Genomic DNA, 57,671 nt, shown 5'->3' with positions numbered 1-57,671 from the left:
CTTTATCAGGTAACTTCCCAGTTATGATGGCAGGTCGCGTAGTTCAGGCAGTCGGGGCCGGTATTTTAATGCCTCTTGGTATGAATATCTTTATGACGATCTTCCCGCCTGAAAAGCGTGGGGCGGCAATGGGATTAATGGGGATTGCAATGATACTGGCACCAGCTATTGGCCCAACAATAACTGGGTATGTAGTACAAGATTATTCATGGCATTTCTTATTTTATGGAATGGCTGTGTTTGGTGTCATTTCGATTATTTTGGCTAATTCATGGTTTCATATTTCACGTAAACGTTCATTCCCGACTTTGGATATTTGGGGAGTACTAAGTTCGTCTCTTGGATTTGGTAGTTTATTATATGGATTTAGTGAAGCAGGTAATAAAGGTTGGGGTAGTACGGAAGTTGTTCTTTCTTTATTAATTGCTTGTATAAGCTTAAGTTTATTTGTATGGAGAGAATTAACAGCAAAACAACCTTTAATAAATTTAAAAGTATTTAAATCTTTTTCGTTTTCTTATACATTATTAATTAACTTAATCGTTACAACAGCATTATATGGGGGGATGATTTTACTACCTCTATATTTACAAAACATCCGTGGATTTACACCTATTAAAGCAGGATTATTATTACTTCCTGGTTCATTAATCATGGGTGCTCTTGGTCCACTTACAGGTAAGTTATTTGATAAATATGGTATCCGTCCGTTAGCCATTTTTGGTTTACTCATTATGACATTTACAACTTATGAGTTCACTAAATTATCAATTGATACACCGTATTTAAAAATTATGCTTTTCTATACATTACGTTCATTTGGTATGTCTTTTATTATGATGCCAATTATGACTGCTGGTTTAAATAAATTACCAGTTAAAATGATTTCGCATGGTACTGCAACCCAAAATACATTGCGACAAGTTGCTGGTTCGGTAGGTACAGCAATTCTTGTTACAATCATGACGACTCAAACGACAAATCACATGGCTGACTTCTCGAATGAAGTCACTTCAACGAATCCATTCATCATGGATTGGGTTCATCAAACTGGCGCACAGCTAGCTGCCGTAGCTGGATTAACACCAACACAAGGTGGATCTTTAGCGGTTACAACGCTATATAGCCAGGCGTCTAAATTAGCATCTATTAATGGAATCAATGATGCATTTATCTTTGCAACTGCATTGTCTGGTATTGCATTGGTACTTTCATTCTTTATGGGAAGTACAAAGAGCAGAAAGTTTGCACAACCTAAATCTAAAAATCAAAATAAGCAGTCTTCAGAAACGATTGCATCTTAAGAAAAAAGACCAGTTCATGTTTTGAACTGGTTTTTTTGTTCGACAATTATCACTATTTTTCAATTTGTGGGAATTGTGAATAACTTTCTGTGGATTTGTGGATAACTCTTATACTGATATATAATTTTAGTTACTGGTAATAACAATTAAAATATTAGAAATTTATTAGAACGACGTACATATAAGACAAATTTAGGTTAATGGAATTTATTTTCCAGCTATATTATTCAATTTTATGATTATTGGCAATAAATATCGACACGTTTTTGTCACATTTGTTATAATGGATACGATTACAAAACTGAATAGTAAAAATTAATGAAAAATACATTATATTTATAATAAGTATATAATGTAGAGCTCTTTAGTTAGAGGAGGGACAAGTTTCGTGAATGCTTATTTAAATAATTATGTGATCGTAGTTGTGTTTCTAGTTATAGGAATTGCACTTCCAGTTGTCGCACTCTCGGTAATAGGAAAAATTTTAAGACCGAATGTACCAACTGAAGCAAAAGCAACGACCTATGAAAGTGGTATTGAACCATTTCATGATGCGAAGGTTCGTTTCCACGCTGGTTATTACATTTTTGCACTATTATTCGTTATTTTTGATGTTGAAACTGTTTTCTTATATCCGTGGGCGGTTGCATATGATCAATTAGGGCTTTTTGCTTTTGTAGAGATGATTATTTTTATTTTTATGCTACTACTTGGACTTATTTATGCTTGGAAGAAGAAGGTGTTGAAATGGTTATGAAGTTAGATGGAATTTCTGTTGCCGAAATGGAAGAACTCCAAAAGAATATTTTCTTCACGACTTTGGAAGAAGTGAAGGCATGGGCAAGAAGTAACTCGTTATGGCCACTAACATTCGGGTTAGCTTGTTGTGCAATTGAAATGATGGGTGTAGGTTCATCACATTATGACTTAGACCGTTTTGGATCATTTTTCCGTACTTCTCCTCGTCAATCTGACTGTATGATTGTTTCAGGAACTGTTACGAAAAAGATGGCGCCAATTGTTAAACGCTTATACGATCAAATGCCTGAACCAAAATGGGTAATTGCGATGGGCTCATGCGCAACTGCTGGTGGACCATATGTTAACTCGTATGCAGTCGTTAAAGGAGTGGACCAGATTGTTCCTGTGGACGTGTATATCCCTGGATGTCCTCCGAATCCAGCTGCACTAATATATGGTATAAACAAATTGAAAGAGAAGATTCGTTACGAAGCTAAAACTGGAAAGCAGGTGACGAATAAGTGAGTGAAGATAAGTCAAAAGAACAGTTAAAGAAGGAAGCAGCCGAGCGGGCAAAAGAAGCAGCTCGACTTAAAATGGAACAGTTGAAGGCTGAAAAGGAAGCTGCAAATAGCTCTGAAGTTAAACAAGGAGAAGTTCCTGTTGTTGAGGAACCAACTGTTGAAAATGAAATTAAACAAGAAGAACCAGCTTCAGAAGATGAAAAAGCGAAAGCACTTGCACTAGCGAAAGCAAAAGCAGTAGCGGCAGCAAAAGCAAAAGCAGCGGCAATCGCGAAACAAAAAGCTGCAGAAGCGGGCGAACAGGCACAAGTAGAAGAGAACGAGTCTGCTTCTGAAGATGATAAGGCAGAGGCATTAGCAGCGGCGAAGGCAAAAGCGGTAGCAGCAGCAAAAGCAAAGGCAGCGGCATTAGCAAAACAAAAAGCAGCAGAAGGTGGAGAAGACCCAGCAGATGGTGCAGATGATGAAAAAGCGAAAGCAATTGCAGCAGCAAAGGCAAAAGCAGTAGCAGCAGCAAAAGCAAAGGCAGCGGCATTGGCAAAACAAAAAGCAGCGGGTGGAGAAGATACTGCAGCTGCTGGCTCCGACGATGAAGCGGCGAAAGCGAAAGCGAAGGCAATTGCAATTGCGAAGGCAAAAGCGGCAGCAGCGGCAAAAGCGAAAGGCAAAACAGATGGTGGTAAAGAAGCTCCAGTTGAAGAAGTAAAAGTTTCTCACAATCAACCATTATTAGATGAAGTAAAAGCATTAATTGAAAAAGAGTTTGGAGCGGAAGTTATTGAGGAAGCAATTATTAATATGCTGTCTAAACATGATCCAACTTTTACAATTAAAAGGGATGCTTATTTTAAAGTAGCACAGTTCTTAAAGAATAATGAACAGTTACAATTTACTTATTTATCTGGATTACATGGAACTGATTTTGTGGATTACATGGAAGTTTACTCTTACATATATTCTTATAAACGTAAACATGGAATCGCTTTAAAAGTAAGAGCAGACCGTGAACAACCGATTGTTGATAGTATTACTCCAATTTGGGAAGGTGCAAACTGGCCAGAGCGTGAGACTTACGACTTACTTGGTATTCAGTTTAATGGACATCCAAAATTGGAACGTATCTTACTGCCAGATAATTGGGTCGGCTATCCGCTAAGAAAAGATTACGTTCAATTTGACGAGGGGGTGTAGGATAAGCCATGATTCGTACGGAAGAAATGCTATTAAATGTCGGACCTCAGCATCCAAGTACACACGGTGTATTTCGTCTTGTGTTAAAGATTGATGGAGAGATCATTAAAGAGGCGACACCTGTCATCGGTTATCTACACCGTGGTACAGAGAAAATCGCTGAAAATCTTCAATATACACAGATTATTCCATATACAGACCGTATGGATTATCTATCAGCAATGACAAATAACTATGTTATCTGCCATGCTGTTGAAACAATGATGGATATTAAAGTTCCAGATCGCGCGGAGTATTTACGCGTTATTTCAATGGAATTAGGACGTGTTGCTAGTCACTTAGTTTGGTGGGGTACAAACCTTCTAGATATTGGAGCAGTGAGTCCATTCCTTTATGCTTTCCGTGAGCGTGAAATGATTATCAATCTATTAAACGAACTTTGTGGAGCGAGATTGACTTTTAACTACATGCGTGTAGGTGGGGTTAAGTGGGATGCTCCTGAAGGATGGATTGAAAAAGTAAAAGAGTTTATTCCATATATGAGAGAGCAATTAAAAGGATATCATGATTTAGTTTCTGGTAATGAAATCTTTATTAATCGGGTAAAAGGTATTGGTGCATATTCACAAGAAGATGCAATTAATTTCTCATTAAGTGGTGCAAATCTTCGTTGTACTGGTGTTAAATATGATCTACGAAAAGATGCTCCATATTCGATTTACGATCGCTTTGATTTCGATGTACCAGTAGGAACTGTTGGCGATGCATGGGATCGTTATATGTGCAGAATGCTAGAAATTGAAGAGTCATTAAAGATTTTAGAACAGGCTGTTGAACAATTCCCTGCTGAAGGCGATATTTTAGCAAAAGTTCCTAAAATCATCAAAGCTCCTAAAGGTGAAGGATACGTTAGAATCGAGTCACCGCGTGGAGAAATCGGTTGCTATATTGCAAGTGATGGAAAAAAAGAACCGTATCGTTTGAAGTTTAGACGACCATCTTTTTATAACCTACAAATTCTTCCAAAGTTATTACAAGGTGAAAACATCGCAAACTTAATTACTATTTTAGGTGGTATTGATATTGTACTTGGGGAGGTAGACGGATAATGATAGAAAATCTTCTACAAAGTACACCGTCTTGGATAAATTTTCTCATCTATTTAGGCTTAGGCGTTATTTTCCTATTTGTAGTTTTAGGCTTCGTTACGTTTGGAATCCTATCAGAACGTAAAGTAATGGGTTTCATGCAAGGGCGTATTGGACCAAACCAAGTTGGTGGACGGTATGGTTTACTTCAAACTGTTGCTGACGTATTAAAGCTACTTTTAAAAGAAGATACAATTCCAAAAGCAGCAGATAAGCCACTATTTATACTTGCACCAATCATTGCTTTTGCACCGGCGTTTATGGTACTAGCAACTCTACCATTCACAGAGAACTTACAGTTTGCAGATATAGGTGTTGGATTACTTTACTATATTGCTGTTTCAGGATTAACAACTGTTGGTGTCGTTACAGCGGGTTGGGCTTCAAATAACAAGTACTCACTTATTGGTGGTATGCGTGCAGCAGCACAGATGATTTCATATGAAATTCCGTTAGTAATGAGTGTATTAGGTGTTATTTTATTAACTGGAAGCTTAAATTTAAATGATATTGTTAATGCACAAGAAAATGTATGGTTCATTGTAACTCAGCCAATTGCTTTTATCGTTTTCCTAATTGCAGCTGTAGCTGAATTAAATCGTACACCATTTGACTTACCAGAAGCTGAGTCAGAACTAGTAGCAGGTTATCATACAGAGTTTTCAGGATTCCGTTGGGCATTCTTTATGCTTTCAGAGTATGTTTACTTTTTTGCAATGTGTTCTTTAATTACGATTGTATTTTTAGGCGGTTGGAATCCAATTGCGGGTCTAGATATTATTCCTGGAGCAGTTTGGTTCTCTTTAAAGTTTAGTGTAATTTTATATTTATTAATTTGGTTCCGTGTAACGTTTCCACGTTTACGTGCTGACCAATTAATGGAGTTCGGTTGGAAAGTACTGTTACCAGTTTCATTAGCTAATATTTTAATAACAGCATTAGTAAAAAGCTTGTTCTTCTAAACAATATAGACCAATCTAAAGGGGTGTGAGTCATGATTGGGTTAGTAAAAGGTTTAAAATATACTCTTCAAAATTTAACGCGCGAAAAAGTGACGTATGATTATCCAAATCAGCCGATTCCGTTACCAGATCGTTTTCGTGGAATTCAAAAGTTTTATCCAGAAAAATGTATTGTTTGTAATCAATGTTCAGCTATCTGTCCAACAGACTGTATTACATTGACTGGGAAAAAACATCCTGATCCTACGAAAAAAGGAAAAATTATCGACACATACGATATTAATTTCGAAATTTGTATTTTATGTGATTTATGTACAGAAGTTTGTCCAACAGAAGCGATTATTATGACAAATAACTTTGAACTTGCTGAATATTCACGTGATGAATTGTTTAAAGACCTTCAATGGCTTGATGAAAATGATCAAAACATTCGAAAGGAGAATAAAGCATGAGTGGTTTTGTAGTTGCTTTCTTTCTTCTTTCCTTATCGGCCATTTTAGGTGGCGTAATGATGTTAAACTCAACGAAAGTTATGCATATGATGCTTTCACTTGTTTTAACATTCATTAGCATTGCAGGGATTTATGTCCTTTTATCAGCGGAATTCGTGGCTGTTGTTCAAATTCTTATTTATTCAGGTGCAGTAACCATACTTATGATTTTTGGAATCATGTTAACGAAACATGATATTGAAAGTGAAAAGCCAAAAAGAAATTGGAGAAATATTGCTGCATTAATCGGTATTGTTGCATTTGGAGTCGTTATGTTTTTAGGTGTAAACGGACTTTCAATCGACGCATCAGATGTTGATTTAGCAACAAATAATACAAAAAATATTGGATTACAATTATTTTCAAATCATATCGTGCCATTTGAAGTAATGTCTGTATTATTACTAATTGCTTTAGTAGGTGCGATCATTTTAGCAAAATCAGATGTTTCAAAAGAGGAGGGTACGAAGGAATGAGTTCAGTTCCAATTAATGCTTATCTTCTTTTAGCGCTAATATTATTTTGTATCGGATTATATGGTGCATTAACAAAACGAAACACAGTAATCGTGTTAATTTGTATTGAGTTAATGTTAAATGCTGCAAATATTAATTTAGTGGCATTTAGTAAGCTTGGAGTAGCACCGTCTTTAACTGGACAAATTTTTTCATTATTTACAATTTCGGTTGCAGCTGCTGAAGCTGCAGTGGGCGTGGCAATTTTAATTGCATGGTATCGTCATCGTCAGACAGTTAATATTGATGAAGCTGATTCATTGAAAAGATAATTAGGAGGTGGAATTTGATGATGCAGTATGCTTGGCTTGTTCCGGTACTTCCGCTAATTTCCTTTCTAATCCTAATATTAGCTGGTACAAGAGGAAAGAAAGGTAGTGGGATTTTAGGAGCAACTTTAACAGGAATCTCATTCATCATCTCCTTGTTCGTCTTATTTGACCGTCTACAAGGGGATACAGTGCAGAAATTATATACTTGGTTAACAATTGGAAATATCGATATTCACGTTGGATATGTAGTAAATGCACTAAATGCGTTAATGCTAGTAATCGTTACGTTTGTTAGTACATTAGTACATATTTATTCAACAGCATATATGGAAGAGGATGACCGTATCACAGTGTTCTTCGCATACTTAGGCTTATTCACATTTGCGATGTTAGCACTTGTTATTTCACCTAGTATTCTACAACTTTATGTATTCTGGGAGTTAGTAGGTTTAGGTTCATTTTTACTTGTTGGTTTCTACTTTTACAAAGAAGAAGCAAAAGCAGCGGCTAAAAAAGCGTTCATTATGACAAGAATAGGGGACGTTGGTTTATTTATTGGGATGGTACTTTTATTTTGGAAGACAAAGAGCTTTGATTTCGATCAAATTTTCAATGTAATCCAAGGTGGACAGGTAAGTAGTGGCATGTTAACACTTATTGCTATTTTAATTTTCGTAGGAGCAATGGGTAAATCAGGTCAATTCCCACTTCATACATGGCTTCCTGATGCGATGGAAGGTCCAACACCTGTTTCTGCATTAATTCATGCAGCAACAATGGTAGCTGCCGGCGTTTACTTAGTAGCAACGACTTATCCAATCTTTATTGCTAGTGGAACTGCCTTAACTGTTGTTGCGATTGTCGGAGGATTTACTGCGATCTTTGCAGCAAGTATTGGACTTGTGCAAAGAGATATTAAGCGTGTACTTGCATACTCTACAGTCAGTCAATTAGGTTATATGATGCTTGCGTTAGGTGTAGGGGGATATACAGCAAGTATTTTCCACTTAACTACTCATGCATTCTTTAAAGCATTGTTATTCTTAGCTGCAGGTAGTGTTATTCATGCTGTACACACTCAAGACATCTTTAAAATGGGCGGATTACGTCAGAAAATGAAATGGACATCTGCACTATTCTTAATCGGTACATTAGCCATTACGGGTGTACCATTACTATCTGGTTTCTTTAGTAAGGATGAGATTTTAGCAGCAACTTGGGAAAATGGAAATTACGTTTTATTCGTTGTTGCTTTAATTGCGGCATTCTTTACTTCATTTTATATGTTCCGATTATTTTTCTTAGTCTTTACTGGCGAAGAAAAAACAAAAGGTGCCCATGAGTCACCAATGTCAATGGTTCTTCCAATGTCATTATTAGGTATCCTTGCTATATTTGCAGGTTATATTAATACACCATTCTTTGGTCGTCACTTAAACGAGTTTTTATTAGATGGTGCTCCATTTAAAATTGTTGAGCATAGTCATGAGCCGGTTTGGGTTATGGTCGTAGCAACGCTTGTTTCTTTAGCGGGAATTACGCTTGCATATAATATGTATGGAAGAAAAACTAACGAAACTAAACAAGAAGAAAACGGATTATTTTATGAAATTCTTCTTAATAAATACTATATTGACGAATTATATAACGGATCGATCGTAAAAGGTATGTTTGCAATCGGACATGTAATGTTTGCAATTGAACGTTTTATAATTGAAGGGCTTGCTGTTCTAGTAAAAGGAATTGTAAGTAGTATCGGTGGAATTGGTTCAAGGCTTCAAAGTGGTCAAGTCCAAACTTATGGATTTATTACATTACTTGGTCTTGCTCTAATCTTATTAGCAATCGTTATGACAGGGGGGTACAACTTATGATGTCTCATTTCTTATTATGGGTTGTTTTCTCACCTCTATTGGGATTATTACTAGTTTCTTTTGCACCAAAGAATTCTTATAAGCTTTGGGCATTATTGACTTCGGTTTTATCATTTGCAGTTACTATACTTGCTTATATAGCAGGCCAAAATCATTCTAGTTTAAAAGATTGGAATATTTCATATGATTGGTTTTCATTTGGAAAATTTTTCGCTGGATCAACTAGATTGTTTCAAGTTAAATTTGAGCTTGGAGTAGATGGTCTATCATTAGTGATGATATTACTTACTGGTATTATCTCATTAATCGCTGTAATAGCAGGTTACTCAATTAATAAAGGTTCAAAGGGCTTCTATCAACTACTATTTATTTTACAAGTAGGTATGTTTGGTGTATTTGCAGCTCAGAACTTAGTATTATTCTTCTTATTCTTTGAATTAACGCTAGTTCCAATGTTCTTCTTAATTGGTAAATGGGGCCGATTTGATAGTGAACGTGCTGGATACCAATTCTTAATTTATAACGGATTAGGGTCTGCATTCTTATTATTTGTTATTGCTGTTCTATTTGCTCGTACAGGCACAACAAATTATGAAGTTTTAGCAAACATCATTCCAACGGGACAACAAACAATTAGTCCAATTTCAGAGCATTTAAAAATGGTTCTATTAATTTGTTTATTAATTGCATTTGCAATTAAACTACCATTATTCCCGTTCCATCGATGGATGGTGAATGTTCATACACAAGCAAATCCTGCTGTAGTTATCATTCACGCTGGTATCCTATTAAAAATTGGAACTTACGGTTTAATTCGTTTTGCTTTAGGGGTTTTCCCAGAGCAATTTGAAAAAATGTCGGTAGCTCTTGCGATTATTGGTGTAATTAATTTACTTTACGGAGCTTATATTGCTTTAATTCAAAAGGAATTACGTTCTGTGTTAGCATATTCAAGTTTCTCACACATGGGGATTGTTATTATTGGATTAGCTGCTATGAATAGCGCTGGAATTCAAGGAGCAATTTTACAATCAGTATCTCACGGGTTAATTGCTGCACTTCTATTTTTAATAGTTGGAATGCTAGAAAACCGAGGTGATACTACTAGTTTTGACCGTATTTCTGGTCTATCAAAATCTGCACCAAGACTAGCGGGCTTATTACTTTTTGGTGGTATGGCTTCTCTAGGTTTACCAGGTCTGTCAGGATTTGTTGGAGAGTGGCTATCATTTGTAGGTCTTTTCCAATCACATAAAGCTATTGCAACTGTTGGTACGCTAGGGATTATCTTAACAGCAGCTTATATTTTAAGAGCAATTCTACAATTAAGCTTCGGTAAAAGTAGTGAATTTATTTCATCATTCACTGATTTATCAAAACGTGAAGCAATCGCTGCAGTTATTTTAGTATTTGCGATTGCCCTGCTTGGTGTATACCCAGCTTTCATAAATGATATGATTGTGTCATCAGTGGACTTTATCATTCAAGGGATTAGAGGTGTATAGAAGATGACAGGAAAAGCATTATCTGAATTTCAATGGGGAACTATGGGTCCTGAGATCATTCTAGTAGCTGCTGCGCTTCTTCTATTAACTCTTGAACTCTTACTACCTAAAAATGCAAGTCGTAAAATAGTCGGTTGGGTTGGCTTACTAAGCGTTGTTGGATCACTTGTATGGTTAATCACACTTTATTCACATAAACCAATAAGTCTATTAGCGGGATCGTTCAAACTTGATTCGTTTGGGCTTCTCTTTAAAACTATTTTATTAATCGGAGCAATCTTAGTTTTATTACTTGCACTAGGTGATAAAACAATTGCAGAGCGCTCAGAATACTACACATTGTTTATTACAGCGTTAATTGGAGCAATGTATATGGCATCAAGTAGTGATTTAATTACACTATTTGTTGGATTAGAGCTACTTTCGATTTCATCTTACATTCTAGTTGGAATTCAAAAGAGAAGAGAGGGCTCTTCTGAGGCCGCACTTAAGTATGTAATTAAAGGTGGTATTTCAACTGCAATTACATTATTCGGATTAAGCTATACTTATGGCTTAACAGGTACAACGAACATTACTGAAATGAATATGGCACTTTCTCAAGGAATTCCAAGTAGTAATGAATTTCTAATGATTCTAGCGTTTGTACTAGTATTCGTTGGATTATCATTTAAACTTGCATCTGTTCCATTCCATATGTGGGCTCCAGATGTGTATGAAGGTGCTCCAACACCTGTAACGGCATTCTTAGCAACCGTTTCAAAAACAGGTGGATTTATTATCGTACTACGTATCTTCTTAGCGATCTTCACTGGTGCATTATTGATGAAAGAACAAAAATCTGTATTTGAAGTAATGCAACCAGTTATTGCTACATTGGCAGCGTTATCGATGATTATAGGTAATACAATTGCTCTAAAACAAGACAGTCTAAAGCGTATACTTGCATACTCTGGTATTGCACATGGAGGCTATGTTTTAGTTGCATTTGTAAGTATTTCACCATTTATGTTTGAGAGTATTTGGTTCTATTTATTAGCCTATACATTTATGACAATCGGAATTTTAACAATTGTTTATAATGTACAACAACAAAGGGGATCTGACTCATTATCATCATTTGCAGGTCTAATTAAAACGAACCCATTTTTAGCGATTACAATGACAATATTTGTTTTATCGCTAGCAGGTATCCCATTAACTGCAGGATTTATAGGAAAGTTAAATATTTTCATGGGGGCTTTCGTCCAAGTTAAAGGATATTATGTATTAGGTGGTATCTTACTATTAACAACAGTAGTATCTTACTTTTACTATTTTGGCATCCTTCAAAATATTTTCTTTAGAAGTGGTGAAGAGCGTAAAATAGTACTTCCTAAGACTCATCTATTCGTTATATTGGTTTGTGCTGTCTTAACAATTGTTTTAGGTATTAAACCATCTTTAGCATTAGACGTATTTCATAAGCTAGACATTGTGAAAGACTTCTTTATGGCGTAAAATAAATTTAAATTAAAAGTGTAGGGTGATTCCTACACTTTTTAATTTGTAGAGAAAATAAAAAAATTGGTTTTCAGACTGTTTGAATTGCATGTCACTAAAAATATAAAAGCTGAAGTTGAACTGCACAATCTGAAAGCTTTTTCTATAAAAATCGAGCGAATAGAGGACGTGGAAAATGGAAGCTTTAGTAGGAACAGAAGCGTTACTAGCAATAATTGTCCATTTATTTTTCATTATTTTAACTTGGTGGGCATTAACAGCAATTAAGTGGGAGAGTATTATGAAAAAAGGTCATGTCGCCCAAATTCGACTTTTTATGGTGCTATTGACGATTACGATTTCTTCTGCTGTAAGTAGTTTTTTCTTGGACTATCTTCAATATACAAAAAACATTACATATTTATTGAAATAATTTGTCAAAAAGTATGTTACGATGTACCGTATAAACCCCTCTCTACCTGTGAAAAATGGAAGTAAGAGAGGGGATTATTTATGAAAAAGACTATGTACTTATTATTAATTACTATTACTTTTGTTTCTGCACTTTTTTTTAATTGGGGTAAAATCGGTATGGCTGATACAGGTGTAGGCCAATTGAACCGTTTTGCAGACGTATTAAATAAAAAAGACATTTCGGTTACAAGTTGGAATTTATATGCAAGAGAAGCTAAAATGAATACTTCGGTGTCCAAAATAATCAGTAAATATAAAGAGGATTTTAAAAAATTTAAGTGGACTAAAGCTGACAATGGTAATAAAATAATTGGTACATTTAACCATCACTTGGTCACGGAAAGAATCGTTGTTACATCTACTAGCAATAACAGCAGCTATGTAATTTATGAACTCAGTGGGACTAAATGGGACCAACAGGTTGAAAAAGAAACAAATAAACTTATAAAGAACTCATTGGAAAATATTTTTAGTAAAGAACCCACTTTTTTTACTTGTATAAAGGGGACAATGGGTGGTAAACTTGAAGGTGTTTTGCAGGGTATAAAAAATGATTTTTTGGAGACTTTTAAAGCAACAAAAATTGAAGAAATAAAAGAAGGGGCATTCGTCTCTGTTTCAGCATATACTGAACAGTGGAATGACGCTCTGGTTGCAAATGGCAAAAAAATTAATTTACAAATTGCAATACGTGAAGACAATGTTGATAAATCAACGACAATTATTATTGGCACACCGATTATAACAGTAGAATATTGATAGATCTATTTTAGGACACGGAGGGGAAAAGTTTGGATAAAATCATTGTCCGTGGCGGGAAACAGCTTCAAGGCACAGTTCGTGTAGAGGGTGCAAAAAATGCTGTCTTACCAGTTCTTGCTGCAGCGCTACTAGCTAGTGAAGGAAAAAATATAATTCATGACGTACCAACTCTATCTGACGTTTACACGATTAACGAAGTTCTTCGTAATTTAAATACAGAGGTTGGGTTCAAAAATAATACAGTAACAGTTGACGCTTCAAAGGATTTACATGTTGAAGCACCATTTGAATATGTTCGTAAAATGCGAGCATCAATTCTTGTAATGGGGCCACTTTTAGCAAGAAATGGTCATGCACGAGTAGCGTTACCAGGTGGATGTGCGATTGGATCTAGACCAATTGAACAACACTTAAAAGGATTTGAAGCAATGGGAGCTCAAATTACGGTTGGTAATGGTTTTGTAGAAGCAAAATCAAACGGTCGTTTAAAAGGGGCAAAAATCTATTTAGATTTCCCAAGCGTAGGTGCAACAGAAAATATTATGTCTGCAGCAGCTCTTGCAGAAGGAACAACAGTTCTTGAAAATGCTGCTAAGGAACCTGAAATTGTTGACTTAGCAAACTTCATCAATGCAATGGGTGGTAAAGTTCGTGGTGCTGGAACAGGCACTATCCGAATTGAAGGTGTACCAACATTATTTGGTACAACTCATCACATTATTCCAGACCGTATTGAAGCTGGAACATTTATGGTAGCAGCAGCAATTACGAATGGAAATGTATTAATTGAAAATGCAGTTCCAGAGCACTTAAGCTCAGTTGTAGCGAAAATGCGTGAAATGGGAGTAACTATTATCGAAGAGGAAGAAGGTCTTCGTGTAATTGGTACTGACAATTTAAAACCTGTAGACATCAAAACAATGCCTCACCCAGGCTTCCCAACAGATATGCAATCACAAATGATGGCACTTCTATTAAAAGCTAATGGAACAGGCATGATTACTGAAACAGTATTCGAAAATCGTTTTATGCACGTGGAAGAATTCCGTCGCATGAATGCAAATATTAAAATTGAAGGTCGATCAACTATTATTCATGGACCAAATGATCTTCAAGGAGCTGAAGTAGCTGCTACTGATTTACGTGCTGCTGCATCACTTATCCTTGCTGGTCTTGTTGTTGATGGATATACTCGTGTTACTGAATTAAAACATTTAGATCGTGGTTATGTAAATTTCCATGAAAAGCTTGCTGCACTTGGAGCGGACATTGAACGTGTAAACGAACCAAGCACAGCTGTAGAGGAAGAAACACTAAAAGACTTACAAGCGTAAACTAAAAACTAATTCAAATGCCTGGCACTTTGTGTTACACCACATAGGGTCGGGCATTTTTGCATTTTCATGCAACTTTCTACTATCAGTTATAGGCAGAAACCTTATAAAATATTCTAAAAATAATAAAAAAATAATACAATTTGTTAAAAGAATCTAATTTGAAATCAATCTATATTGTTCTAAATGCTTGTCCATATACATAAATTAACTTTAGAAAGGGCAATTAGTTGAAAATTGTCATTTAAAGTTGTTTTGAAATGGATAGGAGGAAAATATGAAGTCATTTAAAACATTAATCACTGCAGGATTAACTACTTGCTCAGTCGTTATTATTATCCCTACATTGCTTGTTCTACCATTTCATAGCCATACAGATGGTAGATTGGTTGATCAGCTCCAGAAAAAAGCAAACCAAGTCGCAGCAGCGAACAAAAATGACAATCTAAGTATTGAAGTTTTTAGAACAAAAACACAAAAAGTTGAAAAACTACCAATCGAGGAATACGTATTAGGGGTAGTAGCATCAGAAATGCCAGCAAAATTTGAACCAGAAGCATTAAAAGCACAAAGTTTAAGTGCAAGAACATTTATCATCAAACGATTAAAAGAAGGGAAACCACTTGAAGAAGGTGGAATCGTTGATGATACTGTTAATTTTCAAGTCTTTCAGGACCGCGACGACCTCAAGAAAAGATATGGCGCACAATACGATAAAAACATTGCCAAAATAGAAAAGGCTGTAAAAGCTACTGAAGGACAAATATTAACATACAATGGACAACCTATAACTGCTTCATTCTTCTCCACAAGCAATGGTTACACAGAAAACTCCGAAGAATATTGGAAAACCAGTGTACCATATTTGAAAAGTGTACCGAGTCCTTGGGATTCCGTAGCTCCAGATTATATATCAACAAAAGCTTTTACAATAAGTGATTTTGAAAAAAAACTTAATGTAAAAATTAATAAGTCAGATATCGGGAAAGTTACATCAAGAACACAAGGTAAACGAGTAGAACGAGTGGCGTTTGGGAAAAAGACTCTTTCAGGAAAAGAAATTAGAGAAAAACTAAACCTACGCTCAACAGATTTTTCATGGGAGCGTAAAGGTAATGAAATCATCATTACAACAAAGGGTTTTGGCCATGGAGTAGGAATGAGTCAATACGGAGCAAACGAACTCGCTAAGCAAGGAAAAACATACGATGAGATCGTTAAGTATTATTATAAGGGAATTAACATTAATAAGCTTAGTAAGAAGGATTATGATGCATTGGAGAAGCTTTGAGAAAGGTACGGAAAAAAACAGACCTCACGAAGGTCTGTTTTTTTTTTTTGTATAGGCGAGTTAATTACAGTACTCTGGTTCAATTTCAATTAAGCGAGTCAGATAGATATGATTACTCTTCAATTCCACTTCTCTTTGGTCCTTACTGCTTCTCTGCATACTTATAATAAAAATAGCCAACGAATGGACGTACTTTTATGTTTGTTACATTTGATTTTTGCAAGTACACATAGCCAGCTTGGTAAACTGGAGCGATCGCAGCATCATCTAGTAAAAGGTCTTCTGCATTATGAAGGAGTTGAGTACGTTCTGATTCGTTTTGTAAGCTGATTGTATTGGCTTTTTGGACAAATTCGTCATATTGTGCGTTTTTATAATTTAATACATTTAAAGCTGATTTAGATGTGAATAGCTCTAAATAAGTCGTTGGATCCGGATAATCTGCACCCCATGTATCTAAAGAAAGATCATAGTTTCCTTGCTGACGCAATTCGAATTTTTGTTGTGCAGGTTGTACGACAATATTAACTGTTAAACCTTTTAAGTTCGTTTCTAATTGTGATTTTAGATATTCACCGATTTTACGTGACGTATTGCTATCACTAACTAGTAATGAAATTGTAGCTTTTGATTTACCACTTTCAGATAAAGTCTCTTTAAAGAGTGATTTAGCCTCCTCTAAACTTACTGTAGAAGGATGAGATGTTGAGCTAACAAAGTCCACACCTTTAGAGTTTTTTACTAAACCTTTAGGGATGATTCGGTCAGTAGGAATAGAACCATCATTTAATAACGTTTTACTAATATCCTCTTTATTAAAGCCATTTGCGATTGCCTTACGTACTTTTAGATTTGCTAAAAATGGATTTTTTTGATTAAAGCTAATGTAAGAGACAATTGGCATAGCTAATTTGTTTAATTCTTTATTCCCTTTATAACGATCGATCACATTTGAATCAATAATTGCTTGGTCTAGTTCACCAGTTTCATAGAGATTAACTGCAGTTGTTGTTTCTTTCATGATTTTGACGTCAATTTTATTTACATGGACATTCTTTTTATCATAGTATTGTGGATTTTTTGTCATTGTGAATCCAGCTTCATGATCCCATTTACTTACAACGTAAGGACCATTATATAAAGTAGTATTTGCTTCTAAACCATATTTGCTACCTTGCTCCTTAACGAATTTTTCATTTAGTGGGAAGAACATTGGTAAACTAGTCAGCTGAATGAAATATGGAATAGGGCGCTCAAGTTTAATTTGTAATGTTTTATCGTCTAATGCAGTTACCCCAAGTTTATCCACAGGTAACTTTCCTTGGTTAATTTCTTTTGCGTTTTCAATATCATATAAGTCGTATGCAAACTGAGCTTTAGTATTTGGATCAATTGCTCGTTTCATTGCAAAAACAAAATCCTTTGCAGTTACTGGATCTCCATTTGAATATTTAGCATCTCTTAAAGTAAATGTATAGACTTTACCATCCGTACTAACTTTATGTGATAAAGCAGCAGCTGGAACGTATTCTCCTTTTTCGTTTGGCATATATAGACCTTCCATTACACTATTAAGTGCGTTTAATGATGGTCCATCTAAAGCTAGTGAACTATCAAGACTTACAATATCTGAAGTATCCATTAAGTGTAGCGTATGATCATTTGACTTCGAAGCTGCCTGATTTGATTGTTGTCCACAACCTGCTAGTGCCAATGTGAGTAATAAAGTAATTGATACGAATCTTTTCTTAGTAAATATCATTTTATTTTCTCTCCTTATTTTTGGGTACAAAAAAAGAGTCCCCGCCTTATAGAAAGGACGAGGACTCCCGTGGTGCCACCTTAATTAGCCTAAAAACGTTTAGACTCACTTTACAGTATCAAAACAAATGAATTGAACTACCTTGTGACAAAAAGCAGTATCGAAACATGAGTTTGAATACCTGTCTCTTTTATCGGTGAGACGTCCGCCAAAGCCTACTGCATAAATAAATGGTTCGGTTTGGGTGCTCAGAAGCCCATTCAAAAATATGTCCGTACTGACTTGCACCAACCGTCAGCTCTCTGAAACTTTCATATAATCTACTCTTCTTCATCATCGCAAAAAATATATAATGACTGAAATAATTTTAAGTTTAAGTTTTTAATACATCGTACAAGCTTGTAGTGTGATTATATTTTGTAAAAAAGAAAAATGCAAGAAAAATATTTTATTAACTTCATAATTAGACTTATTAACTTATCCACAAATATTGTGTATAAATGTTGTGGAATTGTGGATAAATCGCTTTCATTTGTTAATATTTTTCTATTATTTTGTGGATTAGTGTGAATTAGTTTGAAATTGTGTGGAAAAATAAGAATTTTGTCGAACTAAAATTTTCTAAATTGCGTATATAATTCCAGAAAACTGTTGACAATGATTGCAGAGGTGATAAGGATGAGAGAGGAACAAAACAAAAAAACTTCTCAAAAAGTTATTAAAATGTTAAGAAAGCGTTGGGTAGTACCAGCAATTTATTTAGTGAGTGCAGCAGTAATTCTAACAGGTGCGTTATGGTATCAATACAGTAATGCTCCAACTCCAACAAAAACTGGAACTACAGTTGATACGAGAGAGCCTGAAGCAATTCCAGCTTCACAGCCAGAAGAAAAATTAACTTACCCAGTTTCAAAGGATGCAACAGTTCAAGTTAAAAGTCATTATTATGATGATTCTGCTTCAAAAAATGAGCAACAAGCATCTTTAATTCAAATGGATAATAATACTTTCACGATCAACACTGGTATGGATTTAGTTAATAAAAGTGGTAAAGAATTTGATGTGACTGCAGCTCTTAGTGGAACTGTAACAAAAGCTCAAAAAGATGCTGAGCTAGGATATGTAGTTGTAGTAGAAAGTGGTAACGGATTAGTTTCATATTATCAAAGCTTAAAATCTGTAAGTGTTGAACCAGGTACAAAAGTTTCACAAGGACAAGTTCTTGGCGCAGCTGGAACAGCTTTAATTGGCAAAGAAAATGGCATTCATGTTCACTATGAATTACGTAAAGATGGTGTAGCAATTAATCCAGAGAAATACCAAGGACAAGCGGTTTCATCAATTATTAGTTCTGAAAATACAAAAAGCGAAACAAAAGAATCTAATACAATGAATACTTCTGGAAATGTATCAGATGACAATGAAGAAGGTTCATCTAATAGCGATTCAGATGGAAATAAAATTCAACAATAATAATTAAGCATTTCACAAAGTGCCCAACACGTGGGAATCATACCCCATATGTGTTGGGCACTTGTTTTTTTCTGATAATTGTGCATAGTTAGACACTTTTGCTAATACAATGTTATAAACCCATCAAAGAGGTGTTTGAGGTGAGGAATCGTGGATTTTCTACCTAGTCAAAATAAATGTACCTCAGCAGGTCAGTCAGAGCAGGAAAAAGAGCAGCTTAGTCAGTCAAAACGAGTCTCATTTCACGCTTCTCACATCCATTTAGAGGAGGAGAGTAGTGTGCACGATTACATCAAAGAGAGAACGATCAAGATTGGGAAATATATCGTGGAGACGAAGAAAACAGTACGCGTAATAGCTAAAGAGTTTGGAGTGTCAAAAAGTACAGTACACAAAGATTTAACAGAACGCCTTCCGGAAATCAATCCAGATTTGGCAAATGAAGTAAAAGAAATATTGGATTATCACAAATCAATTCGTCATTTACGCGGTGGAGAGGCTACAAAGCAAAAGTATCAAAAAGAAGACGTTGAAAAAGTAACTAAATAGGTTTCTGAGCCTTGAAAACAAAATTAGAAATATTTAACCTCCTGTTCACAAATATTAATTACTAAAAGTAGTTCTTTATGGTAAAATTATATTTTGGTATGGAACGTATTCGGGGAACTGCTCATGAGTATAGTGAATAAGGAGGAGCCAAAAGGAATGTTTTCTAAGGATATCGGAATAGATCTTGGTACAGCCAATGTCTTAATACATGTTAAAGGTAAGGGAATCGTTTTAAACGAACCTTCTGTAGTTGCAATAGAGCGTAGTAGCGGTAAAGTTTTAGCAGTAGGGGAAGAAGCAAGCCGCATGGTAGGTCGTACACCTGGTAATATCGTAGCAATTCGTCCACTTAAAGACGGTGTAATTGCTGACTTTGATATTACTGAGGCAATGCTACGTCATTTTATAAATAAATTAGATGTAAAAGGATTCATGTCAAAGCCGCGTATTTTGATTTGTTGTCCAACAAACATCACATCTGTTGAACAAAAAGCAATTCGTGAAGCTGCTGAAAAAAGTGGCGGTAAACAAGTTTATCTTGAAGAAGAGCCAAAGGTTGCTGCAATCGGTGCTGGAATGGATATATTCCAACCAAGTGGTAACATGGTAATTGATATTGGCGGTGGGACAACCGATGTCGCAGTTTTATCGATGGGAGATATCGTCACCGCCTCTTCAATTAAAATGGCAGGGGACAAGTTTGATATGGAGATTCTAAACTATATCAAGCGTGAATACAAGCTACTAATCGGGGAGCGTACTGCAGAGCAAATTAAAATTGAAGTAGGTACTGTTTTCCCAGGTGCAAGGAATGAATCAATCGATATCCGTGGACGTGATATGGTAACTGGATTACCTCGTACAATTACTGTACAATCAGATGAAATCCAAAGAGCATTAAGTGAACCAGTTTACTTAATCGTACAAGCTGCAAAAACTGTATTAGAGCGTACTCCACCTGAATTATCAGCTGATATTATTGATCGTGGAGTTATTCTAACTGGTGGCGGAGCATTACTACATGGAATAGATATTTTACTTGCTGAAGAATTAAAAGTACCTGTTTTCATCGCTGAAGATCCAATGCAATGTGTTGCAGTAGGTACTGGAATTATGTTAGAAAATATTGATAAAATTCCAAGTCGTTATTTAAAATAAAAATCTCAGGCTTTTAAGCTTGATTACACACTGAAATCTCAAGTTTAAAAGCTTGGGATTTTTTTGTTCGAATTTTATTAGGATCAATTAACTTTTGTAAGGAAAGTGTTTAGGTTTTGTAAAGTTAAGTTGAACAAGAAGGTAGTCAAAGTCGGAATAGAGAAAAGGAAAGTATCAAAACTCTTGTTTAAAAAGCTCCATTTAAAGTCTAAATTAAGTATTTGTAAAACGGAGATTACCTAGTTAACCAGTACATATGATTTAATACGAAAACTCTTCCAATTTAAAAATATGTGAAAACCTCCTTTAGGATTGAAAAGGGAACAGATTAATTGTATAGGATGGGGATGAACCATGACGCATATAGTTGTTGCTGGTACGGGATATGTTGGTCTTACTACAGGAGTTTCATTTGCTACAGTTGGCTACAATGTAACGTGTGTTGATATTGATGTTGAAAAAATTGAATTACTACAAAAAGGAATTTGCCCTATTTTTGAACCGGGATTGAAAGAATCACTATTAGAAAATATTCTCCTTAATAAAATTGAGTTTACAACAAATTACAAAGCAGCTTATGGCAAGGCAGATATCATATTTATTGCGGTCGGCACACCAGAACTTCCAGATGGAACTGCAAATCTGCAATATTTAAAAGTTGTTGCAAAAGATATAGCTATTAATGCTAAAAAAAATCTCATAGTTGTCATTAAAAGCACTGTTCCAGTTGGAACGAATGAGGCAGTTAAGAAGATCATGTTGGAAAATGCTCCCCGACATTTAACAATTGATATAGTGTCAAACCCTGAGTTTTTAAGGGAAGGTTCTGCACTATATGATCTATTTAACAGTGATCGAATTGTCATTGGTTCCGAGAGTCAAAGTGCAACGGATTTGATAAAGGAATTATATAAATCATTTAATACTGCTATTTACACAACAGATGTAAGAAGTGCAGAAATGATTAAGTATGCATCTAATGCTTTTTTAGCTACCAAAATAAGTTTTATTAATGAAATTGCCATGATTTGTGAAAAATTGGATGCTGATGTTGATCATGTTGCTCATGGAATTGGGCTAGACCATCGAATCGGTTCAAAGTTTTTAAAAGCTGGAATTGGATATGGAGGATCTTGTTTCCCAAAGGATACGACTGCTTTAGTAAAAGAAGCTGAGCTAGTAGGTGTAGACTTAAAATTATTAAAATCCGTCATTACAATTAATAACCAACAGAAAATAAAATTATTAGAATTAACAAAATCACTTTTTGGAAATTTAAAAAATAAAGAAATTGCAATTCTAGGAGCAAGCTTTAAACCAAATACAAATGATATACGACATGCACCATCTATCGATATAATTAATCACTTCTTAAAAGAAGGCACTAAGATTACAGTATATGATCCATATGCCTTACCTGAATTAAGAAAGGTATTCGGGGACTCCATAAATTATTCAATTAATGTGAAGGATGCTATTCATGAAAAAGAGGCCACATTAATTTTGACTGAATGGAGAGAAATTGTAGAAACTGATCTCCAATTGTATGAGGAGCTAATGAAGATTCCGTTAATAATTGATGGACGTAATTGTTTTGAATTAAATAAAATTCAAAAAAGGAACATCCACTATTATTCAATCGGCCGAAAGCCTGTGAACCCAATTCCACAGCTTATTAGTAAATAGTTGGACTCTAAGCTGTAAGGATAAAACAAGCCACCAAAGAAGATCGTTCACCCTGGTTGGGAAAATAAAAAATTCTTATAATACTAGTTAAAGGGTGTCTCTATGAGACATCCTTTTTTGTGTACTAATATAAATCAGTTAGAAAACAATACATTAAATGAAATAATTTGGAAAAAGTATAAGAATGATAAGCCATGATAATGGGGTGGTAATAAAAAGTGTTTAACTACAAAGAAACCAATAGTGCAGCTACAAATAAAAAAATTCCATTTCAAAGTAATATATCGCGTTCTTTAAGTAAGGACATTTTAGAAAATATAAAAAGAATAAAAGATGATTTTGGAGATAGCTCCGACCTTGTGATTCGTCATGAAACACTTGGGGAAGGAATGCAGTATTCTTTTGCGACGATTCATATTGACGGAATTTCAAATGAGAAATTAGTGAACGATGGAATCATTAATAAAATCGTTCGAATTAATGCAGAAAAAGATACAACGCTGTCATTAACAGATTTAGAGAATGGGCTAAAAAGCGTAATCGCCGTTTCAAGTTTAAAATCACAATCAAGCTACACAAATCTCCTATCAGCATTACTAATCGGTGATACCGTTGTTCTTCTAGATCATGATAGTAATTTCTTAGTTGCATGTACAAAAATGGTGCAATCTAGAAGTATTTCAGAACCGTCAACGCAAACTGTAATCAGAGGACCAAAGGATAGCTTCACAGAAAGCTTACGTACAAATACTTCTCTAATTCGTAATAGAATTCAACACCCAGCACTCCGAATTGAATCAATGAAAATAGGGGAAGTAACGAGAACTGATGTAGAAATAATGTATATAAAAGGAGTTGTAGATGAAGAGTTATTAAAAGAAGTAAAACATCGTTTAGAGGCTATTAATGCAGATGAAATCTTAGAATCCAGCTATATTGAAAACTACATTCAAAACGACCAAAAGACCATTTTTCCTACAATGATTAATTCCGAGAGACCTGATGCTGTAGTAGGTAACTTACTTGAAGGACGTGTAGCTATTTTCACAGCTGGTACACCATTTGTCTTAATTATGCCAGCTACATTTACGCAGTTTTTTCAATCTCCAGAGGATTATTATCAAAGCTCCTATATTGGCACATTTTTAAGATTGCTTCGTTATATGTCATTTTGGACCGCTTTATTTGCACCTGGAATTTTCATTGCGATTACTGCGTTTCATCAGGCTGTAGTTCCAACGGTTTTATTAGTAAGCTTAGCTGCTCAACGTGAAGGTGTGCCTTTGCCAGCGATTGTTGAAGCTCTTGGTATGGAACTAATTTTTGAAGTATTACGTGAAGCTGGAATTCGAATGCCAAGAGCGGTTGGGCAGGCGCTTTCAATTGTTGGAGCCTTAATCTTAGGGCAAGCAGCTGTACAAGCAGGATTTGTATCTGCATCAATGGTAATCATCGTATCAATTACTGCGATTGCTAGCTTTACGATACCTTATTATAATATGTCAATTGCCGCTAGGATTCTTAGGTTTATATTATTATTGGCGGCAGCTTATATTGGGTTATTTGGAATGTTGATTGGTGGTTTAATTATATTATTACATATGTGTAGCTTGCGATCTTTTGGGGAACCATATTTTGCACCATTTGCACCATTCCGTATAAAAAGTCAAAAAGATACTATTTTAGTTGTACCTAGTCAAGGAAACATAAAAACCGTTAAAGAACAAAGTACTGGAGAATAAGTATGAAACGAAAAAGTATGATCTTAATTCTTATTACAAGTTTACTTTTGGTGAGTTGTTCTAATTATAAAGAATTAAACAGTGTGTCAATTGTGGTTGCTATGGGTATCGATTATTTACCTAAAGAAAATAAATACAATATGGTTCTTCAAATCATTAATCCGAGTGCAATTGCCAGTGTGACTGGTTCTATAGGTACACCAATTGTTTCAGTACAACAAAAAGGTAGAACGATTTCGGAAGCGGCACGAAATGTTACAAAAAGTGTTTCTCGATCAAATATATATTCTCATGTAGCACTTGTTGTTATTGGTGAAAACTTAGCAAAAGAAAAATCACTAAACTTTATATTTGATGTATTTGAAAGGGACTCCAAAATACGTGTTAATATTCCGGTCATTATTGCAAGGCACGAAAGTGTTTATAGAGTAATGAATAACTTACCAGCTCTTGATAAATTACCTGCTAAATCGATCGTAGGAAAAATTAAAAATACTTCTTCTCTATTAGGAGAAAATCAAGAAATGCAAATGCGTCAAGTAATTTCAGCCCTTTCAAGTAGTGGTAGAGAACCAGTCGTTAATGGTACAACTTTAGAGGATGTAACTAAGAAATCCGAAACACTTGATAATTTTTCTGATGTGAAATCATCCTATAACAAGATTAATGGCCTTGGGGTTTTTAAAAAGGGAAAGTTAGTAGGATGGTTAGATGGTCCACCAGCAAAATCGGTACAAATAGTTGATAATTTAATAAAGGAAACAAATATACAGATAAAATGCAGCAAAAAAGAATTTGATTCGATGGAAATCACACGTTTGAAAACGGACACAAAGATAAAAATGAAGGATAAAGTACCAATGATTAACATAAGTGTAAAAGCCATTGCAGTTATTGATGAAGTACTTTGTAATGACAATTTCGATCAAGCAAAAACACTAGAAAAATATGAAAAATTAAGTGAGAAAGCGGTAAAGGAAACAATAGAAACAGGGATTAAAGAAGCACAAGGATATGGGGCAGATATTTTTGGATTTGGAGAAAAACTACATTTATCAGAACCAAAGGTATTTAAAAAATATGAGAAAAACTGGAATGACCAATTTCAAAAGGCTAAAGTGAAAGTTAACGTTGATGTCCAAATAAATAATGTAGGTATGAGAAAAAAAGCTTATCCATTTTAGAAAAGAAGGGAATGCTAATGAATCGAAAATTATCAATAGGTGCTTACCAATTCTTTAGTATTATATATTTATTTGAAATGGGGAGCGCTACATTAGTAGGTCTTGCATCTGGAGCAATGCAAGATGCTTGGATTAGTGTTTTAATAGCTTTGGCTACTGGATGCTTACTATTTTATGTTTACATTAAATTATTTGAACTGTATCCTGAATTACCATTTACTAGATATGTTCAATCTATTTTAGGGAAGTTTGCAGGCAAAATACTAGCAATGGTTTATATTCTCTATTTTATTTATATTGGGGCACGAGTTCTTAGAGATTTTGAAGAATTACTAGTGATTACACTTTACAATGCGTCCTCACTTATTTCAATCGGTATTTTATTTATGTTTTTATGTATGTATGCCATCTTTAAAGGCTTTGAAGTATTCGGTAGAGTATGTGAGTTTCTGTTTTTTGTAATCATCGCCATAACGGTTACAATTATTGGTTTTGAAGTAATTGCTGGTTTAATAAAAACTGATAATTTAAGACCCGTACTAGAGACCGGGTGGAAAAAAGTTATAACAGAGGCTTACCCTTTAAGCGTTACATTTCCTTTTGGTGAAATGGTTGTATTTACAATGCTTTTGCCTTATTTAAAGAAACCAGAATATGCATGGAAAGTTGGCATTCCTGGATTAATCTTTGCAGGTCTGGTTTTAACATTAGTAACAATGATTAATATATGTGTTTTAGGAGCAAACACTGTGGCGAGGGCTACTTATCCTATATTAACTTCTATTAGTTATATCAATATTGCTGATTTTATTCAAAGGCTCGATTCAGTCGTTGTCATTATTATCACTATAGGGGGATTTATTAAGATAACGGTTTTTTTCTTTTGTGCGATAGTAGGAGCGGCAGATTTATTTAAAGTGAAAAAATCTGATACACTTACTTATCCAATAGCAGTAATCATATTAATTTGTTCCGTATGGATGGCACCTGATTATTTAGAACATTATAAAGAAGGGTTCGATATTGTTCCTTACTATTTACACATACCTTTACAAATCATTATTCCTACTGTTCTGTTGGTCATAGCAATCATCCAAAAAAAATCAAAAACAAAAGAGAATGCAGAATAGAAACTCTAACTGCATTCTCTTTTGTTTTAATTAGAAGTATTTTGACCTGCATTTTGTTCCTGACTTCGTTTCTTTTTTAGTTTTTTCAAATACTGCAGGACGATTTTTGCAACGCCGAATGGTACAGTAAAAAAGAAAATTAATACATAATCTTCACCTACTAGCTCTGTTTTGCTAAGTTTTATATTCGTTAGTAAGTGAGGAAATTTATCACCATTATATAAGTCGATTCCTTCCAATAAACACATCTCTAATATAAATAAACATAGAAATACCCAAAACACTTTCAAAACCCACACCCCATTTATAATCACTAATTACAATTATTTTGGTATATGATGGCAGTGATTATACGAGAAATTAGGGAAACTTCAACAAAAGTGTATGAGTTTTTATCTGAAAATTTAGTATATAATGAAGGGAGTGTAAAAAGGAGTGAACTAATTGATACAAATATTTAAAAATAAGAACTTTTCCTGGTTATTTTTAGCGAATTTTACTTCTCAGCTTGGTTCTGTAGTAGGGATGACAGCATTTATGTTGTACTTATTACGAAAATTTTCAAGTCAGCCATACTATGCTACTATAACTGAGCTAATGTATACCCTACCAATGATCTTTGTTTTCTTTTTAGTAGGTGTAGTAGCAGACCGTTTAAATCGAAAGAAAATAGCTGTTAATTGTGACCTTGTAAGTGCGATTTTATCAATTATTCTGCTAATAACGATTATGCAGGATTGGATATACCTATCATTCGGGATTCTCTTTTTAAGAAGTGGCGTTTCGAAGTTTTTCCAACCGGCTCAGTCTTCTTTATTACAGGGGATACTAACAGAAGATCAATATGCAATATCAGCCGGTTTAAACCAGCTAGTTAGTAGCTTATTTATGCTTTTTGGCGGAGCAATTGGGACATTCATATTTTGGACATTGGGAGTAGAAGCAGCCATTATCATTGATACACTTTCTTTCATTGCATCGGGACTATTTATTTTATTAGCAAAAGTTTCAAAGGACATTACGAATCCAAATGGAGAGCACAAACTAAAAGATTTGAAATTTACATTAGTCTTAAAGGATTTTAAAGAGGGAATTTACTACATAATGAATCATTCATTACTTAGATCACTTCTATCTGGTTTCTTTTTATTTGGTGTAATTAATGGTGGATTCTCTGTCATGCCATCATTTATTTTAAAGTATAAATTGGTACCAACTAACTACGAGGAAATGTTAATATATATCGGAGTAGCCTTTGGTTCGGGTGTTTTAATTGGAAGTATAATTGGCTCAATCCTTGCTAAGAAAATGCCACTACCGTATATGATCATAATTGGGTTAATTGTTTCCGGTATTTGTGTGGTCGTCGGAGGGTTTTCTAACTCTGCAATTGCCTATATCATTTGGCAATTCATAATCGGTTTAGCATTACCTGTTATCAATATTGGTATTGGTGGATGGTTCCCTAAAATTGTTGAAAAAAGGATGATGGGAAGGGTTCAAGGTTGGATATCCCCCATTATTTTATTCTCTCAAAGCATCACATTAGGATTAATTGCAGCATTTTATCCATCAATTTTAAAAATTGAATGGCTCCATGCCATCGTCGGAGCTAGTTTATCGATTGTTGGTATTTACTATTTATTCGTACTTCCAAAGTTTCTTAGAGCTGAGGCTATTAAAACGGTAGAGATTGAGAATTCGGTAAATCAATAAATGAATAATAATTAGACAGATTTAAAAGGTGACGAAATCTTTTAAATCTGTCTTTATTATTTGTAATTGCTATATTAAAAGAATCGTGAGTAATTTCATTAAAGTGCAGATTTATTATTTGGATTATTTTTGTATAAAAACGATTTGCGACTTTTTTGTCCCCAGTAACCAATAGATACTAAGATAACCCATGGAATTCCGATTTTCCATGCTGAATTCCAATCTGGTGAAAATGCCATAGTAATCAAAATACCACTAAGTAAAAGAATACCGATCCATTGCAGAACTGGAAAGAGCGGTGCTTTAACAGGTAGTGCCCCTTGAAAATGAAGGTGAACAGTTTTTCTAAAACGGAGATGACTAATTAGAATCATAAGCCATACTAGAATTCCTCCAAAGATTGAGATACCAAATAATTTGTTAAATGTGTCTGGATAATACATGGATAAGACACTTGCAATCAATACGCCACCACTTGAAATGAATATTGCTGTCACTGGGGTACCGTTTTTAGATAATTTACCTAACGTTTTTGGTGCATATTCACCGCGAGATAATGAGAATAACATACGGGATGTTAAGTAAAGATTAGTATTCATGCTAGATAATGCAGCTGTTAAGATAACAAAGTTCATAATACCAGCCGCATATTTCACTCCAGAACTTTCGAAGATTTTTACAAATGGTGATCCCGAAACTTCATGAGCACCGGCTTGCATCCAAGGAACAACAGCAACTATAATTCCCAACGATAAAATATAGAATAAAAATAAACGTAGAACCATGCTCCTCATTGCTTTTGGTATTGCTTTTTTTGGATCTTTTGACTCTCCGGCCGTAACTGCAACAATTTCTACACCATAAAAACTAAAGATTGCCATAAGTACGGCCATCCAGACTCCTTTAAAACCATTAGGGAGGAATCCATGCTGATCAGTATAATGATGAAATCCTACAGAGTGTGAGTGACCAATTCCAAAAAGGAGTGAAATACCAAATATTATGAACAGTACGATCGCGACAACTTTAATCATTGCAAACCAGTACTCAATATTGCCAAAGTTAGCAACTGATCTACTGTTTATAAGAACTATAGCTACACCAAATCCAAGTGTCCATAACCAAACAGGAATATCAGGAAACCAATACTGCATATATAGACCAACAGCAACGGCTTCTCCGCCGATTGCAATTACTTGAGCTGCCCAATATGTATAACGAATTAGGAAACCTGCCCATGGATTTAAATACATCTCAGCATAAGTTCCAAATGAACCCGCCGTTGGATGTACAACAGCCATTTCAGATAAACTGAACATCATTATGACTGCTATAAATGCAGCAATAATATAGCTTATTATAACCCCAGGACCGGCATATCCTATTGCAATACCACTTCCCATAAATAATCCAGTACCTATTGCTCCACCAATTCCGATCATAGTCAGTTGACTACTAGTAAGCGAACGATTAAGCCCGCCTTCTCGATCAATTAGAGTTTTATTTTCATTCATATTATTTCGCCACCTTTCTTAAATTGTTTACTATAGATTAAGGTCTAGCAGTTTCGTTAGCCTTTTCTAATCGCAAAAGCAATTTCTTCAATTGCACGTACAACTTCTTCATCTGTATTGTAGAAATGAGGAGCTATGCGTAGGACATCATTTCGAGCTGAGACAATAATCTTCTTTGTTTTTAAGTATTGTTCGATGGAGGATGCTTGTTCTATTCGTATTGCAGTGTTACTGCCTTTTATTGATAAATCTGTCGGACTTACCACCTTCACTCCAAGTGAATGAGCAGTTTCAATTGCAACTGATGATAAGTAGGTTAGATAGTCCTGAATGGCTGGTACGCCAATTTGGTTTAATAAAGAAATACCCGCTTCAGCTGCATAGGCATTTATCATCATTGGAGTTCCAGTATCAAAACGCCTTGTTCCTTCAGCATAATCAAGAAGACGGTGATTAAACGCAAATGGATTTACCCGACTAAACCAACCAGTAGTTGGAGGATTTAGTGTATCTGCTAACTCTTTTCTAACATATAAAAAGCTAATCCCAGGCATACCAAGTAAAAACTTTTGTGCACCTGTTGCGAGTGCATCGATTCCCATTTCCTTAACATCGATTGGAACACTTCCAGCAGATTGATAGGCATCGACAAACAGTAGTGATCCATTCGCTTTTGTAATGTTTGAAATAGCTTTGATATCTTGAATAAACCCATTATAATAAGACACATGTGGAACAGATGTTATAAGTGTGTTTGAATCCACTGCTTTTTCATATTGTTCAATTTGAATTTGATGAAGGTTTTCATCTAAAAACATGACGTTTGCGCCACGCTGTACTTGTGATAGCCATACGTGACCAATGCATGGAAAATCAATATCGGTTGTAACCACTTTATTGCGATCTCCAGCAAAATCTAATGATGATGCAAAAGAAGAAGCAGCATCAGATACGCTTGAAAGGACCGCAATTTCATCAACAGAAGCATTTATTAAAGTAGCGAAAGCAACTTTAGCTTCATGGACCTTGTCCATCCATCCCTCCCAATCCATGCCTTTTTCGGTCCAGCTCGTTAAATAAGAGTGAATACTTTCCTTCACCGGTGATGAAATGGCACTTTGGGAACAACTTGATAAATGAATTGTTTCCGATAAGGTCGGAAAAAGAGAGCGTTTTTCTATAAATGGGTTTATCATTTTAAATCATCCTTTCAATAATTTGATAGCGTTTTCATTTTTGGTACTTAATTAATATGAGGTGACATATGAATCATCAATCCTTATGGTTTGAACAAGGGGAATGGACAGCAACTCCTTTTATTGAAATAGCTAAAGAACTATCTTTTTCACGTGAAATCGTATTATTTCAACAAGATGAGAGACATCCTTTTGTGTATCTCGTCCTAGAAGGGCGAATTCGCATTTATTTGTTATCGCCTAATGGGGCTGAGCGCCATTTATATATCGTTGGACCTGGAAATATTATTGGTGAATCAAATGTATGGGCAGATGAAGTATATGGTTACAACGCATCTACTTCATCAACAGCACGTGTTCTTCGAATACCAAAGCCAGCATTTCATGATATTGTTATGAGAGAGCCAGTGCTTATTCAAAAAGTGCTAAGATCATTAAGCAACAAACAATCAGCTCTACTTCTCCAAACGAAGTTAATGAGTTTTTCAGATATAGGAGAGCGCGTTCTAACAATGCTGCGACAATTAGCATCCTCATATGGCAAAAAAACGACTAAAGGTATAACAATTTCGATTCCATTTACTCATCAGGAACTAGCTTATGTAGTTGGTTCATCACGTGTAAGCGTATCTTATGTAATGAACGAACTATGTGAAAAAGGAATTATCGAGAAACAAAATGGACGATACACCCTACTAGCCTTGGAGTGTTAGTATTTTCTTGTAATAACTTAATCTTAAGAAATTCGACCGCGTAAATCTGTCAAATACTTTACAAAATATCTAATTGTTTAAAATTTTCTGTAAATAATATAAATACTAGTCCTAGATTACTCAAAAACTATAGGTTGCTAGAATAAATAAGTTTTTTAATTAGGGTTAATTCAGTCGGCGTAGTATAAGTGAAATAGTAGAACTCTAAAACCCGATAGGCCATTAATAATCTTGATCAATAGAAGATAGCGAATCTTCTAATCGATTAAAAATAATATGGTTTAGTCCTCAAGTAATAGCAATTGAGATGAATTGTACAGTTCATTATGGGTTTGCGTTAACTTACAAAATAAGATAGTATTATATTTATAGCGCATAGAAGCTGGTCTTAAGACTTGCTTCTTTTTTATTAACATAATGAATCTTACAAATTAGGAGGACTACATAAAATGTTAGATATTAAAGCAATTAAAGAAATTCTTCCTCATCGTTACCCATTTTTATTAGTAGATCGCATCATTGAGCACGAAGAAGGTAAACGTGCGACCGGTATTAAAAATGTAACAGCTAACGAAGAGTTTTTTAATGGTCATTTCCCTGACTATCCTGTAATGCCAGGAGTACTAATTGTAGAAGCTCTAGCACAAGTTGGAGGAGTTGCGGCGTTAAGCCTTGAGCAAAATAAAGGTAAACTAGCATTATTCGCTGGTATCGATAATTGCCGCTTTAAAAGACAAGTAGTACCAGGTGATCAGTTGAGACTAGAGGTCGAACTAGTGAAAATGCGTGGACCGATTGGTAAAGGTAAAGCAGTCGCAACAGTTGACGGACAAATAGCTTGTGAAGCTGAACTTACATTTGCACTTAAGTAAATAGAGTGAATAAAAAAGAAGCCTATTTTTAATAAAATAGGCTTTTTTTATTAAGTAATAGTAGTAAACTAGATGGTTTAAAAAGATTTAGCAGAAGTTCAACTAACTGTAATTTAGGAAATTAAATATGACCCAGTATACTCCCATTGCATGTTTTTTATTTTTGTATTCATGGTTACTTATTCGTCTTTCTCCACTCAATAGCTTTTCGCTCTAAATCCTTCACAAAAGCATCTTTTCCATCCATATATCCATAAATATCTTTTGGAAATTTTTCAGCAAGCTGTGCTTTTAATTCTCCGTATGCTTTCATATCATCCTCGTGTGCTCTTAAATAAGCTGGTACAGCTAGATGACGCTCAATTTCTTTTTCATTATCAAATTGATACATATGCATTTGATGGGTACGGTTCTCGCCACCTTTTCTAAAGTATCTTCTACCTGGAAGGCCGAACTCACCAAGCCCCTCGTAACCAATTTCAGCCAATTGATCATTATACTTGTCTATTTTTTCTATGTTTTTAACGACAGGTAACATATCAATGATTGGTTTGGCTTTTAAATTTGGGACTGATGTACTTCCGATATGATGGATCTCAATGAGTTCATCTTTTAAGATTTCACGTATTTGATTAGCTTCGTCTTGAAATAGGTATTTCCAATTTTCATCATGGTTTTTAATAATTACGTTCATACCACTTTGTGTGCTCATATTAAAACCTCCAATCTAAATAGGAAATGGGATTACTTTTATACAATAATCCCATTTTCCATGCATATTAAACACCTAACAACTCAACAAGCTCATCCATAGATAATTCAGTAATCCATTGCTCGCTCGTTATGATTGTATCGTTAAGTGATTGTTTACGTTGTAGCATTTCATCAATTTTTTCTTCTAGCGTTCCGATCGTTACAAATTTATGTACTTGAACGAATTTTGTTTGTCCGATTCTGTATGCTCGGTCAGTTGCTTGATTTTCAACTGCTGGATTCCACCAACGGTCAAAGTGCATAACGTGATTTGCTGCTGTTAAGTTTAGTCCTGTTCCACCAGCTTTTAGTGAAAGAATAAACACTTTTACATCCCCGTTTTGAAAGCGAGAAATCATATTATCACGGGCTGTTTTAGGAACGCTACCGTTCAAGAATAATACTTCTTCACCAAATTTTGCTTGGATTGCTTCTTTAAGCATATCACCCATTCGCACGTATTGAGTAAAGATTAGACAGCTTTCATTTTGTTCAAGTATTGGGTCTATTAATTCGAATAGTCGTTCTACTTTGCTTGATCGCTCTTCAAATTCAACTAACTGTGATTCTTTTAAGAATAAAGAAGGGTGATCACAGATTTGTTTTAATTTATTTAGCATCCATAATATACGGCCTCGACGTTCGATACCAGTTAATGTATCGATTTGTTTTAAGCTGTCTTGAACAACTTGTTCATATAATGCCGCTTGTTCAACAGATAAAGGACAAAGCATCTTTTGTTCTTGTTTTGGCGGGAGATTTAATGCCACGTCTTCGTCTTGCTTTGTACGTCTTAGTAAAAAAGGCGAAATTAACCGATGAACAGCATTAATTTTTTCTTCATCTCGGTCCTTCTCAATAGGGTTTACATAATTGCTAGCGAAACGGTTTAGTGAACCAAGATATCCTCTATTTATAAAATCAAATATTGTCCAAAGCTCCGTTAAGCGGTTTTCCATTGGAGTACCGGTAAGAGCAATGCGGTGTTCAGCGTTTAATCCACGAACTGCACGAGACTGCTTTGTCGTTGGATTTTTTATGTTTTGAGCTTCATCAAGAATGATACTTTTCCAAACATATTGCTTAAGGTCCTCATAATCTAATACGCTTAAAGCATAGGAAGTTATGACAATATCGACATCTCTAATTACTGAAAATAAATCTTCACCTTTTAAACGATTACCCCCATAGTGAACATGAACAGTTAAATCGGGATAAAATAGTTCAATTTCTCGTTTCCAGTTGTTGATAACAGAAGTAGGGCAGACAATCAATGAAGCCCCACGTTTTTCTTCAATTTCTTTACGATAAGCCAAATAAGAGATCGATTGAATTGTTTTACCAAGACCCATATCGTCAGCAAGTAATGCACCGAATCCCATATTTTTCAAATGAACTAACCATTCAAACCCTTTTTGCTGATATGCACGTAATGTTGCTTGCAGACCACTAGGAGTATTAAGCTCGGGAACCTCTGAAATGGATGTTAATCGTTTAGTTAATTCTCGGAAAACATCATCAACTTCAATTTCAACATCAGCAAAAGGCGAGTTCTCGTCCTCAGGTTTCTCAGTTCCTTGTAGTAGTTCATGTTGAAGAACTTCATGGAATCTAAGTCCTTGCTTTTCAGCCTTTGCCATCATTTTCTTCATACGTGCAATAAAAGCAGGGTCAAGTGCAATCCACTGACCGTTAAATTGAATTAAACGTCTTTGATTTTCAACGAATTGCTGGAATTGTTGCTCCGACAGCTCCATCCCATTTGTTGATATTCGCCAGTTGAAGTCAACTAATGTTTCCATATTGAAAAATGAATTTCCAGCGGGCTTACCTTTTACACTTGCTTTTAAAGTCATCTTATTTTGTTTTAAAGCTTGCCACCAGCTTGGTAAAAGTACCTGAATATTTGCAGAAAGTACTTTTTCACTATCCTCTGTCAAAAATGTCCAAGCTTCTTGTTCACTTAAAACTTCTTTCGGCTTATGATCGTCAATTAAGTTTGGTGCTAATAATCCAACTCCTTGAAACGTTCGATCTAAATACTCAGCATAAGATGAATGCTTTTTATGTAATGATTCATGTCCGGTATATTCATAAGGTTTTATTGTTTTACGCTCATCAGTTAAGTATGTACGTAAATTCCAGTCATCGTGTTCACTCATTGGCTCTTCAAGTACTAGTCGAATTGAAAATGGAACATCATCATCTCTTAGTCCGATTTTTACATGCCAATCGTCTTCATCAATACTATGAGTGAGTTGCTGTTTTATATAACTTGGATTGTGATACAAGCCTCTTGCAATATCCCATCGTTTAGAATGTAATGTATTAATTTCAAACTGCTGTTTAATTGCAGAAGAAACCAATTCTTTTAAAGTTGGTTCTAATTGTTCAAATCCATCAATTTTCCATAACTCTTCGCCATTCTGATAATGAGCAAAACTTGGCGAGACGTGGCCTTCGTTAAAATCTTCGTATAACCGTGAGATTGCCGTATGAAACTCATTTGCTTCATCTAAATAAGTAATCTCTACTAATGAGTTTTCTTGATGTTCCTTAAAAAAAGTAAGTGCTTCGATTGGAGTTAAAAGAGTTCCTTCAATCTGACCGACTCGGGTCGGCTGCAATAATGTCCCATAATATGAAGGTTCATGCCATTGAAACACTAGATGCTTCCATGCGGTTACCGGTAAAATGACACCGTGACTTTGCATTCCATAAATGAGCAAGCCTTTTCGCTCAACCCATTTTACGGCAATACTAAGATTTGCTAGTCGCTTCATTGACTAATTTTCCTTTCTTTAATTCCTCTTGAAGTGCACGTAAACGAATAAATTGAGATTCAACATATTGAATATAGTCTTCCCACTCATTCATACGCTTTAATTTTTTATAATTTGTTCTTAGTTTTTTTAAATATCGAACAGCTATTTTATAGTTTGCTCGGCCTTTTAATTCAATGTAATAAAGAACTAAGTGGTGATATATAGGTAATACAGATTGAGGTGAGTACTTATGTACCTCCTGAAGATCATGTTTATCAATGTAATCAGGATTGTAAGAATATAAGTACATTTGCAACTCAGCCCATCGATTATATTCTCGATTATGCATTAAGTAATCAGTATACTGCATCACACTATATGGAAGTAATGCTTGATAAACTACTTCTAGACCAGCTGTTTCATTAATGTAAAAACTATTATACTCATAATTAGTAAGGAAATGTTTCGCAAAAGTAGTTTTTGCATATTCATCATCGCCATTTTTTAAAAAGTGTAAAAGCATCTCGTAATATAATGGCAAAAATAATGTTAGACGTTCTGTTTCATTGTTTTTTCGAAGAATTTCTATCCAGTAAGTATAGCAATAAAGAGTACGTTCATTATTGCTGTATTGCTTTATAATGGACAACATTGTTTCATCTTCTTTTAATAAATAATATAGATGAGCTTTTCCTAAATTCGCATAATAATTGTCCTCAACCTTTGATAAAGTTTCTAAATCCTTATATAAAATCTTTGGATTATTTAATAGCTCTTTATAAACATGACGAAAAGAGTTATATCGAGGAATTAAACAAAGATTTCTTTCTAATAAAAGAGCTTGCAACTGCTCACGAAGAACCTCTTCATACTGAGTAGAAACTGAACCTCCAGTTAGATTATGTAATTGCCTACTAACTGCTTCAATTTGATTTTCTAACATTGTCATTTCGCGCGGTAAATGCGCATTGTCGTATACTGTACTTTGAATTTCTATTTGTCCGACCATTTTATTCATTGTAAAAATTGACGCAAGTAACTGGTATTGAAGCTTTTCTTTTTCTTGACGTGGTTGTTGATTCAATAATCCATGATAAAACCGTTCATATAATGGATAAACAAAATAAACATCCTGGTAAAATGACGTCCTTTGCTGTTCAATATACTCCTCATACTTTTTCTCAAACAACGCCACTGTCTCTTTCGGTCGATCCTGCTCAAACATACTCATTTGATCTAGCAGTTGGCGACCAGTCATGATATTTGGGATACTTTTTAAAGAAGACTGCTTAAACTTCCTCATTATATCTCCGACTAAAGAAAATGAAGCGGCAGCATAGCAAAGTAGTGCAATTTGATGTTGGCATGGTGGAGCTTCGTAGCAATCACATCCATTTTGATCATGGTTTTCAATATGTAAAATTGGTAAATGAATATGATCGCCTTCTTCGACAACACCAACAAGTCGACCTTCGCGAACCGATACATTATATACTTGACCCATTCGATACAACTGCAGGCCAGCTTCGACAAGCTCCGCATCCCTAGTATTTTGGGGAGAAAGCTTTGAAAAAAGTGAATATGAAAGTTCATAAATAATATCTTTACTTAAATCACGCTGAAGCATTCGATGCCTCCTTACTCGAAACATTCTTATTGGTAATTATACCCTAAACAAATACGATACACATAGCCGAAAAGGGAAAAAGTGAAAGTTGACCTAGATTGTTTTATTTAGTCGTAGTTAAGGTTTTGGAATCGCATTAAAATTAAGGAATAGTAAATAAAAAGGTAAATCGCTATAAAACTTAGGAACGCAAATAAAAAAGGTGAATCGCAATTATATTTCGAGAATCGCAATAAAAAAGCACCAAATCGCAATAAATTCAACACATCAATCTTTTTATATGTAAAATCCTCATAGTTTCAACCAAAATATATAAAAACATACGAAATTTAAAAAGAAAGGAATGATTTTTTAAAAAAATTCTTTAGATTTTTGTAGAATTCGTCTATGGATTGGCTATTGATTGTTGCAGCAAAAGGCGGAGGCAGTGGATATAAAGGTAAGTATGATGCTGAAAAAAAGACCAGAATCTTATTGGAATTTCTCCATTTGTAAGGAAAAAACCAGTTCCAGATAGTTATGTCATTGGCTTTATGCAGAAGAACTTACCAGTTGGATTAATAAATACTTGCTAACGAAAAGTAAAAATAAGTTCATTTTTTATATTAAATTAATTAAATTTAATTATTCTTCGTGCGCAATTTGTTTTTCATTTCATTCTGTGTTATTATAATGACATACTTAATATATTGGTTAATTCAATTCATGTGTTAAAAGGGACGAATTTTCATCCTGTTCTAATGTGTGTATTTTTTCTTAACAATACTCATTAAGTGTAAAAAAACAGGAATAAATGGAGGTTCGTACAATGAACACAGGTACAGTTAAATGGTTTAATGCAGAAAAAGGTTTCGGATTCATCGCTGTTGAAGGTGGAGACGATGTATTCGTACATTTCTCAGCTATCCAAGGCGAAGGTTTCAAATCTCTTGAAGAAGGCCAAAAAGTAAGCTTTGAGATCACTCAAGGTAACCGTGGCGCTCAAGCTGAAAACGTAGTTAAATTATAATTTTCACTTCTGAGTGAATAAAGGGCTGCTAGCATATTTGTTAGCAGTCTTTTTTATTTTGTTTGGGAAAGCGGAGTGGTTGAGCGTCGGCTTATTCAAGATAGTAACGATTAAAATTAATCAACAAAAAAAGAGCTTAAAAAAAGAGCTTAAGTAAGCTCTTTTTCTTAAATACATTTTTATTTTAATGCAGAATCAATTAACTCGGTTGCCTCAAGCTGCGATATGCCTTTAATTAAGCTAAGTTCGCCAACAAACATTCGTTTGGCTGTGTCGAGCATTTCTCTTTCACTTGGATTTAAAGGTTTCTCTCTACTTTGAAGCGTTAGATCACGTACAACTTGAGCACCAGCGAGTAATTCGCCAGACTTTAATTTTTTCATGTTTAAATCATATTTTTGTTTCCAAGATAAGGAATCGTCGGGAAGACCATTTGAAAAATCATCTAATACATTACTTAAATGTTCACTGTCTTCGACTAAACGAATTTTCGTGTTTGAAACATTCCCTTGAGGGACCATCAATTTTAAATTACTGGATGGTATGTTGATTATGTAGTACTGTTGTGTTACACCTTGTATAACTTTCTCTTCGATGGAATCAATTACTGCAGCTCCCTGCATTGGGTAAATAATTTGATCGCCAATTTTGAACAATGTACCCACCTCCGAAAATTCTTATAAGTTAAGTATAACATTAATAAATGAAATATCAAAATTTATATGATAACATTTGTAAAATAAAACTGTCAATAATTTTATGTATATTTTTTTGCTTTTTTGGGGAAAAGATGAACATGTCATATGGTCATGGACATAATATGAAGAGAGAGACTGTCGAAAGGAGGTTAGGTTACTAATGAATTTTCGTGTAGTTATTTTTATCGTTACAGTACTTACTTTTTTCACAACGACCACCGGATGTAGCCAACAAGAGCAAAGAGAGCTAGAAAAACTTCCTGATGGCGTATTACTAGCAGCATCCGAACTTTCTTATGAAGCATTTATAAATAAAGAAATAGGTAAAAGCTTAAGAGAACATAAAGGGATTGTTGATCCATTACTTACTCAAGTTCATAAAAATCTTAGTGATTATGGGCTTGTTTCGATGACATCTGGTAATATTGGATTTTCAGCAATTGCATTAAAAAACAATAAAAACAATAGTTTACTATTTGCATTTAGTGGACTAAAGAAAATCAACTTACAAGATATTTATCAAAGATTAGTCGAATTTGAAACTCCAGAGAATGGTTCGCCCGTTGTCGTAGATCAACAAGCTCAGCAAGCATATGAATGGGTTACATCGATATTAAATAAAAAAGAGAACAAACATTCAAGTGTGTATGTTACTGGTCATTCCTTTGGAGGTTATTTGGCCCAATATGTAGGTTACCAACTTAAAAATGATAAAAAATTGAAAAATCATCTATTTGTACAGGGCGTTACATTTAACTCATTAGGTGTACTATTAGATGATGGTTCGAAAAAACTTCATGCAAAGTCACAAAAAGTCCAAATAGCTTTTAAACCACTATTTACAAACTATATTGTTAAAGGTGACCCATTGGACTACGCCAATAAAACCTTCTTTAAACAAATAACTGGATACTCACTCAAGCATATTGGTAATGTAAAATATATTACAGTTGATGAGAATTATAAAACGTCTTTAGCTGCTTTAGATAAAACAACAGATCTATGGACAAAAGCAAGATTATTGAAACCTTTATACCCATATCACGATTTGGTTGAGTTTGAAAGTGCGTTTTGGAAATAAAATCGAACAATTTGAAAGCTCTACCTGTATAAGTAGTAGCTTTCTTAATGAAATTATTATTTATATTGTATGTCATCTCTAAGTGATTCGACCTTCGTTAAGGCTTGATCAATGTCTGCCTCGCTTACTCCAAAGTGAGCCAGTGCATCATGGAGGTGGGTTGCAATTGCATTAAAATGCTCAGGCTGGATATTCATTCCCTCATGAGCTTTTGACATGGATTTACCAGTATACTTGTTAGGTCCCCCTAAAGCAAAGCTAATAAATTTTGTTTGATGACGGCGTTGCTTATCCATATCTGTTTTTTCAAAGAAATGATTGACTGTTTCATCTTTTAGTACCAGTTCATCATAAAAATAATCGACTACTTTTCCAACTGTTTCTTCTCCACCATATTTTTCATAAATAGTTTGCTCCATTTAGTAGCTTCCTTTCAATATAAGATAGAAGTAGAATTCCCATAAAATGGTTAAATATAACCTGAATTATGAATGAATTTTTTTTAAGAACATTGCTTAAAAAGTTCAGAGAAGAGAACATAAGTTAAGTTAGAATAGAAAAAGTGTTTAGCTAATCTATGCTAAACACTTTTTTTGGGGTGGTCTATTTTTACATAACGGGGAACAAGTTGATAGCCTGAGCATAAGATAATAGGACAGGAAGTGATTAAGTTTAATAGCTGCATTAAGAATGCGGTCTTTAGTAGAAAGAAGAAGGATAATGAGAGTATTTGGTAGATTTATAAATATTCTACTAGTTATCATACTGCTAATTTTAGGATATAAGATAATACAAAGTAAGATAGAAGGAAAACCTCCAACGTTTTTTGGCCATCAAGTTTACTATGTGTTATCAGGCTCGATGGAGCCAACACTTCCAAAGGGATCAATAATAATTGTAAAAGATATTACTAGTGAAACGAAACTTAGTTTAGGAGATATTATTACTTTCAAAATGCCATATAATGAAGATATCCTTGTAACACATCGAATAAATGAGGTTATTAATGAAAATGGACAATTAGTATATCGAACAAAGGGTGACGCAAACCCGATTCAAGACCCCTGGATTATTGAGAAAGAGAGTATTGTTTCGGTATATAGCGGAGTTAAGCTTCCAATAGTAGGATATTTTTTAAAACAGATTCATAAGAGCTTTAGTATATCTTTACTATTAACTATTTTAGGGTTAATTCTTATATCATATGGGTTAAAGTTGATTAATAAAAAAGAGTAAAAACCACTTCATTTTTGAAGTGGTTTTTACTCTTTATTCCGGTAAGTATTAATTACTTTACTAAAAATCTATTTATTGATTTTTTGTCAATAATTGATTTGATTGAAACGAATTTTTTCGTTTTGCCACCTTTCTACCTAATTGCATACTCGGAACCTCGACGAATCTCCAAGCTATATAAGCGATTGCTATAGAAAAGACGATTGTCATTATGAATACGATCCATAAAGGAAATATGTTATAGAAGAGATGAACAAAATATAATAGAACTAATGGGTGGTATAAGTATAAGCTAAAAGAAATTTTTCCAACAAAATGAATAGGTCTATACATTAGAATTTTTTTAACTTTTGTTGATCCAATTGCTATTATAAAGAGACCAGTTGCACCTAAGCCCATTCCATATTCTTGAGTAATTAACGAAAACTCCGTAAATGCACGTAGCTTAGTTACCTCATATATATCATACATAGCTAGGCCAGAAAAATTAAATAGAAATATAGAAAATAGAAAGAACAATATTCTATACTTTAGTTTTAGTTTTTCGAAAAAGCTAACAAGTTCCAATCTATGTTTAGCGAAAAGAATGCCAATAATAAAGATTGAAAGATATGATAAAGTATCAATGTATGAGATATGAAATCCATTTGATTGCTCTATATTAAATACTATATCCAGTGCTTTCACACTAGTAAAAACAAAACAAATTAGTATACTTATTTTCCAGTTTAACACGTTTAATTAGTAGTACGATAAATGGGAAAACTAAAGCTATCCTTAGCTCATGGATTAATGTCCAGATTACGCCATTAAATGCATCAGCATGAATATTTCCAATTAAGTAGATATGTTCAATAATTAATTTTCCTGTTAGATGAGATTTCCACTGGCTATCAAATACCCATTTATATTTGTAATACTCTTCGTTATAAATAGTTGAGATAAAGTAATTGCAAGTGAAATTGAGATAATGTACGGAACATAGATTCTAAATAATCTTTTTATGAGAAACGAGGGATAATCTACTTTATTTTTTTGTAAAGAAGGGTATTGATAAAACAAAGCCACTTAATACAAAAAATAACATTACTGCGCCATGGGCATTGGTTGCACCTGTTGCCTTAAGCACTTTGTCTATTATTATTGATAGCGGTATTAATGAAATTGCGTGACTTACTAAAACACAAAAAGCCGCAATTCCACTAATCGAGTCTAATTGTTCAATTCGGTTTTTCATAGTAATCTCTCCTAAAATCAAATGGTTTCCTCAAATATATTCTTTAATGAGAATTCACTTCCTCTTAAATAAAATTTTGTTAAAAATTTTTAATATATTTTGAAGGTTTCAGTTAAGAAAAATGGAATTAGATTAAGTAATTTTTAATATATTTAATTGGTAGATTAATGGATGAAAAGTAAATAAATTTATAAAGTTTGTAAATTTTTAAAAAATCAAACAATAACAGAGGAAGTGTGATTGACTTGTTCGTTATAAAGAATTATCATGTTTACATACAATATTCATATGAAAAATGCACTAATTTAATTAGGTAATGGTAAATTTTTACTGAGATGTTCTTTAATAAGAACAAAAATGTTGAAAGTGGTGGAAACATGGAAAACGAGTTAAGCGTAAAAATGATATTTGAGCTTATTAAACAACGAATTTGGATATTAGTGATATTTTCTATCTTCTTTTCTACATTAGGGGGAGTTTATAGTTATTATTTTACAAAGACTCAATATGAAACATCTTCTAAACTAATTGTAAATGCAACCACTCCTGAAATGATGAATACTCTTTTAGTTATGATAAAAGAGCCAACATTATTAGAGGGCGTTGTTAGAGAACTTGATTTAAGTATATCTCCCGAAGAATTAAGTACTAATATAACTCCTGAAAATGTATCAGGATCACAGCTTGTTGAAATAAAAGTTGTTAATACGAATCCTAGTTTAGCGGCGCAAATTGCGAATTCAACAGCTGATGTATTCGTAAGTCAAATACCAAAAATTTTAGGATTTAAAGACTCAAAAATTTATTCATATGCTCAAATAAATGAACAACCTACAAACAATGATTATATAAAGAAAGCTCTACTTGGCCTTGTAGTAGGAATTATTTCAGGCGCTGGTATTATATTTTTACTAGACTTTTTCGACGATACGGTAAAATCTGAGGAGAACACTGAACTATTATTAGGTATCCCAGTCTTTGGAATTATTTCAAAATTTAATAAAAGAAATACAACTCTTGAGAAGGGCGAAATGATAAGACGTGAAGATAGGGGAGAAACATATGGGAATAGTGAACAGAAAGTTATCTCACTTAACTAATTTAAATTTAGTAACAGCGAGGTACAAAAATAGCAAAATATCAGAGGAATACCGAACGATTCGTACTAATTTTCTTACTTCCATGGAGGTACAAGAAAACCAGTCTTTAATTGTAACTTCTCCGAATCAAGGGGAAGGCAAGTCTACTACAGTTGCTAACATTGGAATATCATTAGCGCAATTAGGAAAAAAGGTTCTTTTAATAGATGCAAATCTTAGAAGACCAACATTACATACATCTTTCAATAAGAGTAATTTTGTAGGGCTAAGTAGTATCTTATTAGGCAAAACAATTCTTGAGGAAGTAATTGTAGAAACGGAGGTTAGTGGATTAAATTTATTGCCATGTGGTCCAGTTCCATATAATCCGGCAGATTTATTAGGATTAGCAACATTAAAAAGTTTAATTAATAAGGTGACGGATGAATATGATGTAGTCCTAATTGATACCCCACCCGCACTTGAATTTGCAGATACAAAAATTATAGCTAGTAATTGTGATGGACTAATACTAATTGCACAGTGGGGTAGAACGAAAAATAAAGAAATAGCATTAGCTCAAAAAAAATTAACAAATTGTATCAAAATATTAGGTGTAGTAATAAATGAAAAAAAATAATGAGGAATTAGAACTATTAATTAATAGTTTAAAATAGTATGTTGTTCGTTATAATGAACAAATCTTGACGATTAAAAGTTTGTAGGTGATGTCTTCTAACCTTTATCAACGAAGGCACTCGGTTATGCTGTGGGTTGAATAAACCTTAGACGCCAGTCGTCGAAAGTGTAGTGTGAGGGCAGGTTAGATGCCTAATTTTTTTAAATCTTAAGCTATGTTGTTTTTCATAAACAGTATAGTTAAGGAATTTAAATTTTGAATCTGTAACTATACAGTGCTCTTTTTATAAAAAATGAGCGTTATGTTGTTTTTCTGCAAAAGCATTTTAGTAAAGTGAGTCATTTATAAAAGGAATAGATATTAGTAAATATATTCATAGCTTACAAAAGGATAGAAGGGAAGGAAATGGCGTTATGACATATAGACAGAGAGTTTCTTTTATTATTTTTGTAGATTCTTTTATTGTTTTAACAACTGTTTTCTTTAGTCGATTTTTAGTAAACGCGACGATCGATGTTATTACAATTCCAATCGTCATTAGTTCAATTACATTATTGGTAAGCCATCATTTCTTTTCCTTTTTATTCAAGCTGTATAAGAAGGCGTGGGAGTATGCAAGTATAGGAGAATTGATAATTATAACAAAATCGATAACTTATTCAATCTTTTGTACAGCAATAGTGCAAGCACTCCTAGTTAAAGATACGTATTACCGCCTTTTATTTGTAACTTGGTTTTTACATATTTTATTAATTGGTGGGGCGCGTTTGTTTTGGAGAGTTTATCGAGACTTATCATATAAGAAGGCTGAAAATAAAAAACGCACGCTTATTGTTGGAGCAGGTGCAGCCGGTACAATGGTCGCAAAACAGTTAATAAAACATTCTGAGTCAGAATTACTACCTGTTGCATTTATAGATGATAGTTTAAAAAAACAAAATCTGCATATTTTAGGTATTCCTGTTGTAGGTGGAGTTAATAGAATTGAATCTTTTGTAAAAGAATTAAACATTGAAAATATAATCATTGCTATTCCTTCTCTTCATAGAAAAGAACTAAACAAGATTTTTCTAGAGTGTACAAAAACAAAAGCTAAAACACAAATTTTACCTATGTTAGAAGATCTAGTAACTGGTAAAGTATCCGTCAACCAGTTTCGTGAAGTAAAGGTTGATGATCTTTTAGGACGAGAAGCAATAATTTTAGACATTGAAAGAATTTCAAGTTCAATATCAAATAATGTTGTGTTAGTAACTGGAGCTGGTGGTTCAATTGGTTCTGAAATTTGTCGTCAAGTTTCACGGTTCAAACCTAAAACGCTAGTACTGTTAGGACACGGTGAAAACAGTATTTATAATATTGAAATGGAATTGAAAGAACAATTTGGAACAGATCAGATTGATTTTGTTACAGAAATTGCTGATTTACAAGATGAAGCAAAAATGAAATTAGTCATGGAGAAATATAGTCCGAATGTGGTATACCATACTGCTGCACATAAACACGTACCTTTAATGGAACGAAATCCCGAAGAAGCAGTCAAAAACAATATTATCGGAACGGTAAATGTTGCAAATGCAGCTAATCTATTTGGAGTTGAAACCTTTGTAATGATTTCGACTGATAAGGCTGTAAATCCAACAAGTGTGATGGGTGCATCTAAAAGACTTGCGGAAATGATGATTCAAAATATGAATAAAAATACTATGACAAAATTTGTTGCAGTACGTTTTGGTAACGTATTAGGCAGCCGTGGAAGTGTCATTCCACTTTTCAAAAAACAAATTGAAAAAGGGGGGCCAGTTACTGTAACTCATCCAGAAATGGTTAGATATTTCATGACAATTCCCGAAGCATCTAGATTGGTGATCCAAGCTGGGGCACTAGCGGAAGGTGGAGAAATATTTGTTCTCGACATGGGTGAGCCAGTAAAAATTGTGGATCTTGCTAAAAATTTAATTAAGCTTTCAGGAAACACAGTAGAAGAAATCGGGATAGAATTTACAGGAATCAGACCTGGAGAAAAATTATTCGAGGAACTTTTAAATGAAGAAGAAATTTACGAAAAGCAGGTACACCCTAAGATTTATATTGGTAAAACATCGAATTTATTAATCGAAGAGATTGAGGAAATAATGTTAACTTACTCTACATATGAAAAAGAGTTTCTAAGAGTTAAATTGTTAGAAGTTGCAAATAATCGAATGGAACCAAAAGAATTGCTTCCAATTTCTTAGTTAAGTGAAGCGGGGGATCATTATTAAAATTCTATATATTACAACCCTAAGTAGAACAATTAATGCATTTTTAGTTCCACATATTGAAAAGCTTATAAGTGATGGAAACATCGTCGATTGTGCTTGCTCAATTGATATGGCAGTTAATCAGAAGCTTACGAACATGGGAGTTAAGTTTTTTGACATACCTTTTAAAAGGAATCCATTTCATCCTATAAATATTAAAGCTTTAATGGGGCTTATTAAAATTCAAGAAGAGTTTGACTATGACATTGTTCACGTACATACTCCAATTGCTGCTTTATACGGTAGACTCCTAAAAGTAAAATTTACTAAACTAAAAACAATTTATACTGTTCATGGTTTTCACTTTTACAAAGGGGCCCCGATTATTAATTGGGGTCTATACTATCCTATTGAAAGGTTAATGGGGAATTTTACTGATAAGATGATTACGATGAACTCGGAAGATTATGAAAGAGCTCAGAAATTTAATGTTAAGGAAACATATAAGTTAAATGGAGTAGGTCTCGATTTAGATTTGTATAATCCTGATTTAGTAGAAAAGAATGAAATTAGAAGTAGATTAAATTTAGATATAGATGATTTTGTAGTTCTAATGATTGCCGAAATTAATCAGAATAAGAATCATAAACAAGTGATTCATGCAATTGAGATTCTTAAAGAGAAAGGGATTAATGTCAAATTAATTTGTGCAGGTGATGGACCATTACTTTTTGGTTTAGAGAAAGAAATTGTTGAAAGAGGATTAAAAGAAAATATTCAATTGCTGGGTTTTAGAAATGATATTAATGAACTTATTGCAGCATGCGATATAGGTATTCTTACTTCAATTAGGGAAGGGCTCCCAAGAAATATTATGGAATTAATGGCCTGTAAAAAGCCGGTCATTGGGACAAATATTCGTGGTGTGAAGGACTTAGTAATTGATTCAGTAAATGGATTTTTGGTTAACGTTAATGATTCTGAGGAAACTGCAAAAAAAATTGAAGTTTTGTTTAATAAAAGGGACCAGCTAAACGACATGGGCGATAATGCTTATAAGTTTATCTTAGATTATCATGTGGAGCATGTTATAGAAGATCTTCTCGAAGTTTACGGGTAATAAAAAATACGATGTTATAGGTGTTCTTATGAAAAATATTATAAAACTGCAAAAAGATATTACCTTTAATATACAACATATTTTTGTTTTAATAATGATTCTATTTTTCGGTTTCACAACTCTAAGAATCGGTATGTTTGGAATTGGTGAAGCAATTTTATTATTTTTTTGCATCACTCAAATATTTAGTCAACAGGAGATTTATATAACGACAGAAAAGCACTTATTTACGATATTTTGGGTTTATTATATTGGAGTCATTATTATAGGCTACACAGTAAATACATTTTTAGCAATCAATCCACAGTTTATAAAATTTGACCTTATGTCTTATACTGTAATCTTATTTTTATGTTTTACTTTTGAACTAGCTTTTAAGAAAAGTAGTTTTTCTAATTTATATAATTTACTACGTATTATTTATTTCGGAGGTATTGTTGTAATTGGATCTTTGTACTTTATTTATTTAAAAGGAGTTTATAGCCTATTTGGCTTTCCATTAACGTATGCAGGTTCAAGCATTTTTTCCCCATTTGCAAATGACTATCATCAGTTTGCTTATTTTGTAGCACCTTTACCATTTGTTGGACTATATATGGTTGGCAAAGAGCGTAATCTTTTTTATAAGATTGTAGCATTATTAGGAATAGTTTTATGTATAAAAATCGGGATGGCTACAACATCTTCCACATTAGAATCGTCTTGGATTATTACAACATTATTGTTTTGCGTGTTGAAGGTTTTAGAGAATTTAAAAGGGTTAAGTAGATCTAAGAGTATTATTATCGCATTCTTTTGTTTTGTTATTTTAATGTTAATCATTAATTATGAAAACATAATATTATTTATTAATGATTTCTTTAAAGGAGATTCAAATGGCGAGAATAGGCTAGTCATATGGAGTAATGCTATAAAAGCTTGGAAGCACTCCCCTATTTTTGGGTTAGGGCCTGGATCATTTAGTGGGCAAGAGGTGTTCTTTGGGTATGAAGCGCATAATACTTTTCTACAAATATTAACACAGGGAGGTATTATGGGAGGGATTGCTTATATCTTTTTAGTAAAAAAGTTAACTAAAATGGCATCCGTGAATGTTTATATTTTGTGTGCAGTAGTATCATTAATTTCTTATGGACTAGGTATAAATGACTTGCGAAGAACGGTTTTATGGTTTTATTTTATCTTGTTTTATTTTCTAAGTTTAAAAAGTAAGGGAGGTAAAGGTAATGAAGCTACCGTTATTAAGCATAATCGTACCAGTATACAACGCTGAAAAAACAATTGTCCGTACAATCTACAGCGTTATAATACAATCGTTCCAGGATTTTGAGTTAATTCTTATAAATGACGGTTCAAATGATAATAGTTTACAAAGAATGAACGAAATAGCAATAAATGATTCGCGTATTAAGGTTTATGATATACAAAATTCGGGTGTAAGTAATGCGAGGAACTATGGTCTTAAGCATGCAAATGGAAGATATACTACATTTATAGATGCTGATGATTACTATAATGAAAATGCTTTTGATGAAATTTTAAGGGATCTTGATGAAAAGACCCAACTAATCATATTTGGATATAATGTTGAGTCAGATCATAAAATTTCCTTAATTAGATCTCCGAACAAAGAATCGGTCCAATTCTCGAATGAGGAGCAATTCAGAAGCTATGTAGTTACGTTAATACAGAATGAACTGATTAATGCCCCTTGGAATAAGGTTTATTTAACTAGTTATTTAAAAGAGAATGATATTTTATTTGATTCGACTATAAATATTGGTGAAGATTTAAAGTTTAACTTATCCGTAATACGCGATATTAAATATGTAAGTGTAATAAACAAGGCTTTAATAAATTATTGTGTAAAAAAAGGTGAAGGACTTGTATCACACTTTAGAATAAACCGATTTGATATTAGATATAACATTATCAATGATATAAAGGAATTATTAACTTATTGGGAGTTATATTCTAAAAATAAACCTATGGTAGACCAAATGTTAATTAGGGATATCATGGGATATTTTATGGACTTTTATAAGACTAGCTGCGAACTCTCTTATAGTGAAAAGCTTGAACGAATTAAAGAGGTTATTAATAGAAATGAAATTAAAGAAGTAATGGTCAAAAACGAGATTAAGGATTTTGCTACAAGCCTAATAAAACTAATACTTAGGACTAATAATAGTATGTTTATATTGTTATTAGCGAAAATTTTTAATACAAGGCGAGCGATGAGATGAAAATAAGTATTATAGTAGCGGCATATAACGTTGAGAATTACATTGAAAAATGTCTTAAATCGATTATCGATCAAACATATAAAAATCTTGAAATCATAGTGGTCAATGATGGTTCTACAGATCATACACTTGAGGTCACTCAAAGAATATCAAAGACTGATAATAGAATTGTAATTGTAAACAAGTCAAATGGGGGACTTAGCTCAGCTAGGAATGCAGGAATAGATCTAGTCACGGGAGATTATGTAGGCTTTGTTGATGGCGATGATTATATTGTATCTGATATGTACGAAGGCCTTTTAGAAGAAATGATTAAACATAAGTGCGAAATTGCTATGTGTGCTGTATTAAAAGTCTATAACGATTATACTGAGCCCGATAGTATAATTGATCAATTAGTAATTTTAAATAAAATAGAAGCTTTAAGTGCTTTAATTGAAGAAAAATATATAAAACATTACGCAGTTAATAAACTTTATAAAGCTACTCTATTTCAAGATATTAGATATCCAGAAGGTAAGTTGTACGAAGATATTTTTACAACTTATAAGCTATTTGCTCGTGCGAATCAATTAGTATACTCCAATAAAATAGGCTATTACTATATTCAAAGAGAAGGTAGTATATTAAGGTCAAAATACAACGTAAGAAAATTAGATTGTATTCAAGCCTTTAGTGAGTTTAAATCCTATGTCGATCAAGAATTCCCAGAACTTAGTAGGGATTTATTATGGCGTTTAAATTTGTCTAAAATGAATTCATTGTTAGATATGCTAAAATCTGAATCCCTTTATGGAAATTGTGAGTTTAATGAGATTGGCTCAAAACTTACAAAAGAGGTAAGGAAAAATAGCTTTTTTTTTATAGGGGGTACAAATATACCAACCACATTTAGAATATTAGCTCCATTTAGTTACGGGGGTTATCCGTTTATGAGAATGTTGTTTAAAACGACGATTGTTAAAAATTATGTTTATCAAAGATCATTAAAGCTGTTATAGGAGCGAAACTTTTTATGAAAAAAGTATTATTTGTAGTGGATAAGATGGTCTTAGGTGGTGCTGAGAAAGTATTAGTAGATATAATAAATAATCTACCAAAAAATAAATATGAAATAACCATTTTTACACTATTTGATGGAGGTGAACTGAGTAACCAAATTCATAATGGTGTAAAAAAGATTAGTTGGTTTAATAAACAATATAGAGGAATATACAGGATTATTAAGTATATGGATCCAAAAAAAATATATACAGAAAATATTAAAGAGGAATTTGATATCGAAATTTCCTTTAAAACGGGTATGCCAGAGAAGATTGTAGCAGCGTCACCTAATAAAAAATCACTAAAAATAGCTTGGATACATGGTGATATGACATATCAGAATTATGGACTGGAAAGTCATAGATCAAAGAAGAGGCAGTTAGACTGTTATTCAAAATTTAATCGCATAGTGTTTGTTTCGAAAAAGTGTGTTGAAGGCTTCAGAGAGGTTATCGGAGACTTAAAAAAATTTAGTGTTATATATAATGGTGTAGATATAGATAACGTACGACTGTTATCCAATGAACAAAAAAAATTAGATTATTCTTCTAATAAAGTTATATTTTCTACAATATCTAGACTTAATTATGAAAAAGGTATTGATCGTTTAATTCTTGCTGTTGAAAGACTTGTTAAGGAAAAACTGTCGGACTTCCACATTTATATTGTAGGTGGTGGAATCTTAAAAAATGACCTGCAAGATATGATTAATGAAAGAAGCTTAAATGACTATATTACGCTTCTTGGCGCGAAAAGTAATCCATTTAAGTATATAAATGGAAGTGATGCATTTATCTTATCATCAAGAAGTGAAGCACTATGTATTTCAGTGATTGAATCGATGGCATTAGATCTTCCGGTTATATCTACAAATTGTGGAGGGGTTACTGAAATAATTGGAGATTCTGAGTTTGGTATATTGGTAGAAAATAGCCAGGAGGGTATTTACCATGGACTTAGGCAGTTTATTCAAAAAAAACTATTATTAAAAGAAATTTATACTAAAAAAAGTTCGGAAAGAAGCAAAGATTTTAGTTTGGATGAAATGATTTCTAAAATTGAGGTGTTTTTTGAAAATGCCTAATAAACCTTTAGTTAGTATCATAATTCCTATTTATAATTCTGAAAAATTTCTCAACAATACAGTAGAGAGCGTTTTAAATCAAACATATGAAAATTTTGAATTAATATTAATTAATGATGGCTCAACTGATACAAGTGCTCAAATATGTGATGCCTTCGCTAAGATTGATCATAGAATTCAAGTACATCACATCTCCAATAATGGACCTGGGAATGCAAGAAATCTGGGTATATCATTGGCGAAAGGAAATTATATACAATTTGTCGATAGTGATGATTCAATTGAATTTAATATGGTTGAGCAATTGGTAAAATACATGATAAGTGAGATGGTTGAAGTAGTAGTCTGTGGAATGAAGAATCTAGACCCGCCTAATCAGGCAACTATTAGTTCCTATCCTGCAAAGCTTTCACTAGATAACGAAATTAAAAATGATTTTGTTCATCTACTTAAATTAGGTCTGGCTTATTCACCTGTAAATAAGATGTATAGAAAGTCTATTATTGATGAGTATAACATCAAATTTAATGATGATTTATTAATTGGAGAAGATGCATTATTTAATATCAAATATTTTTCGAAATGCAGTAAAGTTTTTATATATGATAAGCCGCTATACATTTATCATCAAAGGGTAGGAAGTTTAACGAAAAGGATTTTTCATGAAAAAGAAATGGCACAAATGTTGTTATATCAAAAGATGACAGAATTTTTAGGTAATGAATTAGCATCCGATACGGTAAGAGAACTAAACGCGTATTATCTTATGGAATTTAGTTTTATCATCTATCAAAATAGCATTGGGATTAAAAGTATAGGTGATTTTTTTAACAAAGTTAAAGATACTAAAAAGTTTATTAAACGTCCAGAATTTAAAGCGGTAGCTAAAAGTAGTTATTACTACAGTTCTTTGCAGCGATTAATTCTATTCTTTTTAAAAATGAAGTGTGAAACTTTACTCATGTTATTTTTATACTGCCATAACAGATTCTATAAAAAGCCATTACCTATATAAAATGAGCAATAAATAAAGTTGGAGGTAAAAATTTAGATGCCACTTATTTCGGTAATAATCCCAGTGTATAATGTGGAAAAATATATAAGCACTTGTTTAGATTCAGTCCTAGCACAATCGATGATTGATTTTGAAGTATTGCTCATTAATGATGGCTCAACTGATAGATCAGCAGTTATTTGTGACAAGTATTCAAATAAAGATAAAAGAGTAAAAGTCTATCATAAAGAGAATTCTGGACCTAGTAGTGCCAGAAATTTAGGGATTAAAAAAGCTTCAGGGGAATATATAATGTTTATTGATGCCGATGACTATATAGATCAAGATACTTTTAGAATAGTAAATTTTGAAGCAGAAAAATTTGGTGCAGATATAGTAGTATTCCCTATATTTGAAAAAAAGGGTGAAGTCATTCAAATATATAATATTGCTGAAAGTTATTTTGATGACGAAGAAAGTAAAAAAGGTTTCTTAAAAGAAGTTTGGCTAAAATCTGGTTTATTAGCTTCACCAGTAAATAAGATATATAAAGCGGAGGTTATTAAAAATAATAATATTTTATTTAATGAGGACTTTTGTATAGCAGAAGATTATTTATTCAACATGGAATATATTGATGCTGCTAGGAAAGGCTGTAGTATAAAAACGCCTTTGTATTACTATGTTAGACATAATGATAGTATTTCAACTAAAGTATTTTATAATAAATTTGATATTGCATTAGCTGTATATAGAGAGTCTTTGGGATTATTAAGCAAGTATAGTATAAAAGAGGTAGAGTATATAAATAAAATCCATACGGAATTTGCTACAGGTTTAATTCGCGCTATGTATGAAGCAACTAGAAGAGGGTATAAAAGGAACTTTTTTAAAAAGCTTAAAGAAATTAAAAAATGCATGACTAGTAAAGAAACCAGGTCCCTTTTTACAGGTACTCTAGATTTTTCTACTTTCAACAATTTTGTTATTTTTTGTTTAAGATATAAACAAAGTTTTATATTTTATTTAGTGTTTAAACTAAAAAACTTATTTTTTGAATAAACCTTAATATTATAAACCATAGATTTCCGTACCAAATATTGGAGCGGATTTTTTTATTGTTTTATTTAAAAATCAATGCAAGAAAAGGATCCAAAACTAGGAATTAGACTAGCAGGTATAAATATTTTTCTGTTTTATTATACTTGAGCATTTTTTAATGAGTATTTTTTAATAAGTGAGGGGTTTTTTTGATTTCAATTAATCTGACACAAGAGCAATTATTTAAGATTATGGAGAACATTTTTCAAAAGGGTAATGAATTAAATGATTTGGAAACAAAGGAAGCTGTAAATGAAATAAAGCAAAGCATATTAACTGTCTGTGCTACAAACTCTGGGGATAAAAAATAAATTATACATTATAGGAGATAAGAAATATGAAAAGAGTAATCGATTTAGTTATTTCGCTGACCTTGTTAATCTTATTACTTCCAATTTTAATTTTAGTAGCCATTACAATAAGGTTAAAAATGGGATCACCTATATTATTTACCCAGCAAAGACCTGGCCTATATGGAAAGCCATTTTCTCTTTATAAATTTCGCACAATGAGTAATTTATATGATGAGAAAGGTAATTTACTCTCAGACGACAAAAGATTATCGAGCTTTGGAAAGTTTTTAAGAAGATATAGTTTAGATGAGTTTCCCCAGTTGCTAAATATTATAAAAGGGGAAATGAGTCTAGTTGGCCCAAGACCATTCTTAATGGAGTATTTATCTCTTTATACAAAAGATCAGATGTTGAGACATAATGTTAAGCCTGGAATAACCGGTTGGGCTCAAGTGAATGGTAGAAACAAAATTACATGGGAGGAGAAATTTAAATTGGATATTTGGTACGTAAAAAATCGAAATACGCTTCTAGATTTGAAAATTCTCTTCTTAACTTTTTTTAAGGTTATTAAAAGAGAAGGTGTTAGTCAACAAGATCATGTAACGATGGAAAAATTTAAAGGCTCAAGCGAAGTAATGTAATATGGAGATTATTATATTAGGAAATGGTGGCCATAGTAAGGTCGTCCAAGAAATGATTACTGCACTAAAAACCCATAAAATTATTGCCATTCTAGATGAAAAGTATGAATTTGAAAAACAAGAAAACGGCATAATTTATGCACCGATTTCTTCGATTATAAAGTTAATGAGTAATGATACTAGAGTTGTCATTGCGGTAGGTGACAATTCTTCTAGAAAAAAAATTGTTAATACATTAAAATTACGAGCTGATCAATATATTTCAATTTTCCATCCATCGGCAGTAATAAGTAAGTCAGCAGTTATTGGAAATGGTACAGTTGTAATGCCAAAAGCAGTTATTAATGCAGAAACAAAAATAGGTAATCACTGTATTATTAATACCGGATCAATTGTAGAGCACGACAATTATATTGACAACTATTCTCATGTTTCGCCTAATTCAACACTAACGGGTAACGTTTCATTAGGTGAAGGTGTCCATATTGGAGCATCAGCAACATTAATTCCTGGAATTAGCATTGGAGATTGGTCCGTTGTTGGGGCCGGATCAACAGTTATTAAAAATATCCCTTCATACAGTAAAGCCGTTGGATCCCCAACAAAAATTATTAATAAAAGTTAAGAAATAAAATTTTTATTAAAAGGGGGTAATTTTGTGACATCGACAAAAATTTATTTATCACCACCTCATATGAGTGGGAATGAACAAAAATATATACAGGAAGCATTTGATTCAAATTGGATTGCACCCCTTGGACCAAATGTGGATACATTTGAAAAAGAGATAGCATCTTATGTAGGAGTCAGTGAAGCAATGGTCGTAAGTTCGGGTACGGCAGCGATTCATTTGGCTCTTTCTTTATTAAACGTAACAAGGGGAGATAAAGTATTTTGTTCAAGTCTCACATTTATTGCAAGTGCAAATCCAATTCTTTATCTAGGTGCTGAGCCGGTCTTTATTGATTCTGAACCAGAAACATGGAATATGTCCCCGAAAGCACTTGAAAAAGCATTATATGATGCATACATAGAGAACAAACTACCGAAAGCTGTAATTGTTGTAAATTTATACGGTCAAAGCGCAAAAATGGATGAAATTCTATCTATATGTAATCAATATGAAGTTCCAATTGTTGAAGATGCAGCGGAATCACTAGGTTCTATGTACAAAGGGAGAGCAAGTGGTACATTAGGAAATTTAGGAATTTATTCTTTCAATGGTAACAAAATTATTACAACTTCTGGTGGTGGAGCTTTAGTATCAGATAATAAAGAGCTGATACAGAAAGCACGTTTTTTAGCTACACAGGCTCGTGATCCAGCACCATACTATCAGCATTCTGAGAGTGGATTTAATTATCGAATGAGTAATCTATTAGCAGGAGTTGGAAGAGCGCAACTTCAAGTGTTAGATGACAGAGTTAATACTAGAAGACAAATATTTAATCGATACTTTGAGGAACTGGCTCATATACCCGGGATTAGTTTTATGCCTGAGTTAGCAAATACACGAAGTAACCGTTGGCTAACTACATTAACAATTAATGAGAAGGAAACAGGAATTTCCTCTAAAACTTTAATTAATATACTAAACACTAACAATATCGAAACGCGCCATGTTTGGAAACCACTTCATTTACAACCGATCTTTAAGAATATCAAATATTACTCCCACACAAAGCATGAACATATAGCTGAACAATTATTTGAAAAAGGTATGTGTCTTCCATCTGGATCAAGTCTAACAGATGAGGAACAAAACAGGATCATCAGTTGTCTCATGCAAAATATTGATAAGAGCAAGAATAAACTAAGTATGAAATAACGTATGAAAGAGGTGAAAGATAGTGATTGGGAAAAATATTCATAATATCCGTAAAAAGAGAGGGCTTACTTTAACTCAATTAGCTGAACAGGCTAACATATCTAAATCTTACTTAAGTAATATTGAACGTGAAATTAATGACAACCCATCAATACATGTAATGGAAAAAATCGCGACAGTATTAGGGGTAGAGTTAAAAAACCTGTTAAATGAAAAATCTGAAACCTCGCTTTCTCCAGAAAGTGATTGGCTTGAATTAGCCAAAGAATTAAAAGAATCTGGAATTGAGCTTGATGAACTTCGTGAATATAAACCGGTTTTTGAATTTGTGAAATGGAAAAATACAAAGATTAATTTTTAGAAGGAGATAATCTTTTCTAACCA

Annotated in this window: 55 protein-coding genes and 1 other annotated feature (1 of these 56 cut by a window edge); of the genes, 44 read left to right on the top strand and 11 right to left on the bottom strand. The window is 33.5% G+C overall.

Translation table 11 applies throughout. The annotated features are described in order from the left end of the window. From B6K90_RS09655 to spoIID, 16 genes are all read left to right on the top strand, one after another. Positions 1-1,304 carry the 3' portion of a DHA2 family efflux MFS transporter permease subunit gene (locus B6K90_RS09655; protein ID WP_088012522.1) on the top strand. It extends 469 nt beyond the left edge of the window, so the window shows 1,304 of its 1,773 coding nt (coding positions 470-1,773); its start codon lies off the left edge, out of view; its stop codon occupies positions 1,302-1,304. Positions 1,305-1,692: 388 nt separating this feature from the next. Further along, positions 1,693-2,061, top strand: a complete 369-nt coding sequence (locus B6K90_RS09650; RefSeq protein WP_088012521.1) for an NADH-quinone oxidoreductase subunit A — start codon at positions 1,693-1,695, stop codon at positions 2,059-2,061. Beyond that, on the top strand, positions 2,052-2,570 hold the full coding sequence (locus B6K90_RS09645) for a NuoB/complex I 20 kDa subunit family protein (RefSeq protein ID WP_056469321.1): 519 nt from the start codon (positions 2,052-2,054) through the stop codon (positions 2,568-2,570). The genes B6K90_RS09650 and B6K90_RS09645 overlap by 10 nt, the downstream gene beginning before the upstream one ends. After that, a complete protein-coding gene (locus tag B6K90_RS09640) occupies positions 2,567-3,760 on the top strand; it encodes an NADH-quinone oxidoreductase subunit C (protein ID WP_088012520.1) in 1,194 nt (397 codons plus the stop codon). The genes B6K90_RS09645 and B6K90_RS09640 overlap by 4 nt, the downstream gene beginning before the upstream one ends. 8 nt (positions 3,761-3,768) lie before the next feature. Beyond that, on the top strand, positions 3,769-4,869 hold the full coding sequence (locus tag B6K90_RS09635) for an NADH-quinone oxidoreductase subunit D (RefSeq protein ID WP_088012519.1): 1,101 nt from the start codon (positions 3,769-3,771) through the stop codon (positions 4,867-4,869). Further along, positions 4,869-5,870 (top strand): NADH-quinone oxidoreductase subunit NuoH, encoded by a 1,002-nt coding sequence (gene nuoH, locus B6K90_RS09630; RefSeq protein WP_088012518.1) that lies wholly within the window; start codon positions 4,869-4,871, stop codon positions 5,868-5,870. Before B6K90_RS09635 ends, nuoH begins: the two co-directional genes overlap by 1 nt. Positions 5,871-5,902: 32 nt before the next feature. Next, positions 5,903-6,322: an NADH-quinone oxidoreductase subunit NuoI gene (gene nuoI / locus B6K90_RS09625; protein WP_025568978.1), complete on the top strand. Its 420-nt coding sequence runs from the start codon at positions 5,903-5,905 to the stop codon at positions 6,320-6,322. Beyond that, a complete protein-coding gene (locus B6K90_RS09620; RefSeq protein ID WP_088012517.1) occupies positions 6,319-6,837 on the top strand; it encodes an NADH-quinone oxidoreductase subunit J in 519 nt (172 codons plus the stop codon). The genes nuoI and B6K90_RS09620 overlap by 4 nt, the downstream gene beginning before the upstream one ends. Next, a complete protein-coding gene (gene nuoK / locus B6K90_RS09615; RefSeq protein WP_025568976.1) occupies positions 6,834-7,148 on the top strand; it encodes an NADH-quinone oxidoreductase subunit NuoK in 315 nt (104 codons plus the stop codon). Before B6K90_RS09620 ends, nuoK begins: the two co-directional genes overlap by 4 nt. Positions 7,149-7,165: 17 nt before the next feature. Continuing rightward, the gene (nuoL, locus tag B6K90_RS09610; protein WP_088012516.1) at positions 7,166-9,022 is read left to right on the top strand and encodes an NADH-quinone oxidoreductase subunit L; all 1,857 of its coding nucleotides are present in this window, start codon (positions 7,166-7,168) and stop codon (positions 9,020-9,022) included. Continuing rightward, positions 9,019-10,527, top strand: coding sequence for a complex I subunit 4 family protein (locus B6K90_RS09605; RefSeq protein WP_088012515.1), 1,509 nt, complete (start codon positions 9,019-9,021; stop codon positions 10,525-10,527). Before nuoL ends, B6K90_RS09605 begins: the two co-directional genes overlap by 4 nt. Positions 10,528-10,530: 3 nt before the next feature. After that, positions 10,531-12,027: an NADH-quinone oxidoreductase subunit NuoN gene (nuoN, locus tag B6K90_RS09600; RefSeq protein WP_088012514.1), complete on the top strand. Its 1,497-nt coding sequence runs from the start codon at positions 10,531-10,533 to the stop codon at positions 12,025-12,027. A gap of 178 nt (positions 12,028-12,205) precedes the next feature. Continuing rightward, positions 12,206-12,442: a DUF1146 family protein gene (locus B6K90_RS09595; protein WP_025568971.1), complete on the top strand. Its 237-nt coding sequence runs from the start codon at positions 12,206-12,208 to the stop codon at positions 12,440-12,442. Positions 12,443-12,522: 80 nt separating this feature from the next. Continuing rightward, complete coding sequence (locus tag B6K90_RS09590) at positions 12,523-13,242, top strand: YwmB family TATA-box binding protein (protein ID WP_088012513.1); 720 nt, start codon at positions 12,523-12,525, stop codon at positions 13,240-13,242. Positions 13,243-13,274: 32 nt separating this feature from the next. Next, a complete protein-coding gene (gene murA, locus B6K90_RS09585) occupies positions 13,275-14,579 on the top strand; it encodes a UDP-N-acetylglucosamine 1-carboxyvinyltransferase (protein WP_088012512.1) in 1,305 nt (434 codons plus the stop codon). A 277-nt stretch (positions 14,580-14,856) separates the two neighbouring features. Next, entirely contained in the window at positions 14,857-15,870 is a 1,014-nt protein-coding gene (gene spoIID / locus B6K90_RS09580) for a stage II sporulation protein D (protein ID WP_088012511.1), read from the top strand. A gap of 142 nt (positions 15,871-16,012) precedes the next feature. Here the strand turns inward: spoIID and B6K90_RS09575 are convergent, their stop codons facing one another. Next, positions 16,013-17,632 (bottom strand): peptide ABC transporter substrate-binding protein, encoded by a 1,620-nt coding sequence (locus B6K90_RS09575; protein ID WP_088012510.1) that lies wholly within the window; start codon positions 17,630-17,632, stop codon positions 16,013-16,015. 50 nt (positions 17,633-17,682) lie between these two features. Further along, positions 17,683-17,978: a binding site (T-box leader), on the bottom strand. Between the two features lie 332 nt (positions 17,979-18,310). Between B6K90_RS09575 and B6K90_RS09565 the strand changes: the two genes are divergently transcribed. The 7 genes from B6K90_RS09565 (at position 18,311) to B6K90_RS09535 (ending at position 26,554) form a co-directional block, all read left to right on the top strand. Continuing rightward, positions 18,311-19,105 (top strand): M23 family metallopeptidase, encoded by a 795-nt coding sequence (locus tag B6K90_RS09565; protein ID WP_167555332.1) that lies wholly within the window; start codon positions 18,311-18,313, stop codon positions 19,103-19,105. 279 nt (positions 19,106-19,384) lie between these two features. Continuing rightward, on the top strand, positions 19,385-19,654 hold the full coding sequence (spoIIID, locus tag B6K90_RS09560; protein WP_025569002.1) for a sporulation transcriptional regulator SpoIIID: 270 nt from the start codon (positions 19,385-19,387) through the stop codon (positions 19,652-19,654). Between the two features lie 156 nt (positions 19,655-19,810). After that, on the top strand, positions 19,811-20,812 hold the full coding sequence (gene mreB, locus B6K90_RS09555) for a rod shape-determining protein (RefSeq protein WP_025569003.1): 1,002 nt from the start codon (positions 19,811-19,813) through the stop codon (positions 20,810-20,812). A 354-nt stretch (positions 20,813-21,166) separates the two neighbouring features. Beyond that, positions 21,167-22,498, top strand: a complete 1,332-nt coding sequence (locus B6K90_RS09550) for a UDP-glucose dehydrogenase family protein (protein ID WP_088012507.1) — start codon at positions 21,167-21,169, stop codon at positions 22,496-22,498. A 218-nt stretch (positions 22,499-22,716) separates the two neighbouring features. Beyond that, positions 22,717-24,240 carry a spore germination protein gene (locus tag B6K90_RS09545; protein WP_235821768.1) on the top strand — a complete coding sequence of 508 codons (1,524 nt, stop codon included), beginning with the start codon at positions 22,717-22,719 and terminating at the stop codon, positions 24,238-24,240. 2 nt (positions 24,241-24,242) lie between these two features. After that, the gene (locus B6K90_RS09540; RefSeq protein WP_088012506.1) at positions 24,243-25,424 is read left to right on the top strand and encodes a Ger(x)C family spore germination protein; all 1,182 of its coding nucleotides are present in this window, start codon (positions 24,243-24,245) and stop codon (positions 25,422-25,424) included. A gap of 17 nt (positions 25,425-25,441) precedes the next feature. Next, entirely contained in the window at positions 25,442-26,554 is a 1,113-nt protein-coding gene (locus B6K90_RS09535; RefSeq protein WP_167555331.1) for a GerAB/ArcD/ProY family transporter, read from the top strand. A 26-nt stretch (positions 26,555-26,580) separates the two neighbouring features. Here B6K90_RS09535 and B6K90_RS09530 read toward each other — a convergent pair whose 3' ends face one another. Further along, positions 26,581-26,844, bottom strand: a complete 264-nt coding sequence (locus B6K90_RS09530) for a hypothetical protein (protein WP_088012504.1) — start codon at positions 26,842-26,844, stop codon at positions 26,581-26,583. 154 nt (positions 26,845-26,998) lie between these two features. On the opposite strand from B6K90_RS09530, the gene B6K90_RS09525 reads away from it, so the two are divergent. Then, positions 26,999-28,270, top strand: coding sequence for an MFS transporter (locus tag B6K90_RS09525; protein WP_167555330.1), 1,272 nt, complete (start codon positions 26,999-27,001; stop codon positions 28,268-28,270). A 98-nt stretch (positions 28,271-28,368) separates the two neighbouring features. Here the strand turns inward: B6K90_RS09525 and B6K90_RS09520 are convergent, their stop codons facing one another. Continuing rightward, positions 28,369-29,784 carry an amino acid permease gene (locus B6K90_RS09520; RefSeq protein ID WP_088012503.1) on the bottom strand — a complete coding sequence of 472 codons (1,416 nt, stop codon included), beginning with the start codon at positions 29,782-29,784 and terminating at the stop codon, positions 28,369-28,371. A gap of 56 nt (positions 29,785-29,840) precedes the next feature. Further along, positions 29,841-30,980 carry an aminotransferase class V-fold PLP-dependent enzyme gene (locus B6K90_RS09515; RefSeq protein WP_088012502.1) on the bottom strand — a complete coding sequence of 380 codons (1,140 nt, stop codon included), beginning with the start codon at positions 30,978-30,980 and terminating at the stop codon, positions 29,841-29,843. 68 nt (positions 30,981-31,048) lie between these two features. On the opposite strand from B6K90_RS09515, the gene B6K90_RS09510 reads away from it, so the two are divergent. Both B6K90_RS09510 and fabZ read left to right on the top strand, forming a co-directional pair. Then, entirely contained in the window at positions 31,049-31,693 is a 645-nt protein-coding gene (locus tag B6K90_RS09510) for a Crp/Fnr family transcriptional regulator (protein ID WP_088012501.1), read from the top strand. Positions 31,694-32,142: 449 nt separating this feature from the next. Next, positions 32,143-32,565, top strand: a complete 423-nt coding sequence (gene fabZ / locus B6K90_RS09505) for a 3-hydroxyacyl-ACP dehydratase FabZ (protein ID WP_088012500.1) — start codon at positions 32,143-32,145, stop codon at positions 32,563-32,565. A gap of 175 nt (positions 32,566-32,740) precedes the next feature. Here the strand turns inward: fabZ and B6K90_RS09500 are convergent, their stop codons facing one another. The 3 genes from B6K90_RS09500 to B6K90_RS09490 all read right to left on the bottom strand — a co-directional run bounded on the left by B6K90_RS09500 (position 32,741) and on the right by B6K90_RS09490 (position 37,710). Then, a complete protein-coding gene (locus B6K90_RS09500) occupies positions 32,741-33,277 on the bottom strand; it encodes a GrpB family protein (protein ID WP_235821767.1) in 537 nt (178 codons plus the stop codon). Between the two features lie 67 nt (positions 33,278-33,344). After that, positions 33,345-36,101, bottom strand: a complete 2,757-nt coding sequence (locus tag B6K90_RS09495) for a DEAD/DEAH box helicase (RefSeq protein ID WP_088012499.1) — start codon at positions 36,099-36,101, stop codon at positions 33,345-33,347. Then, complete coding sequence (locus B6K90_RS09490; RefSeq protein WP_088012498.1) at positions 36,079-37,710, bottom strand: hypothetical protein; 1,632 nt, start codon at positions 37,708-37,710, stop codon at positions 36,079-36,081. The genes B6K90_RS09495 and B6K90_RS09490 overlap by 23 nt, the downstream gene beginning before the upstream one ends. A gap of 808 nt (positions 37,711-38,518) precedes the next feature. On the opposite strand from B6K90_RS09490, the gene B6K90_RS09485 reads away from it, so the two are divergent. Next, positions 38,519-38,719, top strand: coding sequence for a cold-shock protein (locus B6K90_RS09485; RefSeq protein WP_056469390.1), 201 nt, complete (start codon positions 38,519-38,521; stop codon positions 38,717-38,719). Between the two features lie 179 nt (positions 38,720-38,898). On the opposite strand, the gene B6K90_RS09480 is transcribed toward B6K90_RS09485, so the two are convergent. Beyond that, entirely contained in the window at positions 38,899-39,384 is a 486-nt protein-coding gene (locus B6K90_RS09480; protein WP_235821766.1) for a CarD family transcriptional regulator, read from the bottom strand. 193 nt (positions 39,385-39,577) lie between these two features. Here B6K90_RS09480 and B6K90_RS09475 point away from each other — a divergent pair, with 193 nt between their 5' ends. Beyond that, entirely contained in the window at positions 39,578-40,498 is a 921-nt protein-coding gene (locus B6K90_RS09475; RefSeq protein WP_088012497.1) for an alpha/beta hydrolase family protein, read from the top strand. Positions 40,499-40,554: 56 nt separating this feature from the next. Here B6K90_RS09475 and B6K90_RS09470 read toward each other — a convergent pair whose 3' ends face one another. Next, complete coding sequence (locus B6K90_RS09470; RefSeq protein ID WP_088012496.1) at positions 40,555-40,917, bottom strand: group I truncated hemoglobin; 363 nt, start codon at positions 40,915-40,917, stop codon at positions 40,555-40,557. A 301-nt stretch (positions 40,918-41,218) separates the two neighbouring features. On the opposite strand from B6K90_RS09470, the gene B6K90_RS09465 reads away from it, so the two are divergent. Then, the gene (locus tag B6K90_RS09465; protein ID WP_167555329.1) at positions 41,219-41,734 is read left to right on the top strand and encodes a signal peptidase I; all 516 of its coding nucleotides are present in this window, start codon (positions 41,219-41,221) and stop codon (positions 41,732-41,734) included. A 72-nt stretch (positions 41,735-41,806) separates the two neighbouring features. Here B6K90_RS09465 and B6K90_RS09460 read toward each other — a convergent pair whose 3' ends face one another. Together B6K90_RS09460 and B6K90_RS09455 are read right to left on the bottom strand one after the other, a co-directional pair. Continuing rightward, positions 41,807-42,469: an acyltransferase family protein gene (locus tag B6K90_RS09460; protein ID WP_139840707.1), complete on the bottom strand. Its 663-nt coding sequence runs from the start codon at positions 42,467-42,469 to the stop codon at positions 41,807-41,809. Positions 42,470-42,761: 292 nt separating this feature from the next. Next, a complete protein-coding gene (locus B6K90_RS09455; protein ID WP_088012493.1) occupies positions 42,762-42,971 on the bottom strand; it encodes a hypothetical protein in 210 nt (69 codons plus the stop codon). 377 nt (positions 42,972-43,348) lie between these two features. Between B6K90_RS09455 and B6K90_RS09450 the strand changes: the two genes are divergently transcribed. From B6K90_RS09450 to B6K90_RS09385, 15 genes are all read left to right on the top strand, one after another. After that, positions 43,349-44,071, top strand: a complete 723-nt coding sequence (locus B6K90_RS09450; protein WP_167555328.1) for a YveK family protein — start codon at positions 43,349-43,351, stop codon at positions 44,069-44,071. Beyond that, positions 44,034-44,690, top strand: a complete 657-nt coding sequence (locus B6K90_RS09445; RefSeq protein WP_088012491.1) for a CpsD/CapB family tyrosine-protein kinase — start codon at positions 44,034-44,036, stop codon at positions 44,688-44,690. The genes B6K90_RS09450 and B6K90_RS09445 overlap by 38 nt, the downstream gene beginning before the upstream one ends. Before the next feature lie 413 nt (positions 44,691-45,103). After that, on the top strand, positions 45,104-46,927 hold the full coding sequence (locus tag B6K90_RS09440) for a polysaccharide biosynthesis protein (protein ID WP_088012490.1): 1,824 nt from the start codon (positions 45,104-45,106) through the stop codon (positions 46,925-46,927). 4 nt (positions 46,928-46,931) lie between these two features. After that, a complete protein-coding gene (locus tag B6K90_RS09435) occupies positions 46,932-48,053 on the top strand; it encodes a glycosyltransferase family 4 protein (RefSeq protein ID WP_088012489.1) in 1,122 nt (373 codons plus the stop codon). A gap of 28 nt (positions 48,054-48,081) precedes the next feature. Then, positions 48,082-49,326 carry an O-antigen ligase family protein gene (locus B6K90_RS09430; RefSeq protein WP_088012488.1) on the top strand — a complete coding sequence of 415 codons (1,245 nt, stop codon included), beginning with the start codon at positions 48,082-48,084 and terminating at the stop codon, positions 49,324-49,326. After that, complete coding sequence (locus B6K90_RS09425) at positions 49,280-50,299, top strand: glycosyltransferase family 2 protein (protein WP_088012487.1); 1,020 nt, start codon at positions 49,280-49,282, stop codon at positions 50,297-50,299. Before B6K90_RS09430 ends, B6K90_RS09425 begins: the two co-directional genes overlap by 47 nt. After that, positions 50,296-51,300 (top strand): glycosyltransferase family 2 protein, encoded by a 1,005-nt coding sequence (locus B6K90_RS09420; protein ID WP_088012486.1) that lies wholly within the window; start codon positions 50,296-50,298, stop codon positions 51,298-51,300. Before B6K90_RS09425 ends, B6K90_RS09420 begins: the two co-directional genes overlap by 4 nt. Positions 51,301-51,314: 14 nt before the next feature. After that, positions 51,315-52,427 carry a glycosyltransferase gene (locus B6K90_RS09415; protein WP_088012485.1) on the top strand — a complete coding sequence of 371 codons (1,113 nt, stop codon included), beginning with the start codon at positions 51,315-51,317 and terminating at the stop codon, positions 52,425-52,427. Further along, complete coding sequence (locus B6K90_RS09410; protein ID WP_088012484.1) at positions 52,420-53,442, top strand: glycosyltransferase family 2 protein; 1,023 nt, start codon at positions 52,420-52,422, stop codon at positions 53,440-53,442. The genes B6K90_RS09415 and B6K90_RS09410 overlap by 8 nt, the downstream gene beginning before the upstream one ends. Before the next feature lie 36 nt (positions 53,443-53,478). Beyond that, a complete protein-coding gene (locus B6K90_RS09405; protein ID WP_088012483.1) occupies positions 53,479-54,483 on the top strand; it encodes a glycosyltransferase family 2 protein in 1,005 nt (334 codons plus the stop codon). Between the two features lie 188 nt (positions 54,484-54,671). After that, entirely contained in the window at positions 54,672-54,833 is a 162-nt protein-coding gene (locus B6K90_RS23685) for a hypothetical protein (protein ID WP_167555327.1), read from the top strand. Between the two features lie 26 nt (positions 54,834-54,859). Further along, positions 54,860-55,459, top strand: a complete 600-nt coding sequence (locus B6K90_RS09400) for a sugar transferase (RefSeq protein ID WP_088012482.1) — start codon at positions 54,860-54,862, stop codon at positions 55,457-55,459. A 1-nt stretch (position 55,460) separates the two neighbouring features. After that, complete coding sequence (locus B6K90_RS09395) at positions 55,461-56,084, top strand: acetyltransferase (RefSeq protein WP_088012481.1); 624 nt, start codon at positions 55,461-55,463, stop codon at positions 56,082-56,084. Between the two features lie 69 nt (positions 56,085-56,153). Further along, positions 56,154-57,287, top strand: coding sequence for a DegT/DnrJ/EryC1/StrS family aminotransferase (locus B6K90_RS09390; RefSeq protein ID WP_088012695.1), 1,134 nt, complete (start codon positions 56,154-56,156; stop codon positions 57,285-57,287). Positions 57,288-57,309: 22 nt separating this feature from the next. Beyond that, entirely contained in the window at positions 57,310-57,648 is a 339-nt protein-coding gene (locus B6K90_RS09385; protein WP_088012480.1) for a helix-turn-helix domain-containing protein, read from the top strand. The last annotated feature ends 23 nt before the right edge of the window (positions 57,649-57,671 follow it).

The sequence above is a fragment of the Gottfriedia acidiceleris genome, assembly GCF_002128425.1.
GTDB classification, from domain to species: Bacteria; Bacillota; Bacilli; order Bacillales; family Bacillaceae_G; genus Gottfriedia; species Gottfriedia acidiceleris.
The sequence above is the reverse complement of the archived record's forward strand: the minus strand, read 5'-3'. Positions and strand labels throughout refer to the sequence as shown.

Excerpts from the sequence above, each read along its gene's own strand:
- B6K90_RS09645 (WP_056469321.1), top strand. The coding sequence starts at position 2,052 with ATGGTTATGAAGTTAGATGGAATTTCTGTTGCCGAAATGGAAGAACTC.
- B6K90_RS09635 (WP_088012519.1), top strand. The coding sequence starts at position 3,769 with ATGATTCGTACGGAAGAAATGCTATTAAATGTCGGACCTCAGCATCCA.
- nuoH (WP_088012518.1), top strand. The coding sequence starts at position 4,869 with ATGATAGAAAATCTTCTACAAAGTACACCGTCTTGGATAAATTTTCTC.
- nuoI (WP_025568978.1), top strand. The coding sequence starts at position 5,903 with ATGATTGGGTTAGTAAAAGGTTTAAAATATACTCTTCAAAATTTAACG.
- B6K90_RS09620 (WP_088012517.1), top strand. The coding sequence starts at position 6,319 with ATGAGTGGTTTTGTAGTTGCTTTCTTTCTTCTTTCCTTATCGGCCATT.
- nuoK (WP_025568976.1), top strand. The coding sequence starts at position 6,834 with ATGAGTTCAGTTCCAATTAATGCTTATCTTCTTTTAGCGCTAATATTA.
- nuoL (WP_088012516.1), top strand. The coding sequence starts at position 7,166 with ATGATGCAGTATGCTTGGCTTGTTCCGGTACTTCCGCTAATTTCCTTT.
- B6K90_RS09605 (WP_088012515.1), top strand. The coding sequence starts at position 9,019 with ATGATGTCTCATTTCTTATTATGGGTTGTTTTCTCACCTCTATTGGGA.
- nuoN (WP_088012514.1), top strand. The coding sequence starts at position 10,531 with ATGACAGGAAAAGCATTATCTGAATTTCAATGGGGAACTATGGGTCCT.
- B6K90_RS09595 (WP_025568971.1), top strand. The coding sequence starts at position 12,206 with ATGGAAGCTTTAGTAGGAACAGAAGCGTTACTAGCAATAATTGTCCAT.
- B6K90_RS09590 (WP_088012513.1), top strand. The coding sequence starts at position 12,523 with ATGAAAAAGACTATGTACTTATTATTAATTACTATTACTTTTGTTTCT.
- spoIID (WP_088012511.1), top strand. The coding sequence starts at position 14,857 with ATGAAGTCATTTAAAACATTAATCACTGCAGGATTAACTACTTGCTCA.
- B6K90_RS09575 (WP_088012510.1), bottom strand. The coding sequence starts at position 17,632 with ATGATATTTACTAAGAAAAGATTCGTATCAATTACTTTATTACTCACA.
- B6K90_RS09565 (WP_167555332.1), top strand. The coding sequence starts at position 18,311 with ATGAGAGAGGAACAAAACAAAAAAACTTCTCAAAAAGTTATTAAAATG.
- mreB (WP_025569003.1), top strand. The coding sequence starts at position 19,811 with ATGTTTTCTAAGGATATCGGAATAGATCTTGGTACAGCCAATGTCTTA.
- B6K90_RS09550 (WP_088012507.1), top strand. The coding sequence starts at position 21,167 with ATGACGCATATAGTTGTTGCTGGTACGGGATATGTTGGTCTTACTACA.
- B6K90_RS09540 (WP_088012506.1), top strand. The coding sequence starts at position 24,243 with ATGAAACGAAAAAGTATGATCTTAATTCTTATTACAAGTTTACTTTTG.
- B6K90_RS09535 (WP_167555331.1), top strand. The coding sequence starts at position 25,442 with ATGAATCGAAAATTATCAATAGGTGCTTACCAATTCTTTAGTATTATA.
- B6K90_RS09520 (WP_088012503.1), bottom strand. The coding sequence starts at position 29,784 with ATGAATGAAAATAAAACTCTAATTGATCGAGAAGGCGGGCTTAATCGT.
- B6K90_RS09515 (WP_088012502.1), bottom strand. The coding sequence starts at position 30,980 with ATGATAAACCCATTTATAGAAAAACGCTCTCTTTTTCCGACCTTATCG.
- B6K90_RS09510 (WP_088012501.1), top strand. The coding sequence starts at position 31,049 with ATGAATCATCAATCCTTATGGTTTGAACAAGGGGAATGGACAGCAACT.
- fabZ (WP_088012500.1), top strand. The coding sequence starts at position 32,143 with ATGTTAGATATTAAAGCAATTAAAGAAATTCTTCCTCATCGTTACCCA.
- B6K90_RS09500 (WP_235821767.1), bottom strand. The coding sequence starts at position 33,277 with ATGAGCACACAAAGTGGTATGAACGTAATTATTAAAAACCATGATGAA.
- B6K90_RS09495 (WP_088012499.1), bottom strand. The coding sequence starts at position 36,101 with ATGAAGCGACTAGCAAATCTTAGTATTGCCGTAAAATGGGTTGAGCGA.
- B6K90_RS09490 (WP_088012498.1), bottom strand. The coding sequence starts at position 37,710 with ATGCTTCAGCGTGATTTAAGTAAAGATATTATTTATGAACTTTCATAT.
- B6K90_RS09485 (WP_056469390.1), top strand. The coding sequence starts at position 38,519 with ATGAACACAGGTACAGTTAAATGGTTTAATGCAGAAAAAGGTTTCGGA.
- B6K90_RS09475 (WP_088012497.1), top strand. The coding sequence starts at position 39,578 with ATGAATTTTCGTGTAGTTATTTTTATCGTTACAGTACTTACTTTTTTC.
- B6K90_RS09470 (WP_088012496.1), bottom strand. The coding sequence starts at position 40,917 with ATGGAGCAAACTATTTATGAAAAATATGGTGGAGAAGAAACAGTTGGA.
- B6K90_RS09465 (WP_167555329.1), top strand. The coding sequence starts at position 41,219 with ATGAGAGTATTTGGTAGATTTATAAATATTCTACTAGTTATCATACTG.
- B6K90_RS09455 (WP_088012493.1), bottom strand. The coding sequence starts at position 42,971 with ATGAAAAACCGAATTGAACAATTAGACTCGATTAGTGGAATTGCGGCT.
- B6K90_RS09450 (WP_167555328.1), top strand. The coding sequence starts at position 43,349 with ATGGAAAACGAGTTAAGCGTAAAAATGATATTTGAGCTTATTAAACAA.
- B6K90_RS09445 (WP_088012491.1), top strand. The coding sequence starts at position 44,034 with ATGGGAATAGTGAACAGAAAGTTATCTCACTTAACTAATTTAAATTTA.
- B6K90_RS09440 (WP_088012490.1), top strand. The coding sequence starts at position 45,104 with ATGACATATAGACAGAGAGTTTCTTTTATTATTTTTGTAGATTCTTTT.
- B6K90_RS09430 (WP_088012488.1), top strand. The coding sequence starts at position 48,082 with ATGAAAAATATTATAAAACTGCAAAAAGATATTACCTTTAATATACAA.
- B6K90_RS09425 (WP_088012487.1), top strand. The coding sequence starts at position 49,280 with ATGAAGCTACCGTTATTAAGCATAATCGTACCAGTATACAACGCTGAA.
- B6K90_RS09420 (WP_088012486.1), top strand. The coding sequence starts at position 50,296 with ATGAAAATAAGTATTATAGTAGCGGCATATAACGTTGAGAATTACATT.
- B6K90_RS09415 (WP_088012485.1), top strand. The coding sequence starts at position 51,315 with ATGAAAAAAGTATTATTTGTAGTGGATAAGATGGTCTTAGGTGGTGCT.
- B6K90_RS09410 (WP_088012484.1), top strand. The coding sequence starts at position 52,420 with ATGCCTAATAAACCTTTAGTTAGTATCATAATTCCTATTTATAATTCT.
- B6K90_RS09405 (WP_088012483.1), top strand. The coding sequence starts at position 53,479 with ATGCCACTTATTTCGGTAATAATCCCAGTGTATAATGTGGAAAAATAT.
- B6K90_RS09400 (WP_088012482.1), top strand. The coding sequence starts at position 54,860 with ATGAAAAGAGTAATCGATTTAGTTATTTCGCTGACCTTGTTAATCTTA.
- B6K90_RS09395 (WP_088012481.1), top strand. The coding sequence starts at position 55,461 with ATGGAGATTATTATATTAGGAAATGGTGGCCATAGTAAGGTCGTCCAA.
- B6K90_RS09390 (WP_088012695.1), top strand. The coding sequence starts at position 56,154 with ATGAGTGGGAATGAACAAAAATATATACAGGAAGCATTTGATTCAAAT.